This is a genomic window from Roseovarius sp., from assembly GCF_048262375.1.
Taxonomy (GTDB): Bacteria; Pseudomonadota; Alphaproteobacteria; order Rhodobacterales; family Rhodobacteraceae; genus Roseovarius.
The window spans coordinates 1-56,237 of record NZ_JBLXFE010000011.1 but is presented as its reverse complement, the minus strand read 5'-3'; the positions used below and the strand labels follow the sequence as shown (position 1 = coordinate 56,237).

The following is a 56,237-nucleotide window of genomic DNA, read 5'->3' as shown; positions in this document are numbered from 1 at the left end:
GTTGAGCGGGTGAATGGTAAACTGACCGTCACCAGTTTGAAATGAAATGGCGCGTCAGGGGGATCGTTGCGATTGCCCCTGACGACCGAGGTCGAATCAACGAGGGTTGGCATGGACGCGCAATACCCCCATCTGGCGAAAGCCTGAAAGGCGATGTGAGATGAGCCTGCGCGCCTCCATACTCACGGGTCTTGCCATTTTGGGGCTGGTTATGCTGGGTATCTGGCTTTTCGCGCCTTCGGTACTGATCGAGGCCAGCACCATGCTGGATCGGCAGCATCTTGAAACAGCGGTGGCGCGTGCCGGGCCTTGGGGGCCTGTGTTTATCATTGCGCTCATGACCCTTGCTGTCGTTGCCAGCCCGATCCCGAGTGCGCCAATCGCCTTGGCGGCCGGGGCGGCCTACGGGCATCTCTGGGGGACGGTACAGGTTGTGATCGGTGCCGAACTTGGGGCATTGATCGCGTTCGGCCTCGCACGGGTTCTGGGTCATGACGCCCTGCGGCGGGTGTTTGGCGACCGCGTCGATGCCGGATTGCTCGGGTCGCAAACTGCGTTGACGGCGACGGTCTTTGCGTCCCGCCTGATGCCCTTCGTCTCCTTCGACATGATCAGCTACGCCGCAGGTCTCAGCCGCCTGCAGGCTTGGCGGTTCGCTTTGGCGACTTTCGCTGGCATCATCCCGGCAAGTTTCCTCCTCGCGCATTTTGGAGGTGAGGCCGTCAGCGGGGACATCGAGCGGACAACATGGGCCGTTCTCGGCCTCGGACTTGTGACCGGAGTGCCGCTGATCTGGATGGCCATGCGAAAACAAGGCGGAACCGATGACCCCGGCCGTCATTCAGGATAGCCCAGACCGGGCAGCGATCCGTCATCTGCTTGTCCACGGATAGAGATGTGAGTTTTGCGACCGTAAAAGCATGTTACTTTGTCGTAAGACTGTCCTCCGGGGCATCAGATAATGTGACACAACACTGCCCGAGGTGCCTCGGGGTGACGTGACGCATTAAATAACGGTAATTTAAGGGGAATTAAATCCGGCGATGGGCGGAAAAGACGCCTGACACGATAACGATACTCCCCGGCGGGGTATTTGCGCCAAGCAGAAGCGCGTCCTCTGCAAAAACACTCAAATACCCGCGTGCACTCAGATGCGCGTCCAGCGGTGCATCACATCGACACCCACGGCGCGGGTTTCGATCAGGCGGTAGCGGGCGGCCTCGTCGAGCCGCGCCAGACCAAGCGCGCCGATCCCCGGCAGACCTTCGGCCCCGATGGCGAGCCCGGCGGTAAACCCCACCAACTCATCCACCAACCCCGCAGACAGAAGCGAGGCGGCAAGTGCCCCGCCCCCCTCGCAAAATACCCGCGTCAGTCCTTCTGCGCCCAACGCCTGCAGGACCGAAACGGGATCGACCTGCCCCAGTGTCACCTCGCAGGGAAAGAGCCGCGCGCCGATGCCGCGCCAGGCCTCGGCCAGCGACGGATCGACATTTGGCCCATGACAGAGCCAGAGCGGTACATCCTTGGCGGTACGCGCAAGGTTGGACAGTAGCGGCAGATCAAGGCGGCGCGAGACCACAACGCGCACCGGCTGGCGGCGCGCGCCCATGTCGCGCACGGTCAGGGCGGGATCATCGGCCCGCGCCGTGCCCGCCCCCACCATCACCGCATCATGGCGCGCGCGCATACCGTGCACAACGCGCCGCGCCTGAGGTCCGGTGATCCACTGGCTGTGCCCGGTGGCGGTGGCGATGCGCCCGTCAAAGCTTGAGGCGAGTTTGAGCGTCACCAAGGGACGCCCGATCTCGTTGCGCATGAGGAACCCTGCAAGATCGCGCCCGGCCACGTCGGCCAGAACCCCGGTGCGCACCTCGATACCTGCGGCGCGCAACATGGCAAAGCCACGGCCCGCGACGCGCGGGTCATTGTCGTCAAAGGGCGCCACCACCCGCGTGATCCCTGCCGCGATCAGGGCCTCGGCGCAGGGCGGGGTGTGCCCGTGATGCGCGCAAGGTTCGAGCGAGACATAGGCCGTAGCCCCGCGCGCCTGTGCGCCGGCTTGTGCCAGCGCCTGCGTCTCGGCATGCGGGCGGCCACCGGGGGCGGTCCAGCCGCGCCCGACGATACGCCGGCCCTGCACGATGACGCAGCCCACCGCCGGATTGGGCGCGCATTGCCCCATGCCCCGCCGCCCCAGCGACAGGGCCAGTGCCATAAAGCGGGCGTCGGCGCCGGTCACGCGTCCGGTTTGGGATTGAGGGCCGCGTCTTCGGGCCGCAATTCGCTGACGAAGCGGTCGAAATCATCCGCTTCCTGAAAATTCTTGTAGACGCTGGCAAAGCGCACATAGGCGACGGTGTCGATCCGGGCCAAGCTCTCCATCACAATCTCGCCCACGGTTTTCGAGGGGATGTCGGTCTCGCCCATGCTTTCCAGCCGCCGCACGATGCCGGAAATCATCTGTTCGATCCGTTCCGGTTCGATAGGTCGTTTCTGAAGCGCGATCCGGATCGAGCGCTCAAGCTTGTCACGGTCGAAATCCTCGCGGCGACCATTGGATTTCACCACCACCAGATCACGCAACTGCACGCGTTCATAGGTGGTAAAACGCCCGCCGCAGCCGGGGCAAAACCTGCGTCTGCGGATCGAGACATGCTCTTCCGCAGGGCGTGAATCCTTGACCTGTGTATCGATATTTCCGCAAAACGGGCAGCGCATTGGCCGTCCCCCTTTTCTGTCCTTGCCTCTTGGATCATGGGTCTGATGCCCAGTTATCCACAGCCACTATAGGACAGCCGCAAGGTTTTGGGTAGAGGGGATTTTACCGCCCCATATCATGGGGCAAAACGGGCTCAATAGCTGTAGACAACCGTTCCGGCGCGGCATTTGAGATGCGCAATCTCGCCTTTGCCGTCCTGCATCACCACCACACCCCCAAACCGGCTATCGGGTTTGTCGGGGTCTGCGGCGTCGAACCTGTCAAAGCCAGCATAGACTTCGTAGATCACATCAGCGTTGCGCAGGCGCACCGCCTCCCAGATTGTCCGACCGATGCCGGGCCACGGCACGTTCTCGGCCCCCTGCCCCACAGGCCGCGACAGCGCCAGTTCCGGCGCGCCCATCTTGGGACCAAAGCTGTAGCTCACATGGGTCTCGCTCCGGCAGACACGCAGCGCCTTGCCGCCCCGCTCCATGTCGCAGCCAAGAAAGAGCGTCTGGCCCTCGGGACAGGCGGCAGCGGGCAAGGCGATGATGCTCAGGAGTGCTGCAAGCCATCCGCGCATCTGCCACCTCCTGCCCTTGTGCCTGCTCAGTTTTCCGACAGGGCCACCTTCATATCCGTGACCTGATAGATCACCTCGCCATCGGCCTCGACCCGGCCATTGGCCACGCCCATGGTCAAACGACGGGTCTGCACCGCCTTGGTGAAATCGACATAATAGGTCAGCATCTTGCGGTCGGGCCGCACCATGCCGGTCAGCTTGACCTCGCCCACGCCCAAGGCATAGCCGCGCCCCAGCCAGCCGCGCCAGCCAAGATTAAAGCCTGTAAGTTGCCACAAACCATCCAGCCCAAGACAGCCCGGCATGATCGGGTTGCCCGGAAAATGACATTTGAAAAACCAAAGATCGGGTGTGATGTCGAATTCCGCGACCACATGCCCTTTGCCATGCGATCCCCCATCGCTGGAAATCTCGGTGATCCGATCCATCATCAGCATCGGCGGTTCGGGCAATTGCGCGTTCCCAGGGCCGAACAATTCGCCACGGGCGCATTTAAGCAGATCGTCACGATCGAAGCTGCTTGGATAATCGGCCATTCAGGCGGCCCCTTTCATTGTAAATATTGCTTTTACCCCCTCTAGCATCCGGCAAAAGGCCCATGCAAGCCTGCGACATCACCGCACCACCTTTTGCTGCCATATGGAATTTATTTGAAACCGCCCCCTCAGAGGCCCTATATTGGTCGAAACATGGGATGAGTGAGACAATGACAGCGTATGCTACGATGACCACAACGGCAGGTTCGGTTGCCGCGAAATGGCTCTCAGACGCAGGATTGCGCCCCACCCGGCAGCGTGTGACCTTGGCCACGTTGCTCATCGGCGACGGACAGCATCGTCATGTCACCGCAGAGAGCCTCTATGCCGACGCCCAGAACGGCGAGGACGCGGTATCCTTAGCCACCGTTTACAACACGCTGCGTGCATTTTGCGATGCGGGATTGCTCCAAGAGGTGACGGTAGACGGCTCCAAGAGCTATTTTGATACCAACACCGTCGATCACCCGCATTTTTATTGGGAAGACGAGAACCGGCTGAGCGATGCCCCGGCAAGCGAGTTGGAGATTGCGCGCCTGCCCACGGCTCCGGACGGGGCAGAGATCACCGCAGTAGAGGTCGTGATCCGTTTGCGTCGAACCAAATGACACCACGCGCCATGCGTGCCATCAGCTATTCCAAATTCGGGACACCGGGGGACGTTCTGAACCTGAGCGAAGTGCCGGTTCCCGCGCCGGGCGCGGGTGAGGTGCTGGTTCGGTTGCGGGTCTCGGGCGTCAACCCGTCGGATGCCAAGGCGCGGGCGGGCAACAGACCCGGCGTGACCAAACCGGCCTATGAGCGAATCATCCCCCATTCTGACGGCGCCGGGATCATTGATGCGGTGGGCGAGGGTGTGAACCCCGGTCGCATCGGTCAGCGTGTCTGGATCTGGAACGGCCAATGGCAACGCGCCCACGGCACCGCCGCCGAATATATCGCCCTTCCTGCCACCCAAGCGGTGCCTTTGCCCGAGGGGGTTTCCTTCGAGGTCGGGGCCACCTTGGGCATTCCGGGGCTGACCGCCGCGCAGACCGTGTTCGGTGGTGGGGATGTGGCCGGTCAGACCCTGCTGGTTTCGGGCGGGGCCGGGGCGGTGGGGCATAATGCCGTGCAACTGGCGCATGCAGCAGGGGCAGATGTGATCGCCACCTGTTCCGCCTCTGCGATGGACCGGGTGCGCGCGGCGGGGGCCGCGCATGTCTTCGATTATGCTGATCCGGATCTGGCGACACAGATCCTCGACGCCACGGGCGGACAGGGTGTCGCCCGCGCAATCGAGGTGGAATTTGGCCAGAACATCGGCCTTTTGACCGAGGTCATGGCCCCGAACGGCACCATCGCCGCCTATGGGTCGGCCAAGGACATGAGCCCGACCCTGCCCTTTGGTCCCTGTCTTTTTAAGGCGCTCAAGATCGACATCACGCTGATCTACATTTTGCCCGATGCGGCGCGCGAGGCCGCCATCGCACGGCTGCATCACGCGCTGGAGACAGGTGCGCTGCGCCCCGAGATCGCAGCGCGTTATCCGCTGGCAGAATGCGCGGCGGCTCATGAGGCAGTGATGACGCCGGGCCGCGCGGGGGCAGTGCTGCTCGATATCGACTGAGGATGCGCAGGTGGGTGGTCTCTCTCGCGCTGCACTCGGGCCTGCCCGGAGCAACGGTTTCCGTATGCGCGGCTCTCAGGCACGGGCCAGAGCAATCTGCTTTACCCGATTTCCTTACCGGCAACCCCGGATAACCCGGATTTGGTGATCCTGTTCCGCGCGGTGGCCAGACCGGCCTCGAACCCTTCGGCGTCACCATAATCCACGAATTGAGCGTAATAACTGTGATGCGCGCCAATCCGGGCGGCGTGCTTGATCGGGCACCAATAGGCCTCGGTGCGGCCCGCGATTTCCTGCACATAGCCGATCAGCCCGTTGCAATAACCGCAGTAGACACAGTTCAATTTCTGCAAGGCGTTGAGATAGGCCAGATGGTGACGGTCCACCCGAATGAAATCGGCACGCCGTACCTTGTCAATTCCATACACCGGGAAACAGATCGCCTGATAGAGCGTCACGCAGAGGTCAAGCAGCACGAATGGCACGATCAGGCTATAAATCACCGGCGCGGTAATGACCGTCAGAGGTCGGGTGCGCCGCAAGAAAGTGAGCAGCCGCACGCGCATCTCCCGGTGTCGGCGGCGCACTTCGGCCTCGAACACCACGCGACCGTTCCGATACTGATAGCGAAAGGCGGCGCGGCGGCGGGCGAATTCCTCCTCCATCTCGTCCTGCAATTCCCGGATTCGTGTCAACAGCTTATCGGTCGCATTCATCGCGGGCTCTCCAGAGCGGGTCAGGTTCTCAACACCCTATCGTTAACAACCGGAAACGCAACGCGCCGGACACAATGGCCCGGCGCGCAGACATGGCGTCAGAGTGTAATCTCAGGCGATCGCCACCAGTTCAATGGCAAAGGTCAGATCCTTGCCTGCCAGCGGATGATTGGCGTCAAGCACAACCTGCTCATCCGTCACCTCGACCACGGTCACCGGCAGAACCTGACCTTGCGGCGTCTGCATCTGCAACTGTGTGCCCAGATCAAGCGGTATCTCGGCCGGAATATCCGCACGCGGCACCGCCTGCTGGGCGTTGGGGTCGGGCTGGCCATAGGCCAGATCGGCGGGCACTTGGACGGTTTTCTTGTCGCCCACGGTCATGCCCGGAATCGCGGCATCGAGACCCGGGATGATCTGGCCAGAGCCTACGGTGAATTCGAGCGGGTCACGCCCGGCGCTCGAATCAAAGGTGGCGCCATCGGTCAGCGTTCCGGTATAGTGAATGCGGACGGTATCGCCCGGTTTGACCTGCGTCATAGGTTTTCCAATCTGTTCGGGAAGGGGATGAGTTTGCAAGGCCACGCAGGATTTGCGCGGGTACTTGGTGCGACTGCCGATGAATTTAACCACGGCTGGCGCGATTTGCAAACCGACTCCTGAACTCATCTTCAGCACTTCACGCGCCCGTGTGCCGGTGGGTCTTTCGCCTCTCTGCGTTCCGTGCAAGTCTGCGCGCGCACAATGAGGGGGACACCATGCCGATCACCACCTGCATTTTCGATGCCTATGGAACACTGTTTGACGTGGCCGCCGCCGCGCGCAATGCCGCGTCCGAGCCGGGACGCGAGAATTTTGCCCGGCACTGGCCAGCGATTGCCGAGAAATGGCGGCTGAAACAACTGCAATACACATGGCTGCGCGCGGTCATGGGACAGCATACCGGATTCTGGCAAGTGACTCAGGACGGGCTCGACTGGGCGCTCGAATCCGAAGGGTTGCAGGACGATACCGCCCTGCGCGACCGGCTGTTGCAACTCTACTGGGAACTTGAGGCCTATCCCGAGGTGCCCGCGATGCTGCAAGCGCTCAAGACGGCGGGCATGAATACCGCGATCCTGTCGAATGGCGCGCCCGACATGCTGAACGGCGCGGTTAAATCGGCGGGCATCGGTGCTGTGCTCGACGATGTGCTCTCGGTCGAGAGCGTGGGCATCTTCAAACCGGCGCGCGTGGTCTATGACCTCGTGGGCGCACGGTTCAACTGCGCGCCAGACGAGGTGCTCTTTGTGTCCTCGAATGGCTGGGACGCCAGCGCCGCCTCGGGCTATGGGTTCACCACCGCTTGGGTCAACCGCGCGGGTGATCCGGTGGACCGTCTGCCAGCCACCCCGCACCACCAGTTGCGCGACCTCACAGGCATTCCCGAGCTGGCGCGCGGCTAATGGCGCGCTTTACCACTTCGGACGGGCTCTCGCTCTATTACACCGATGCAGGGGAAGGCACGCCGATCCTTTGCCTCGCGGGTCTCACCCGCAACAGCGCGGATTTCAGCTTTGTCGCGCCCCATCTAACCGGGCACCGCCTGATCTGCATGGATTACCGGGGGCGCGGCGGATCGGATCACGCCGCCGATTTCATGTCTTACAACATCCTGCGCGAGGGGCAGGACGCGATCGAACTCATGGATCACCTCGGCCTGCCGCGCGTGACGCTGATCGGCACCTCGCGCGGCGGACTGATCGCGATGGCGCTGGCCTATGGTCAGCCGCACCGTCTGGCCGGGGTCGTGCTCAACGACATCGGACCCGAGGTCACCCCCATCGGCATTGAACGGATCATGGATTACGTTGGCCGTGAACCCGACCTGCCGGATCTGGACAGCGCCGCCGCCGCGCTCGCCCATGTCCACGCCACGGGCTTTCCCGGCGTGCCGCTCAGCCGTTGGCGGCAACAGGCAGAGTTCATGTTCTACCAGAAGCCCGAAGGCGGGCTTGGCCTGCGCTATGACGCACGGCTGCGCGATGCGCTGGTGGGTCAGGCCGGTGCCGGTGAGGCGGTCGATCTGTGGGTGCTCTTCGACGCGCTCAAAGATATTCCGACAGCCGCCATTCGCGGTGCCAATTCTGATCTGCTGAGCCTTGAAACCTTTGCTAAAATGGACGACCGTCACCCCGGCCTGATCACGGCCACCGTCCCGGATCGTGGCCATGTACCGTTTCTCGACGAACCGCAATCCCTCAGCGCCATCCGCGCCCTATTGGACCTGACCGAATGACCGACATCACCATGATCCGCGCCGCCGCCAGCCGACTGGCGGGCCATGCAAGGCGCACGCCGCTGCTCTCTTCACCCTTTCTGGACGAGATCGCCGGGCGGCGTGTGTTCGTCAAACCGGAATGCCTGCAACACACCGGCAGCTTCAAATATCGCGGCGCGCGCTCTGCCGTTTCAGCGCTGGAGCCTGAGACCCGCGCGCATGGCGTGATCGCCTTTTCCAGCGGAAACCATGCGCAGGGTGTGGCGCTTGCGGCGCGGCAATTCGGCGTGCCGAGTGTCATCATCATGCCCTCTGACGCGCCCCGGATGAAGATCGACAACACCCGCGCTCTTGGGGCCGAGGTGGTGCTCTATGACCGCGCGACCGAGGATCGCGACGCCATCGGCGCGGCGCTGAGTTCTGAGCGCGGTCTGACGCTGATCAAACCCTATGACGAGCCGCAGGTGATCGCAGGTCAAGGCAGCATCGGGCTGGAGATTGCCGAGGATGCAGCGGCCCTGGGCATCGACCGCGCCGATGTGCTGGCCTGTTGCGGCGGAGGGGGGCTGACTTCGGGCGTCGCCCTTGCGCTTGAGGCGGACGCGCCGGGGCTGCGCGCGCGCCCCTGCGAGCCAGAAGGCTTTGATGATGCCACCCGCTCACTCGCGGCGGGCCAGATCATGCGCAACACACAGACCTCAGGCGGGCTCTGCGATGCTATCGTGACACCGCAGCCGGGCAATATCACCTTTCCGATCATGCAGCGGCTCTGCGGTCCGGGCCTTGTGGTCAGCGACGATGAGGCGCTGCACACCATGGCGCTGGCGTTTGCACGGCTCAAGCTGGTGGCGGAACCGGGCGGTGCTGTGGCGCTGGCCGCCGCCCTCTTTCGACGGGATCAGATCGACGGCGACGCGGTCTTTGTCACCATCTCGGGCGGCAATGTCGATGCGGATGTGTTCCGCGATGCGCTGGCGCGTTTTGCCTGAGTGGAGGAAGCATGGCCGTTCTGGAACTGGATGATGTAACCCTGCATTACCTGGACGAAGGCGATCCAAATGGCGCGCCCCTCGTTTTTGCCCATGCGCTTGGCACCGGCACGTTTCTCTGGGATGCGGTGGTGCCGCTCTTGCCCAAAGGCCTGCGGATCATCCGCTATGACGCACGCGGGCATGGGCAATCGTCCTGCCCCCCTGCCCCCTATTCCATGGGTGCGCTGGTGCGCGACGCCGAACGGCTGATGGATCATCTGGGCCTGCGCGACGCGATGTTCGTGGGATTGTCCATTGGTGGCATGGTGGCGCAGGGGCTGGCAGTGAAACGCCCCGACCTCATTCGCGCGCTGGTGCTGTCCAACACCGGGGCCAAGATCGGCACGCCCAAGCTCTGGGCAGAGCGGATTGCCACGGCACGCCACCCCAACGGCATGCAAGAGCTGGCGCGCGGCTCTTGCGAGCGGTGGTTCACGCGCAGTTACCTCAAGGAAAACCGGCATCTGCCTTGGTTCGAGCGCCTCTGTCGGCATGATCCCGAAGGGTACGCCGGCTGTGCTGCCGCCATATCGGGCACGGATTTTTACACGCCCACCTCGGGGTTGCGCATCCCCACGCTGGGCATTGCCGGGGCCGAGGATGGATCGACACCGCCGGATCTGGTCCGTGAAACCGTCAACCTCATTCCCGGCTCGCGGTTTGAGCTGATGCGCAGAACCGGCCATGTTCCACCGATAGATCAGCCCGAGGCCTATGCCCGCCTGCTGACGGATTTCCTGCACAGCACCGGGCATATCGCCTCTGCCTGACAGAAACCCGCTTGCAGTGACGGCCGAATCCAGATCACCTGCTCCAAGGATCGAAAGGGAGGCCGCATGCAAACCATCACAGCCGCCGTGTGCCACGAATTCGGCGCGCCCTTGGTGATCGAAGAGGTGCATCTGCGCGCGCCAGAGGCAGGCGAGGTGCAGATCGACATTGCAGCGGTCGCAATTTGTCATTCGGACATTTCCTATGCCGAGGGCGGCTGGGGCGGCACATTGCCTGCGGTCTACGGCCATGAGGCCGCAGGCCGCGTGAGCGCACTCGGGTCCGGGGTCAGCGGGTTTGCCATAGGTGATCCGGTGGTGGTGACGCTGATCCGCGCCTGTGGACACTGCACGCCCTGCGCCACAGGTCGCCCCACCGGCTGTGAGACACCGCAGAACGGCGATCATGGTCCGCTTTCGACACTTTCGGGCGGTGTGTTGCATCAGGCAATGGCCTGTGGGGCCTTTGCTGAAAAGGTGGTGGTACATCACAGCCAGATCGTGAAAATTCCCCAAGGGATCGATTTGGCAGCGGCCAGCCTTCTGGCCTGTGGCGTGATCACCGGGATGGGTGCCGTGGTCAATGCCGCAGCGCTGCGGGCCGGACAGGACGTGGTGGTGATCGGCGCAGGTGGCGTCGGACTAAACGCCATCCAAGGCGCGCGCATTGCCGGTGCTCGGCGGATCGTTGCGGTGGATATGAGCCACGAAAAACTCGAAACCGCCCGAGAGTTTGGCGCGACCGATGGGGTTTTGGCCACCGGGGACAAGCCGTGGCGCGCAGCCAAGGCGGCGCTGGGGCGCGGTGCCGATGTGGTGCTGGTGACCGTTGGCTCTGCCCGCGCCTATGACGAGGCTCCGCGCTATCTGGCCGGTGGGGGCAAGGTGATCATGGTTGGCATGCCGCATTCCGGGGCCAGCTCGACCTATGAAGCGGTGAATTTCGCGGCCATGGGGCAATCCATGATCGGCTCAAAGGTGGGCGAGGTGGTCATTCGCCGCGACATCCCCTGGATGGTCGATCTCTACACCCAAGGGCGGCTGAAACTTGACGAGCTCATTTCAGCCCGCTGGCGGTTTGATCAGATCAATGCGGCGATTGCCGATACCAAATCTGGGGTCGCCGGGCGCAATGTGATCGTGTTCGACTGACCCCCTCTCACTGGTCTAAACGGCCCAAGGGCCCTACCCCAAACCGCTGACCTCACCTCCCTCCCGCACTCTTGACACCTTACAGGATGCCCCCATGAAACTTACAGACCTTGACATCATCGTGACCTCTCCACCGGCACCGGGCTGGGGGGGGCGCTATTGGATTTTGGTCAAGCTGACCACCGATGACGGCATCACCGGCTGGGGTGAATGCTATGCCGCGAGCGTTGGACCAACAGCAATGCGCGCTGTGATCGAGGATGTGTTTGCCCGCCACATGGCCGGCGAAAATCCTGAAAACATTGAACTTATGTTCCGCCGCGTGTTTTCTTCGGGCTTCACCCAGCGCCCGGATTTGACCGTGATGGGGGCGTTTTCGGGGCTGGAAATCGCCTGTTGGGATATCTTGGGCAAGGCACGCGGCCGCCCCGTCTGGGCGCTCTTGGGCGGCAAGATGAACCCTCGCATCCGCGCCTATACCTATCTCTACCCCCTCCCCGACCATCCCATCGCCGAATTCTGGACTTCACCCGACATGGCCGCCGAGAGCGCGCGGGACTGTGTGGCGCGGGGGTATACGGCGGTCAAATTTGATCCCGCAGGCCCCTATACATTGCGCGGGGGCCATATGCCCGCAATGACTGATATTTCGGTCTCGGTCGCGTTCTGCAAGGCGATCCGTGAAGCAGTGGGCGACCGCGCCGACTTGCTCTTTGGTACGCATGGCCAGTTCACCACGGCGGGGGCGATCCGCCTGGGGCAAGCGCTCGAACCGTATTCGCCGCTGTGGTATGAGGAACCCGTGCCGCCCGACAATGTGGCCGCCATGGCGCAGGTGGCGCGGGCGGTGCGTATTCCAGTGGCCACCGGCGAGCGACTGACCACCAAGGCCGAATTTGCGCCGGTGCTGCGCGAGGGCGCGGCGGCAATCCTGCAACCGGCGCTGGGGCGCGCAGGCGGCATTTGGGAAATGAAGAAAGTGGCCGCCATGGCCGAGGTCTATAACGCTCAGATGGCCCCGCATCTCTATGCTGGGCCAGTGGAATGGGCGGCGAATGTGCATTTTGCCGCCTCTATCCCCAATATCCTGATGTGCGAGAGCATCGAGACCCCATTCCATGACCGGCTGATCAAGGGTGGCATCCGGGTTGAAGGCGGCTATATCACCCCGCCCGACGGCCCCGGTCTGGGGATCGAGGTGGATGAGGCTCTGGCGCGCGCCAACCCCTATAATGGCAATGGGCTACACTTGGAGATGCAGGAAGCGCCTTGCGATTATGTCAATGGCAACAACTTTGGCGGAGGAGCACCGGCAGAAGCGGAGTGAGGCATTTGGCCTGAAGGAGACTTTGGGCCCAAATGAGGAGCCGCGCGGCTTCCGTCCGCCGGGTGGGCGTTACAGTATCATCGGCCGGCACTTTATCCTCGCCAAACCGCCTAACCGGTGGGGCGGACGGGCGCGCGCGGCGGTGCGTTCGGCGCCTCGTTTCCGCGTTTGGGCATTTGGGACCGACATCAACTAGAGACCAAACGCCGCCTTACGGCAGCACCTGCAACCAGACCCAAGCCGTGACAATGGTCAGCCCGGTGGACAAGAGCACGCTGGAGGCTGCCACCCGCTTGGCATGGCCATAGATATTGGCAAAGACATAGGCATTGACCCCCGGCGCCATCGCCGCCGTCACCACCGCCGACCGCACCCCCTCGACCGGCAACCCGAGCCCGAGACCAAGACCAAAGGTGATCGCCGGATGCGCCACCAGCGAAATCAGACAAACGTAAAGGATCACCCGCAAATCGCCCTCGGGGCGGTATTGCACCAGCACGCCGCCCAATCCAAAGAGTGCCGCAGGCAGCGCCGCGCGCGCCATGAGATCAAGCCCGTCCTCGACCGGTGCGGGCAGTACCAGGCCCGAAAGATTGACGACAAACCCGGCCGCCACCCCCATGATCAGCGTGTTAGAAAACATCGCCCTGAGCACCTTGACCACCACGCGCGGTCCGGCGGTGCCACGCGCCTTGACGATCTCCATCACAGTGATGCCAAGCCCGTAGCAAAACGGCGAATGCACCGCGATGATAGCGAAATTCGCGGCCAGAGCATCAGTGCCATAGGCGCGCTCCATGATCGGCAGGCCCAGAAGCAGCGAATTGGAAAACAGGCAGCAAAACCCGATGGCGACCGCATCTTCCCAAGTCCGGCCAAAGATCAACCGCGCGCCAAACAGACCAAGCAAAAAGCCCGAGCTGGCCCCGATATAAAAACTCAATAGCAACCGCCAGTCAAAGCTCTGTCCCAGATCAAGCCGGGAAATGGCAGTAAAGAGCAGGCAGGGAATGGCGAATTTCTGGGTGAAACTCATCAGACCATCCACGCCCGCCTGACTGAACCAACGCCGCCAGACCGCCAGATAGCCAAAGCCGATGACCAGAAAAACCGGCAGAATGATTTCAAACAGCGCCTGCATCGCGCTCAGACCGTGTAGCGCAAAATCATCCCGTCATAGGCGGGGGTCACATGCGCCGGAGTCTCCTCGTCCACGGTTCGATAATCCAGATCGATATGCATATTGGTCAGCACCGCCCGGCGCGGGGCTACGCGTTTGATCCAGTCGAGCGTCAACGCCAGATGGGCATGGGTCGGGTGCGGCGTGCGCCGCAGCGCATCGACGATCCAGCAATCCAGACCGCTCAGCACTGGCCAGACGTCCTCGGGGATGGCGGCCACATCCGGCAGATAGGCCAGATCATTCACCCGAAAGCCGAGCGCGTCAATCGAGCCGTGGTTGACCTGAAACGGGATCAGCCGGATCGAACCACCCGCACCGTCAATTTCGAACGGGCCGTCAATCGTGTGCATATCGAGAATGGGGGGATAGGGGCTGTCCTCGGGTTGGACAAAGGCATAGCCGAACCGCGCATAAAGCGCGTTTTGCGTATCGCCGTCGGCCCATACCGCCAAGCGCTGGCGCATGTTGAACACGATCATCCGCAGGTCGTCGATGCCATGCACATGATCGGCATGAGAATGGGTATAAACCACTGCATCCAGCGCGCCAATACCGGCGTCGAGCAGTTGCGCACGCAGGTCGGGTGAGCTGTCGATCAGGACGCGGGTGGTGCCGCTCTCGGTCTCGCGCTCGATCAGCATAGAGCAGCGGCGGCGCGTATTGCGCGGATTGCCCGGATCACACTCACCCCAATGCCCGCCAAGGCGCGGCACGCCGCCGGATGATCCACAACCAAGGATGGTAAAGCGCAACTCGGCCATCACAGCACCGCCTTGGTAAAGAGCCGCTCAAAGTTAGCCTCGGTTTGTGCGGCAAAGGCGGGCCAGTCCATGCCAAAGACCTCGGCCCCCTTTTGCGCGGTATGCAGCGTATAGGCAGGCTCGTTGCGGCGTCCGCGATAGGGGGGGGGCGCAAGATAGGGCGCGTCGGTTTCCAACAGGATCCGGTCCACCGGCACGCTAGCAAAGATATCGCGCAGATCCTGGCTCTTGGGGAACGCCGTGATGCCCGACATCGACAGGTAGAACCCGAGATCAAGTGCGGCGCGGGCCAGTTCAGCACTGGAGGAAAAGCAATGCATGACGCAGGTATAGGCACCGTTGCGATATTCCTCGGCCAGAATACGTGCCATGTCGTCATCCGCGCTGCGCGCGTGGATGATCAGCGGTAGGCCCGTGCGCCGTGCGGCCTCGATATGCACGCGCAGGCTGGCTTTCTGCACCTCGGCGCTTTCGGCAGTGTAATGATAATCCAGACCCGTTTCGCCGATGCCGACAAACTTGGGATGCAGTGCGAGGGTCAGGAGATCATCGACCGAGACAAGCGGGCCCTCTGCCGCGCGCATCGGGTGAATGCCGGCCGCATAAAACACCGGCGCATGCGTCTCTACGATCGCGCGCACGCGCGGTTCTTGATCCAGTCGGGTGCAGATCGTTACCATACGGTGCACGCCCGCCGCAACGGCGCGGGCAATGACTTGATCCAATTCGTTGTCGAAATCGGGGAAATCGAGATGGCAATGGCTGTCGGTGATGCGAATGTCGGTGCTCATGCCTGTCCTCGGGCGGGGGCCTCAGGCCCCGGCGGTTTGCTGAATCCTGAACACCGTATCTAGGACCAAGCTGGCAGGGTCAAGGTTCACCGCCCGCCCATGACGCGCCCGCGCTCCGATTGCCTCGGCGCAATCGGCCCAGTCACGGCCCTTGCGGGCATCGGGGGCCAGCCGCGCCAGCATCTCGGCCTCGCCCGGCGCGGCCTCGGCCCTTGGGGCGTGTCCCGTGGCTCCGGCACGGGCCAGCCGCACCAGCATGAGATCCGTCAGGGAAAAGAGGAGATCGAGCCGCTCTTCGGCACCGCGCGTCGCTGCCGCCTCGGCCAGCCGCAAGGCGCGGGGCCGATCGAGCCGTGGCAGGCTCTGCATCAGCGCAATCAGTTCGGCATAGAGGCTGAGCCCGCCCAGATTGAGCAACCGCACCGCAGCCCCGACAGAGCCGCCGGATAATTCTGCCAGCGCCGCCGGATCGCCCTCGGACGCAATTCCGGCCTGATCGAGAGCCAGCGCAATGTCGCGCGGGCCAAGCGGCGCCAGCCGCAACGTGCGACAGCGCGAGCGGATCGTGGGTAAAAGGCCAGAAGGCTGGTGCGAGATGAGCAGCAGCACCGTGCGCGCGGGCGGTTCCTCAAGCATCTTGAGGATTGCATTGGCCGCTTGGGTGTTGAGATCATCGGCCGCATCGACGATCACCACCCGCCGCCCGCCATCGGCCGACGAGAGAGCAAAGAAATTGCCCAGTTTGCGCACCTCTGACACGCGGATTTCGGCGGCCAGCCGGTCACCCTTGTCGGTGGGCCCGCGTCGCAGCAGAAACAACCCCGGATCAGACAACGCCAGCATGCGCCGCGACACCGGATGCTCGGGGTCCACATCCAGCGTCACGGGCGGCGGCGGTGCGCCAAAGAGCCCGTCGTCCTGCGCCAGCGGCGTGGCCAGCAGGAACCGCGCAATGCGCCATGCCAGTGTTGCCTTGCCCACGCCGCGCGGCCCGGTGATAAGCCAGCCATGATGCAGCCGCCCGGTGTTGAAAGCATCAAGAAATTCCGCCTCTGCCGCGTCCTGACCAAAGATCCGGCGCGTCTCACGCGGGTGCGGCGCACCCTCGGTCCGGTCAGGTTCCGGCAGCAGCACATCGTCGCTCATGGCAGCTGCGCCCTGACTATGCGGGCCACGTCCTCGGCCACAGCATCCATATCGCGCGCGCCATTGATCACCACGAAACGGTTTGCGAATTCCTGCGCGAGCGCCAGAAAACCGGCTCGCATCTGCGCCTGCATCCCCTCGCCGAAGGATTCGAACCGTTCCTCGGTCCCGCCGCGCGACAGCGCCCGCCCCAAGCCGACACCGGGGTCGATATCAATCAGCACCGTCAGATCCGGCTCTCGTCCGATCATCAGCGTATGCAACTGATCCACTGTGGCGCGCAGGTCGCCCCGGCTCAGCCCCTGATACATCCGCGTGCTATCGGCAAACCGATCGCAGATCACCACTGCCCCACTGGCCAGCGCCGGATCGATCACCCGCTCCAGATGATCACGCCGCGCAGCGGTAAAGAGCAGGATCTCGGTCTCTGCCGACCAGCGGTCCTTGTCGCCCTCCAGCACCAGACGCCGAATTTCTTCGGCACCGGGGCTGCCGCCCGGCTCGCGCGTCAGCACGACATCTCGGCCCTCGGCACGCAGCGTCTCGGCCAGCCGCCGCGCCTGCGTAGACTTGCCCGACCCGTCGATCCCCTCAAAGCTGATAAACAGCCCCTGCCCGCTCAAAGCGCCCCCTCGGGGCCCTGCTGCAACCGCGTCAGAAGCAAGCCTGAAACCGTGCGCATCCGGGTCATGAACCCGCCCTGCGCCACATCCTCGGCAGCAACCAAAGGCACGCGCGTTGGCGGCAGACCTTCAGGGGCAAAGACCAGCTCGGCCAAAACATCACCCTTGGCCACCGGCGCGCGCACGGGTCCGGTATAGACCACCTCAGCCTTGAGTTCGCCCCCATCCATCACCGGCAAGAGCGTGTTGACATCCTCGGCGGGTGTCAGACCGACGCTTGCCGCCTCTCCCATCCAGACATCGGCGCGCGCCACCTCGTCCCCAGCCTTGAGTACGGATTTCTGCGCAAATTGACGAAAGGCCCAATTCACGATTGCCTCGGATTCGCGGGCCCGGTCCTGTGCAGTCGCCAGCCCCGAGATCGCAAAAACCACCCGTCGGTCGCCTTGTTTGGCCGATCCGGTCAGGCCAAAGCCTGCCTGCTCGGTGTGCCCTGTCTTGAGTCCATCCGCGCCAATCCCCAACCCCAGCAAAGGATTGCGGTTGCTGATATTGCTGGGCGCGCGGCCGTCAAACCGAAATTCGGTCTCGGAAAACATCGTGTAGAACTCGGGGAAGTCCTCAATGATGTGACGCCCCAGAAGCGCCAGATCACGCATGCTCATGACATGGCCCTCGGCGGGCCAGCCGCTGGCATTGCGGAACATCGAATTGGTCATGCCCAGCTGCTGCGCGCGCTGCGTCAGAAAGCGGGCAAACCCCGCCTCGGTGCCATCGGGGCTCAGCGCCTCAGCGATCACCGCGCAGGCGTCATTGCCCGACAGCACGATGATGCCGCGCAACAGATCCTCGACCCTCACCCGGTCAGTGGTGTCGAGAAACATGGTCGAGCCGCCATAGCTCATCGCGTGCTGCGATACCGGCAAACGTTCATCCAGCGTAAGACGACCACTGCGCACCGCCTCAAAGGCCACATACAACGTCATCAGCTTGGACATCGAGGCCGGCGGCAGGGGCGTGTCGGCGTTCTTGTTCAGCAGCACCGTTCCGGTTGTCACATCCAAGACAAACGCGGCCTTGGCGCTGGTTTCAAAGGCTTGCGCGGGCAGCGCAAGCCCAAGGCTCAGCGCTGCGGCGGCGATATGGCGGATAAGGTTCATCTGGACCCACTCCTCTTAGTTGGTGACGGCATAGGCATCGTCAAAGCCAATTCCCTTGATCTTCTTGAGCAGCGTTGCCCGCTCCGAGGCGCTGGTCGCCGGGCCGACAATCACGCGCCAGAATGCCTTGCCTTGGGTATTTTGTTCCAGCACCGTCGGCACCATCCCGGCCTGCCGCATCGCGGTTGCGGTGTTGCGGGCGTTCTCTTCCACACTGAATATCCCGATCTGGAGATAGGGCTTTTCAAGACCAGACGCACCTGACGGGGCGGGACGCGCCACAGGTGTGGGCGCCGCCGTGGCCGCAGCATCCGGGGTTGGCGTTGCGGCCAGTGCCGCCTCGGCAGCCTCGATCGCGGCTGCGGCCCCGGCCACAGGTTCCAGAGCCGTGGACTCGATCTCAGCGGGGACTGCAAGGGCCGTGGCCTCTTGCGACGGCATCTCAGCCTCAGGGGCCGCGTCTTGGGTTTCTTGCGCCGCTTCCCGGCGCAGGGCGGTCACATTGAGCTGAGCCGGTGCACCGGCCAGCATGCCCAGCGCCGCTGCTGCATCCGACGACACCTGCAAGGCCGGGCCGGGCACGTCACGCGCGCGCCGGAAGAGCGCTCCGATGACAAATTTCGAGTCCGAGGTGTTACGGATGATCACCCGTTCCGGTTCTTTGACGTCCGGATGTGCCACCCAGACCCCCCCCAACGACGGCCGCCCATCCCAGAGCCCCATGTCGGTGACCTGAAACACATCCGGCGCCTCGACATCGCGCTCCACCAATTTGACCGAGGTGTGCGCCGCAGCCCCGCTCTGCTCGGACACCTGCCCGGCGCTATCGGGCTTGAGAGAAAATTTGCCACTCTCGTCGCAGCCTGCCAGCATTGCGATCGCCGCGCTCACCAGCACCAACCGCGAAAGTTGTGCCTGTTTACCCTGTTTCCGAAACGTCATGTCTTGCCCCTTGCCCTTGCCTCTGCGTGCAGCCATCCGGCGTGAGCCGCCGGTTTTCCGGTCGGGCTTGTTCTCGCCCCGGCATGATCCCGCGCGCGTACTCTAGCGTCTTGCCCCCCGCGTGAAAAGTGCGCAGGCGCTGCATGCGCGAATTTCCCCGCGAAACACCTCTTTCAGAATCGCCAAGACCTATGTAGGCACCTGCAAACCGAAGGAATGAAAGAGCGGTCGATTGCACCGGTCTTGAAGTTTAATGTAGGTAAAGTTTAGGAAGCTTGGCAGAGTGGTCGATTGCACTGGTCTTGAAAACCAGCGTACCGAGAGGTACCCAGGGTTCGAATCCCTGAGCTTCCGCCAATAAAATCAGTTACTTGACGCGCACAGGCAAGGCGCACACCGGGCTTCGCGCGCGCGGGCCTGTTTTCGTCGGGTCAGCCTGTCGGTAGCTGGATAGAGGCCTCAAAACCTGATGTCCTGCCCGGTCGGGGCGAACTGAGGGTCAGCGGGGCCTCAATACGTTCGGCCATAGCCGAGACAATCGCAAGCCCGAGACCGCTTCCGCCGGCATCTGCCGTGCCGCGTTCGAACCGTCCCATAAGGCGGCTCAATGTCTCGGGCGGCACCACGGGACCCTCATTTGCAACGCGCAACAGCCCCTCGCGCGTGAGCGTCACCTCAACCGGGGAGGCATCCATGCCGTGGCGCAAGGCATTCTCTACAAGGTTTCGACACAGTATCCCGAATGCGTCGGGATCAAGATCCGACATCACAGGGGCGTCCGGCATGTTGAGCACAATACGGCCCGGCGGGACCGTTCTGGCCAGATCCTCGATTATGATCCGCGCGACGGGGCGCAGATCTGACGCCCGGTCCAGCCGCAGCCGCCCGCCTTCGGCCCTCGCCAGTTGTATGAGGCGTTCGGACAGGCGGGTCAGCCGTTTCAACGTTGACTCGATTTCGACCGCCCGCAACTTGGCCCGCGGATCCGAGGTTTCCGCGCTCAGACGCTGCGCCTGCGCTATCGCCCCGGCCAGCGGCGTTCTCAACTCGTGCGCCGCATTGGCCGCAAAACTGCGTTCGGCCTCGAATGCCTCTTTCAGACGGTCAAGCAGCCCGTTCAAGGTGGCTGCGATGGGGCGGATCTCCGAGGGAATGTCATGCGCGGGAACGGGCGACATATCTCTGGCATTACGGGACTCGAGCAGTTCCCGAAAGCGGCGCAGCGACGCGAGGCTTGCCCGCACCGCAAGAATGATGGCAAGCAGAGCGACCGGAACCACGATCATCAGAGGCAATCCAAGACCCATCTGAATCTCGCGCGCCACGGAGGCGCGGTGATCTAGCGGTTCCGCGACCGATATCCGCACCGTGCCTTGCAACGCGTCTTCGTTATAGAGCCTGTGGGTCGCGGTCTGGCGAAAACCGGACCCGTCCCAGTTCGGAAACACGTCCGGGTCCGCCGCATGCGATTGCAACAGGATGCGCCCCATGTCATCGCGGACAATATAGGTAAAAAACTCATCATGGGCGCGGATCGCCGCAAGGCGCTGGGTGACACCGTCATCGTCACGCCCGACGATATCCACCACGGCCAGCGGCAACAGGCGCTGCGCCATCTCCTGTAACGCCGCGTCAAAGACCTCGTCCATTTCAGTGCGCAGGATCACGGCGGTCACCGAGGCCGCGGCAATCCAGAGCAACGTCAACAGTGCCCCAACGGACAGCGCCAGATGGGCCTGAAGGCTGCGGGGCCTCATCATGGCTTACCCAGACGATAACCCATACCGCGTTCGGTCTCGATAATCCCTGCGCCCAGCTTCTTGCGCAGGCGGCTGACATGCACCTCGATGGTATTGCTCTCCACCTCAGCGCCAAAGGCGTAGAGTTTGTCCTCCAGTTGCGCCTTGGACAAAAGCTGACCGGGCCGCGCCAGAAAGGCCTCGAACAGCGCCCACTCCCGCGCCGTCAGAGACACGGGTTTGCCCGCGCGGTGAACGCTGCGGGCCGCAAGATCAATGTCCAGCGGCCCATGCGTGACAATCGGGTTGGGATTGCCGCTGTAGCGCCGCGCGACAGACCCTATCCGCGCCGAAAGCTCGGACAGATCGAACGGCTTGACCAGATAGTCATCAGCCCCCGCATTCAGCCCGTCGATGCGGTCCGATATCTGGTCAAGCGCGGTCAGAATGATGACCGGCGTCACATCGCCGCGCCCACGCAATCCTCTCAAGAACCCGATGCCGCGACCATCCGGCAGCATCAGATCCAGCAGGATCAGGTCAAACGCCGCGGCATGCACCGCATCGCCCGCCGCATCCAGCCGCATGACCCAGTCCACGGTGTGACCGTCACTGGCGATCTGGTCGCGCACGGCGGCGCCCAGAACTGTATCATCCTCGATCAGCAGAATACGCATATTGGGCTCGATTCCTACTCTTGCAGACCTGTCTTGCCCCCTCAGCCTGACGCGAAGCTGACACAACTCAGCAACGATCCGTCAGGAACCCGTAAGGTTCGACCGTCATGGTCTCTTCAAGATGGCCGCAACGAGGAGTTTGGCCCATGAAACCGACATTGACAATTCTCAGCGTTCTCGCGGTATTTCCAGCCGGGGTCGCAGTGGCAAGTGACGACTGCTTTGTGCCGATGGCCGAGTGGCAGCCGCGCGATGCCGTGGCGCGGCTCGCCCAAGAGAACGGCTGGACCGTGCGCCGTATCAAGATCGACGACGGCTGTTACGAAATTGACGGCCGCGACGCCAATGACCGCCGCATCGAAGTGACAGTTCATCCGGCAACGCTTCAGGTGATCGAGCTTGAATACGAGGACAAGGATCGTCAGGAACGCAAGGGAAAGGATCGCGAGGATGACTGAATTTGGATCGCAACTGTCAAAGGAGCGCGCCGTACGTGTCTGGGATCCGCTGGTGCGGATCTTTCACTGGACGCTCGTGGCCGCCTTTACGATTGCATGGCTCAGCGCCGAAGAGCTTTCGACCCTGCATGAAATCGCGGGTTACGTGGTTGCAGGGCTTGTTGCGTTTCGCCTTGTGTGGGGATTTGTCGGTGGCAGATATGCGCGCTTTGCTCAGTTTCTGAAACGCCCCAGCGCAATAATGGCCTATGTGGGCGACATGGTGCGCGGCAAAGAGCGGCGCTATCTGGGTCACAACCCTGCGGGTGCGGCGATGATTGTGGCGCTGCTCGTGGCGCTGTCGGGCACGGCGTTCAGCGGCTGGCTTCTTGATGAACCGGATCGCAGGGCGATGCTGCCGGAGCTGCCGCAGATCGTGGCACCTGCCTTTGCCGACGAGGACAATGAATACGGCTATGGCGGCGAGGACATGCTCGAAGAGATGCACGAGGTTTTTGCCAATCTCACGCTTCTTCTGGTGGCGCTGCATGTGGGCGGCGTCGTCCTTGCCTCGTTTCGACATGAAGAAAACCTCGCCCGTTCCATGGTGACCGGCGACAAACGTGCGCCCGGTCCAGACGACATCGTCTGACCGGACCCTGCTGTCTCCCCAAGGCCGACGGTCCCTTCGGCCCCCTTGGCCCCGCACTCCATGCGGGGTCTTTTTTTCTTCCTGACGCCAAGCTGACGAGGGAATCGCCACCCCTTCAGGGAGCCCTCAGGTCGAGCCGCCAGATTGGCTTCAGCAGATGAAAAGGAGACACTGCATGAAAAAGATTCTCACCCTTCTTGTCGCTTCTACCGCGCTGACATCCGTCATTGGCCTGCCTGCGCTGAGTGCGGTGCATACGTCCGAGAGCACAAACCACCGTCCCTTCGCAGCGATCTTCGAGGACGCCAAACAGGCGCTCCCCGTCATCCTCGCAAGCGACGATGATAAGCACGACGGCGCACGGCGCGGGTACAACGATGATGAAGACGACGACGATGACGAAGACGACGAAGACGACACTGGCCGTGGTGGCGCTCGCAATCCCGCGCCCGCCGGAACGGTCGCACCTCCGCAGAACGGACTTTTCGGAACCGGAACCCCTCCGCAGGTCAAGATGAACTAAATACCGCTGCGGTGCGGCGAAAACCGCTGCGCCCGCGTTCAATCTTTATCCGTGACTTCAAAGGACCACGCAATGAAACCGCTTCTTGCATCCCTCGCGCTGACAACGGCGCTAACCCTTCCCAGCCTCGCCATGGCGCGGCCAGTCACACTGACCACGACCCTCAACAGCTATGGCGGCGACGGAGCATACCTCGCGCTTTATGTCACCGATGCCTCTGGCGCCTATGCCGGCAGCCTGTGGATGGCCGGTGGAAAATCTAAATATTACAAACACCTGACCGACTGGCACCGTGCCACAGCCGGAGACGCGGCGCAGGTCAACGGCATCACCGGGGCCAGCGTGGGCGCGGGCCGGACGCTTGAAATCACGCTCGATCTCGCCGATGCCCTGTTTGACGCGGGCTACACGCTTCATATCGACGCCGCCGTCGAGGATATGCGCGACAGCCCAAACGAAATCGCTGTGCCGCTGACATCAGCAGGGGCGGGCACACCTGTGCGCGGCCGCCGTTACATCTCTAGTTTCACCTACGACATGTAAGGAGCGAGGGCCATGATCCGCGCATTCCATCGCTGGCCGGGTCTCTTGGCCCTGGCTCTTGTCACGGTGCTCAGCCTGAGTGGTGCGGCGCTCTCGGTCTTTCCCGCCGCTGAACGGCTGACCGCGCCACAGGTCGAGGCGGGCCTGAACATGGCCACGCTCGCCACCCGCATTCAGACCGCCTATCCCGGCGTCGAACAGATCCGCCGCGCGCCCTCTGGTCAGATCACCGCCTACTGGTTCGATCTCGGTGCGCCCGGTGCCGCCGTGATTGATCCCGCAACCGGAATGGGCGTCGCCTCTGCCGACCCTAATCAAGTGGAACGCTGGCTCACCAATCTGCACAGATCACTGTTGCTGGGGGACGGCGGTCGCATCGCGATGGCGGCGGGGGCGGCGGCGATGTTTGTTCTGTCGCTCACCGGCGCGGCGCTGGTTGTGCGGCGCACCGGAGGCTGGCGGCGCTGGTTCGCACCGCTGCGCGGGCCGCTTGCCCATCGGCTGCATGTCGAGATTGCACGGATTGCGGTGGCGGGCCTTTTTCTGTTGTCCATCACCGGCTTGTGGATGACGGCCTCGACCTTTGGCCTCTTGCCGGGGGCGGATAGCACACCGGCTTTTCCGGCTGATGTGAGTGGCCAAACCAATGTGGCCCTTTTCGACATGCCAACGCTGGTCGACACCTTGGTCACAGACCTGCGCGAACTCAGCTTTCCCTATCCGGGTGACGCCTCAGACGTCTTCACCCTCAAAACCCACCGGGGCACCGGGTATATCGATCAGGGGACTGGCGCGCTCTTGATTTGGGCCGATCTGAGCGGATTGGAGCGCATATCCGAAACTATCCACATGCTTCACACCGGCCAGGGTGCGGCGGCGCTGGGGCTGGCGCTCGGGTTAATGGCGCTCGGCGTGCCCGTGATGGGGGGAAGCGGTGTTCTGATCTGGCTGGCAGGTCGACGCGGCCGCCCCCGCATTCGTGGCAATCAGCGCGCAGCCCAGGCCGAAACGATCCTGCTCGTTGGCAGCGAAGGCGGCAGCACTTGGGGCTTTGCCGCAACGCTGCACGCAGCGCTCACGCAAGCTGGACAGAGGGTCCACACGGCCCCCCTGTCGGCATTTGCACCCGGCAGCTATGCCCGCGCGGCGCGGATCATCGTTCTGGCCGCAACCTATGGCGACGGGGAAGCACCGGCCTCAGCCAAAGGCTTTCTCGACCGGGTGAAGGATCTGGACGGCGCAGCCCTTGCACCGCTCGCCGTGCTTGGCTTTGGCGACCAGAGCTTTCCGGCCTATTGCGCCTTTGCCCAGACCGTCGCAGCGACAGCCGGGGCATTGGCCTGGCAAGAATTGCTGCCCCTCGACACTGTGGACCGTCAATCGCCGCAGGATTTCGCACGTTGGGGACGCGCCCTTGGGCAGGCTTTGGGCATCGACCTTGATCTGGTCCATCAGCCGGTCCGGCCCACAACCGAGACGCTGACCTTGATCTCGCGGCGCGATTACGGCGCAGAGGTGCAGGCCCCGACCGCAATCCTGCGCTTTGCCCTGCCGCGCGCACCGCTCTGGCACAGGCTGACCGGGGCAGGCTTTGCCCGCTTCAACGCAGGTGACCTGATCGGCATCCTGCCCGAGGGCAGCCCCCTGCCCCGCCTCTATTCACTGGCCTCTGCGCGCCGCGACGGGTTTGTCGAGATCGTGGTCAAGAAACATCCGGGCGGTCTGTGCTCGGGTCAACTTACCGCGCTCGAACCCGGCGACACCGTCAACGCCTTTTTGCGCCGCAACCCGGGCTTTCAACCGGGCCGGGGCCGCGCACCGCTCATCCTGATTGGCGCAGGCACTGGCATCGGGCCACTGGCGGGGTTTATCCGCAGGAATGCGCGACAGCATCCCATCCACCTCTATTTCGGACTGCGCCACCCCGACAGTGATTTCTTTTACAGTGAGGAAATGCCCACATGGCGGAAAGAGGGCCGCCTGACCCGATTGATCACGGCTGTGTCACGCGGGGCGCGCCCCAACTATGTGCAAGACGCCCTGCGCGGCGACGCCGCCGAGGTGGCCCGGCTGATCCGGGACGGGGCCCGCGTGATGGTCTGCGGCGGGCGCGACATGGCAGCGGGGGTGGCCGATGCGCTGGCCGAGATCCTAGCACCCACCGGGCTCACCCCCGCAGTGCTAAGGGCGGAGGGTCGATATGTCGAAGATGTCTACTGAGCAAGAGAGCTTTGCCCTGAACGGTCCGACGATGGGCACGCGCTGGTCCGCTCTCTTTTTTGCACGCGTGGGCTTTGATCCAACCCCTGTCAAAACCGCGCTTCAATCTGCTGTCGACGTTGTCGATGCACAGATGTCTACCTGGAAATCCAACAGCGACCTGATGCGCCTCAACGCGGCCCCTGTGGGGGTATGGGTGAAGGTGCCGGATCACCTGCGCACCGTCCTTCATCTCGGGCTTGAGATCGGGGTCGCCTCTGGCGGGGCGTTTGATATCGGCATGGGAGACGCGACAACGGCTTGGGGCTTTGGTCCGCAGAGCGCCGCATCCGACCGGATTCGCGCGGCGATGACATCCGCGCGCCTGCCCGCGTCCGAGGCGCTGGAAATCGACGGACATCGGCTGCGCAAATCCGCGCCGATCACGCTCGACCTGAATGGCATCGCCAAGGGTTACGGTGTTGATTGTCTGGCCGACAGGCTGCGTGCGCAGGGTATCATGGCCGGACTTGTCGGCATCGACGGCGAGATGCGGGCACTCGGTCTCCGACCGGACGGCTCGCCTTGGTCCATCGCGATCGAAGCCCCCGACGACGCGCGCCGCGCGCCCCATTCCATCCTTGCGCTCGAAGATGCCGCCGTCGCAACCTCAGGCGATTATCGTCACTGGGTCGAGGTGCAGGGCCGCCGCCTGTCCCATACCATGGACCCGGCCCGCGGTGCGCCACTGATGGCCCCTCCCGCATCGGTCACGGTGGTCGCCCCAAACTGTGCCACGGCTGACGCTTGGGCGACGGCGCTGATGGTGCTGGGGCCGAAGACTGGCGCGCAGCTTGCCAAAAAGCACGGACTCGACGCCCTCTTTCTCCTGCGTAATGATGCGGGTGCCGATACAGGTATAGGAGTCGGGCGGCTGTTTTCTGAACCGCCAGCGGCACACGCGTCAGCCAAAGGAAAGTGAACGGCATGGCCCCGATCAGCATGGACCGCATTAAGACAGTAATTCTCGGCTTGGCCACGGCAGGGCTTTTGGCCGGTCTCGGGCTCTATTTTATCGGCATGACCGAGGGGGCGAACCTCGTCTGGATCACCGGGGTCACTCCTGCGCTGGCGGCCCTCGTGATTGAAATCCTGCGCAGCATCCGGCGCGGCGAGGTTGGGCTCGATATTGTGGCGGCATTGTCGATGAGCGCCGCACTGGTGTTTGGCGAATCGCTTGCCGCAGCGGTCGTCGCGGTGATGTATTCGGGTGGCACCTTCCTCGAAAGCTTCGCTGAGGGCCGCGCCCAGCGCGAAATGCACGCCCTGCTGTCGCGGGTCCCGCGAACGGCGACCCGCCATATGAATGGCGGGCTCGAAGATGTGCCGCTGGATCAAATCGAACCGGGCGACCGGTTGCTGATCCGGCAGGGTGATGTGGTGCCCGTTGACGGCAACGTGGCGTCCGCCACGGCCTTTCTCGATACATCCGCTCTGACCGGCGAGTCGCTGCCTGCGCGCGTGGCGCAAGGTGGGGCCGCAATGAGCGGATCAACCAATGCCGGAGAGGCCTTTGATCTGACCGCGACGCAGGTTGCAAAAGACAGCACCTATGCCGGGATCGTCCGTCTGGTCGAAGAGGCGCAGCGCTCCAAAGCACCGATGTCACGACTGGCGGATCGCTGGTCTCTCGGGTTTCTGCTGCTCACAGTCGCCATAGCTTGCGCGGCTTGGTGGATCACCGGCGATCCAATCCGGGCCGTCGCTGTGCTGGTTGTGGCCACCCCCTGCCCGCTGATCCTGGCGGTGCCCGTCGCTCTGGTCGCGGGTCTCTCGCGGGCAGCACATTTCGGTGTGCTCATCAAGGGCGCTGGACCGCTTGAGACGATGGCTCGAATCCGAACCCTGATCCTCGACAAAACCGGCACCCTGACCGATGGGCGGCCACAAATCGTGTCAGTTGTCAGCCATGACGGCATGTCTGAGGACGACATTCTGCGCCTTGCGGCCGCGCTCGATCAGGCCTCCAAGCACCCCGTGGCGCAAGCCGTCGTCGCGGCAGCCAAGGCGCGTGGCTTCGCGCTGCCCGTGCCGTCAGAGGTGGCTGAAATCCCCGGTGAAGGGGTCGTTGGCCATGTCGATGGCCACAAGGTCATCGTTGGTGGCGATGGTTTCGTCGCCAAGCGCGTGGGGCGCGCGGACGGGGACCATGCGGCTCTTGCAGCGGGGTCCGTTCTTGTTGCCGTGGCCGTCGACGGGCACATGGCAGGACATCTGGTCATGTCCGACCCTCTGCGCGAGGGCACCCTCGATTTTCTGTCCGGTTTGCGGCGCGCAGGGGTCGAGCGCATCCTGCTCGCGACAGGTGACCGGCTCGACGTGGCAGAGCGCGTGACCACTGGGCTCGGTCTGGATGGGGTGCGGGCCGGTCTGACACCGGATCAAAAGGTCTTGCTGGTTCTGACCGAGCGCAAGAACGGCCCGGTGATGATGGTGGGCGACGGCGTGAACGACGCGCCAGCCCTCGCGGCGGCGGATGTGGGCGTTGCGATGGGCGCACGCGGGGCTGCCGCCTCGGCAGAGGCGGCGGATGTCGTGCTGCTCGTGGACCGGGTTGACCGGATCAACCCCGGGCTCGCGGTGGCGCGCGCCGCGCGGCGCATCGCTCTCGAAAGCGTGGTGGCCGGGATCGGCCTGTCACTGCTGGGCATGATCGCGGCCGCCTATGGCTATCTCAGCCCGGTGCAAGGCGCATTGCTGCAAGAGGTGATCGACGTGGCCGTGATCCTGAACGCCCTGCGCGCTCTGCGCATCACCCCGCAAGAGCCCGTGCACCACGACATGACCGCGACAGCCGCCGGATGACCGTCGGAATGGCTATGGCCAGCCCCAGGCCAAAGCGCCCGCAGTGACCCAGCCTAAGACTTGCCGCGCATCGCGGCCAGCAGGGCCTCGCCCAATGCCCCTTGTGCGCCCTGCCCCGCCTGACCGTCGGTCTTGGGCTTGGGCTTGCGCGCCGCAGAGGGCGTCTTGGGGCCAGCGGCATTTCCCGGCTTGTCAGCCTTTGGCGGATTGCTCGCCGCAGCCGGGGCTTTGCCCCGCGCCTCAGCCCCGCCCCCGTCCTTGCGCATGCTGAGCCCGATGCGCTTGCGGGCCACATCCACCTCGGTCACGCGCACCTTGACCACATCGCCCGCCTTGACCACCTCATGCGGGTCTTTGACAAAACGGTCGGCCAATTGGCTGACATGCACCAGCCCGTCCTGATGCACGCCAATATCGACAAAGGCACCAAAGGCGGCGACATTGGTAACTGTGCCCTCCATCAGCATGCCGGGTTTCAAATCCTTGATGTCATCGACCCCATCGGTAAACCGCGCGGTGACAAAGCTGGGGCGCGGATCGCGGCCGGGCTTTTCCAACTCGCCCAAAATGTCGCGCACCGTCGGCAGACCAAAGGTGTCATCAACGAAATCCTCAGCGCGCAGACCGCGCAGCGCCTCGGGCGCGCCCATGATGGCCCGAATGTCTCGCCCACAGGCCTGCACGATGCGGCGCGCCACGCCATACGCCTCGGGATGCACCGAGGTGGCGTCCAACGGCTCGGCGCTGTCGCGGATGCGCAGGAACCCGGCGCATTGCTCGAACGCCTTGGGGCCAAGCCCCGAAACCTTGAGCAGTGCCTTGCGCGACGGAAACGCGCCCTGCGCATCGCGGTGCGCCACGATCGCCTGTGCCAAGGAGGCCCCCAACCCCGCCACCCGCGCCAAGAGCGGGGCCGACGCCATGTTGAGATCGACACCGACCGCGTTCACCGCATCCTCGACGACAGCATCGAGCGACTGCACCAACCGCCGCTGATCGACGTCATGCTGATATTGACCCACGCCAATCGACTGCGGCGTGATCTTGACCAGTTCGGCCAGCGGGTCCTGCAACCGCCGCGCAATCGAGACCGCACCGCGCAGACTGACATCAAGTCCCGGAAATTCCTGCGCCGCCAGTTCCGACGCGGAATAGACCGAAGCCCCCGCCTCGGACACGATAACGCTCATCGGGCGCTTGGCCCCCGGTGGCAACAGTTTCAACGCGTCTGCCACCATCCGCTCGGTCTCGCGGCTGGCGGTGCCATTGCCGATGGCGATCAGCTCCACCCCATGCTGCCGGATCAGATCCAGCACAGCGGCCTGTGCGCCGCGCAGGTCGTTCTTGGGCTGAAACGGATAGAGCGTCGCGGTCACAAGCAGCTTGCCCGTGGCGTCCACCACGGCGGCCTTGACCCCGGTCCGGATACCCGGATCAAGCCCGAGCGTGGCGCGTGGCCCGGCGGGTGCCGCCAAGAGCAAGTCCTTAAGGTTACGCGCAAAAACCGTAATCGCCTCGTCATGGGCGCTCTTTCGCAACTCGCCCATCAGATCGACATACATCGACAGGCTCAGCTTGACCCGCCATGTCCATGCGGCCGCAGCCCGCAGCCAGACATCACCGGGGCCGGCACCGGGAATACCAATCGCCGCCTCGATCATCGCCACGGCGCGCGGCGCGCCAGTGTCGGGATCGGGGGCAATGTCGAGGGTCACAATCTCTTCTTTTGCGGCCCGCAGCAAGGCCAGCGCGCGGTGCGACGGGATCGTCGCCCATTTTTCGCGATGATCGAAATAGTCGGAGAACTTGGCCCCCGCCACTTCCTTGCCCGTCAAAACCCGTGCGCTGATCACCGCCTCGGCCCGCATGAAATCACGCAGCCGCCCTAACAGCGTGGCATTTTCGGTCAGGTCCTCGGCCAGAATGTCGCGCGCGCCCTCCAACGCATCTTTGACCGTCGCCACGGTCTCACCAAGATAGGGCGCCGCCAGATCTTCGGGCACCGCTGTCCGCTCGGCCAGAATCGCCTGCAACAGCGGCTCCAGCCCATTTTCGCGCGCGATCATCGCCTTGGTGCGGCGCTTGGGTTTGAACGGCAGATAGATATCCTCGAGCACGGCCTTGGTGTCAGCCCCGGCAATGGCACGCGCAAGCACCTCTGTCAGCTTGCCCTGATCCTTGATCGACCCCAGAATCACCTGACGCCGCGCCTCCAGCTCGCGCAGATAGGTCAGCCGTTCCGCCAGATTGCGCAGTTGCGTGTCATCCAGCCCACCTGTCACTTCCTTGCGATAGCGGGCGACAAAGGGCACCGTCGCCCCCCCATCGAGCAGCGCAACGGCGGCGGCAACCTGCTCGGGGCGTGCCGCGATCTCGGTGGCGATGGTGCGGGCGATACGCTCGGCTGTGTCTGTCACTCTGGGCTCCCTCGGATGATCTGAGAGACCACTGATAGTCGCTGAGAACCGCGACGCCAAGAGGGCCAGACGGGATCAGGCAGCGCCGCGCCTCGTCAGCTCTTTTTAGTCGATTTGGGACCACGCTGCGAACAGCTGTCCAGCTCCAGTATACCGAAACACCATGGCATGACGGCCACATCCGCCAACGTGAAGTCATCAAAGGTGCTCAGAAAATTGGACAGCGCCATATTCAGGACTATCGGCAAACGACAACCCTTGGTGATCCGGCAGGTATTTTCGGGCAGGAAACATTCGGCCAGATCGAAATCCGGCTCGCTCTTGCGCACAACCTGGCCCAGATTGATCTGATCCGCCGGACGCGCCAGCCGAAATCCGCCGCTGCGCCCGCGCACCCCCTCAAGAAACCCCTCGTGTATCAACTGCAACACCACCTTCTTCAGATGCGCACGCGAGATATCATACAGATTAGAGGTATCTTCGATTGTCGCCAATTGGTTCGGCTTCAACGTCGCGGCATAGAGCAACACACGCAAGGAATAATCTGTAAACTTTGTAAGACGCATTGCTAACTCCCATACCGTTACACCCTGTCCAACAATCGTTGTTTGGCAAGAGGTTGAGCATGCAGCACATGGTACGGCACAAAAGGGGCATTTTACTTGATCCATATCAATGATGACCCCAATGGGCCTTGGTATCGTCCGGGCCATGAAACTGAGCACCTCCCCTGTTTTACTCTGCTTGCTGCTGGCGCTTTCAATAGCGCTCGGCAGCATCTCCGCTGGCCGGGCGGCAGGGCATGCGGCGGTTGAGGCGACACTTACAGAAATGGTGATCTGTGCGGATGGTCAGGGGCAGAAAACGATTCTTCTGGCCCGTGACGGCACGCCAATAGACTTGCCGCACTGCTCCAAACTGCTCTGCGAGCACTGTTTACAGGCCGGGGCGCATGTCTCTCTCGGCACTCCCTTCCAGCATCCGGCACTGGTGCTGACTTCCGATTCGACGGTTCTGCCCGGAAACACCCCGCAGCGCCCCAACACAAGCGTCCGGACGCGTAGCCGCGCACCCCCGGCTGTGTTGGTCCTTGCATGAAAGCCTTCTCAATGCCTTTTGCCCGCGCCTTTTCGATACGTCCCATCGTCATTCTCGTGCATGTCGTGACCCTCTGGATCGCCTTGCTGACCCACGTCACGGCCGCTCAGGCGCAAACTCCCTATCTGACAACCTATCTGACCGAAGTTCCCGCCGCGTCGCTGGTCGAGGGGGCCGATGGCTATGGCCAGATGCGCAGCGACCTGCCGGTGGCGCCGGTGTTGCGCGGTGGCGAGACTATCGGCTGGGCCTTTGTTACCTCCGATTTTGTTGGCACCACTGGCTATTCCGGCAAACCGATTCATGTGATGGTCGCTGTCGGGCTCGATGCGAAACTGACCGGTGTCAAACTGGTCAAACATTCCGAGCCCATCGTGCTGATCGGTATCCCCGAGGCGAAAGTTGCCAAGCTGGTCAACGAATTCATCGGGCTTGATCTGGTGGCCGAGGCGGCAGCAGGCGGATCGGCACATGAACTGGATATCATTTCCGGCGCGACCGTCACCATCATGGTGATCGACGATTCCATCACCCGGTCAGGCATCCGGGTGGCGCGCGCACTTGGTCTGGGTGGCCTGACACCTCTCTTGGCCCCGACGGGTCCGCGCTACGAGGTGAATCCCGACGCGCAGGCCGCCGAGGATTGGTTCACGCTGACCGGGGACGGCACATTGCGGCGGATGTCTCTGGATGTGGGGCAGATCAATGGCGCCTTTGCCGCGATGGACGATCCCCGCGCCGCCGCCCGTGCCCTGACCGATCCGGATGACACGACCTATATCGATATGTACGCCACGCTGGTCAGCGTGCCCGCCATAGGTCAGAGATTGCTGGGCGAGACCGAGTTCGCCAACCTTACGGATTGGCTGGACGAGGGAGAGCACGCGCTGCTGGTTGCGGCCCGTGGGCTCTATTCCTTCAAGGGCTCGGGCTATGTCCGTGGCGGCATGTTCGACCGGATCATTCTGGTGCAGGGCGACAATTCGGTGCGTTTCCGGGACCGGGGCCACCGCCGCGTGGGCGAAATCATGGCCGATGGCGCGCCCGTTCTGTCGGAAATGGACCTCTTCAAGATCCCCGCCGATGCCGGTTTCAACCCGGCAGAGCCATGGCGTCTGCAACTCCTCGTCCAGCGCGATGTGGCGGCCATCGAGCGGGTTTTTACCACCTTCGATCTGGGCTATCAGCTGCCCGCGCCCTATCTGCGCCCCGTGGCGGCCCCGGCCCCAGAAGTCCCTCTGGCACAAGAGACCGCAACCGAAAGCGCGGCACAAACCGCCCTTTGGTCCCGGATCTGGCGTGACAAGACCGTCGAGATCGCGGGCCTTGGCGTCATGCTCTCTGCCCTGACATTCGCCTTCTTTTTCCAGAACTTCCTGACCCGCTCCGAGCGCGCGACAACATGGTTCCGCATGGGATTCCTGACCGTCACGCTGGTGTTTCTGGGCTGGTATGCCAACGCGCAGCTTTCGGTGGTCAATCTGATGGCGCTCTTTGGCGCGCTGACCACAGATTTCAGCTGGCAGGCGTTTCTGCTCGATCCGCTGACCTTTATCCTGTGGTTCGCAGTTGCCGCTTCACTGATCTTCTGGGGGCGTGGGGCCTATTGCGGCTGGCTCTGCCCGTTTGGTGCGCTGCAAGAGCTGACCAACCGCATCGCGCGCAAACTGGGCGTGCCACAATGGACCCTGCCCTGGGGTCTGCATGAACGCCTCTGGCCAATCAAATATATGATCTTTCTCGGGCTTTTCGGGGTCTCACTGGCCTCGATCGAACAGGCCGAACATCTGGCCGAGATTGAGCCCTTCAAGACCGCCATCGTGCTCAAATTCGTGCGCGCCTGGCCCTTTGTCGCCTATGCTTTGGCGCTCTTGGCGGCGGGTCTATTTGTGGAACGCTTTTACTGTCGCTACCTGTGCCCTCTGGGCGCGGCGCTGGCGATCCCCGCCCGGTTGCGCATGTTCGATTGGCTCAAGCGCTACCGCGAGTGCGGCAACCCCTGCCAGACCTGTGCCCATGAATGCATGGTGCAGGCCATCCACCCTACTGGCGAGATCAACCCGAACGAGTGCCTGAACTGTATGCACTGTCAGGTTCTCTACCAGTCGGAGACCAAATGTCCGGTCGTCATCAAACAACTGAAGCGCCGCAAGAGCGCCTCTGACAGCGCGGCAGCGCTGGACCGGATGATCGAGAACCACCCCAACATGAAGAAAGGGATCTAACCATGTCAAACAATGACAATAAGACCGGGATCAGCCGCAGGGGCCTCTTGGGCGCCACGGCAGGTGGGGCCGCAGCGCTCGGGGCCATCGGCGCATCGCGCATGGCGCTCTTGGGCGGGGCCGCAGGTGTGGCGACCGCTGCCGCAACAGCCCCGACCAAGGCCACTGCCGCCACCCCCTCTTCACATCTCGCCCCCGGCGAGCTGGATGAATATTACGGATTCTGGTCCTCGGGCCAGACCGGCGAGGTCCGTGTTCTTGGTATCCCGTCGATGCGCGAATTCATGCGAATTCCGGTGTTCAACCGCTGCTCGGCCACTGGCTGGGGCCAGACCAATGAATCCCTCAAGGTGCTGACCGACGGGATGAGCGAACGCACCAAAAATTACCTCGCTGCCAATGGCAAGAAAGTGCATGACAACGGCGATTTGCACCACGTCCACATGTCCTTTACCGAGGGCAAATACGACGGCCGCTTTTTGTTCATGAACGACAAGGCCAATACCCGCGTGGCACGTGTGCGCCTTGACGTGATGAAAGCCGACAAGATCCTTGAAATCCCCAACGCCAAGGCGATCCACGGTCTGCGTCCGCAAAAATGGCCGCGTACCAACTATGTCTTTGCCAATGGCGAGGATGAAGGCCCGATGGTAAACGATGGCCAGATCCTTGATGATCCGTCGCAATATGTGAACTTCTACACCGCTATTGACGCCGACAAGATGGAAGTGGCGTGGCAGGTGATGGTGTCGGGCAACCTTGACAACACCGATGCCGATTATGACGGCAAATACGCGTTCTCGACCTCCTACAACTCGGAAATGGGCATTTCGCTGCCCGAAATGACCGAATCCGAGCGCGATCACGTCGTCATCTTTAACCTCGCGGAAATCGAAAAGGGCATCGCGGCTGGCGATTTCATCGAGTTGAACGGCGTCAAGGTTGTGGACGGGCGCAAGGGACAGAACAAGGATTACACCCGCTACATCCCCATTCCCAACAACCCGCATGGCTGCAACATGGCCCCCGACAAAATCCACCTCTGCATCGGCGGCAAGCTGTCGCCCACGGTGTCGGTGATCGACGTGCGCAAGCTGGATGCGGTGTTCTACGAGGGTGCCGATCCGCGCTCTGCCGTGGTGGCCGAGCCGGAACTGGGCCTCGGGCCGCTCCACACCGCCTTCGACGGCAAGGGCAATGCGCTCACCACGCTCTTCCTCGATAGCCAAGTGGTGATGTGGAACATCGAAGATGCGGTGCGCGCCTATGCGGGCGAAGCCGTCGATCCGATCCGCACCAAGGTGGATGTGCATTACCAGCCTGGCCACAACTCGACCTCGATGGGCGAGACACTGGACGCGGATGGCAAATGGTTCATCTCGATGAACAAGTTCTCCAAGGACCGGTTCCTCAACGTCGGGCCGCTCAAGCCTGAGAACGAGCAACTCTTCTCAATGGACGGCACCAACCTCACGCTGCTGCACGACGGCCCGACCTTTGCCGAACCGCATGACAGCATCATCGTGCATCGTTCCATCGTGAACCCGCGCAATGCTTGGGATCGCAACGATCCGATGTGGGCCGAAACCCGTGCACAGGCCGACAAGGACGGGGTCAACATCGACGAATGGGTGGATACGGTTGTGCGCGACGGCAACAAGGTGCGCGTCTACATGTCGAGCGTGGCACCGTCGTTCAGCATCGAGAGCTTTACCGTCAAGGAGGGCGATGAGGTGACGGTGATCGTAACCAATCTCGACGATATCGACGATCTCACACACGGGTTCTGCATGGGCGATCACGGCGTGGCGATGGAAGTGGCCCCGCAGGCCACCGCCTCGACCACCTTTGTTGCGGCCAAACCGGGGGTCTACTGGTATTATTGCCAGTGGTTCTGCCACGCGCTGCACATGGAAATGCGCGGGCGCATGTTCGTCGAACCGAAAGGCGCCTGAGCCATGCGTCGCCTTATCCTGAGCCTGATCCTGTCTTTCGGCGCGGCGACCTTGGTCGCGGCGGCGGACCGACAGGTTCCGGCCGAGGCCGGGGCGCTTGCCACTGCCATCGCCGGGGCAATGCCCGGCGATGTGCTCACCCTCGCACCGGGCCGCCACAATGGCCCGGTGACACTCGACCGCCCCATCACCTTGGACGGACAGGGCAAAGCCACCATCGACGCGGGCGGCACTGGCAGCGTGATCACCATCACCGGCAGCGATATCACCGTCCGTGGCCTCACCCTGACCGGATCGGGCAGCGACCATGACGCCATCAACAGCGGCGTGCAGATCACCCGGAGCGCGGCCCGCGTGCTGGTCGAGGACAACGACTTGCGCGGTAATCTCTACGGGGTCGATGTGCATGGCCCGCGCGATGCCACCGTGCGCGGCAACCGCATTGTCGGGCGCTCGGATCACCACATGAACAGCCGCGGCAATGGCGTCTATGTCTGGAACGCGCCGGGCACGATCATCGAGGATAACGACATTCGTCTCGGTCGTGACGGCATCTTTGTGAACGCCTCGAATGATGGTATCTTTCGCCGCAACCTGATGCGCGACCTGCGCTTTGCGGTGCATTACATGTATGCCAACAACTCCGAAGTTTCGGGCAATATCTCGATCGGCAACACGCTTGGCTTTGCGCTGATGTTCTCGAACCGGATCACCGTGCACGACAATCTCAGCCTCGCGGACCGCAGCCATGGCCTGATGCTCAACTATGCCAACAACGCCGATATTCGCGGCAATCTGGTGCGCGGCGGCACCGAGAAATGCACCTTCATCTACAACGCCCACCGCAACCTGATCTATGACAACCGCTTTGAGGGCTGCGACATCGGCATCCATTTCACCGCCGGATCGGAACGCAACGCACTCACCGGCAATGCCTTTGTCGGCAACCGGACGCAGGTGAAATACGTCGGCACCAAGCATGTGGAATGGAGCTATGACGGGCGCGGCAACTATTGGTCGGATCACCCCGCCTTTGATCTGGATGGTGACGGCATCGCCGACGCGAGCTTTCGCCCCAATGATCTGATGGATCACATCCTGTGGTCGCAACCTGCCGCCAGCCTCTTGATGGGCGCGCCTGCCGTGCAACTGATCCGCTGGGGTCAGAAACATTTTCCCGCCTCCCTGCCCGGTGGCGTGCTGGACAGCGCGCCCCTGATGCGGCCCGTCATCGTGACGGTGCCGGATGCTATCGCCGCGATGGAGGCCCGCGCCATGGCCAACGCGCGCAACAGAAAGAACAGTGATGAACAGTTTGACCCTCTCGCAAGTCACTAAGCGCTACGATGGCGTGACCGCGCTCGACGCTGTGGGCTTTACCGTGGCCCCCGGTGAACGGGTGGCGCTCTTGGGCCATAATGGCGCGGGCAAATCCACATTGATGAAAATCATCCTCGGCCTCATCCCTGCCAGCTCGGGACAGATCGAGGTGTTGGGGGCGGCCCCCGGCAGCCAGAGTGCCCGCGACGGCACCGCCTATCTGCCGGAAAACGTGGCCTTTCACCCCGCCCTGACCGGGCTGGAACAGATCCGCCTCTACCTGCGCCTGCGCGGGTGCGACCCGGCACAGGCGATAGAGTTATTGAGCCGTGTCGGGCTGGCTGATGCCGCGCATCGCCGCATCGGCACCTATTCCAAGGGCATGCGTCAGCGTGTCGGCCTCGCGCAGGCGCTGATCGGCCAGCCGCGCCTCTTGATCCTTGACGAGCCGACCAGCGGGCTTGATCCGGTGTCGCGCCGCGAATTCTACGCCATTCTGGATGGGCTGGCCGCAGAGGGGGCGGCGATCCTGCTCTCATCGCATGCCCTGACCGAGGTTGAGGCCCGCACCGACCGGATCGTGATCCTGTCCCAAGGCCGCCTCATGGCCAATGACACACTCGCGGCCCTGCGCCGTCAGGCCGCACTGCCGATCCGGCTCCAAGTCTCGGCCCGACCGGGGGCTGCGGATCAGGTGGCCGCGCATCTCGCGGGCGGGCGGCGCAATGGCGTCATGGTCGATCTCACCTGCGCCCATGACGAGAAACTGACCCGGTTGGGCGATATCGCCGCCCTGCAAGGGTTGATCGAGGATGTCGAGATCATCCCGCCCAGCCTCGAAGACCTCTATAGCCATTTCAGCCGGAGAGACGACCAATGACCGCCCTCATCCGTCCCGTCTTCGCCCTTGGCGCCACCGAATTCCGCATAGCACTGCGCAACCGGTGGGTGACGATCACCGTGGCGCTGATGGCGCTCTTTGCCCTTGTCCTGTCGGCCGCAGGCAGCGCGCCCACCGGCGAAGTGGGCGTGGATGCCCTGTCGGTGACGGTGGCCAGCCTCACCTCGCTTGGCGTTTACCTCGTGCCGCTGATGGCGCTTTTGATGTCTTTTGACGCCGTGGCGGGCGAGGTTGAGCGCGGCACGCTCTCGCTTACACTGACCTATCCGGTGTCGCGTTCGGGCATCCTTTTGGGTAAATTCGCGGCGCATCTTGTGGTGCTGACGATTGCCGTGGGCGTGGGCTATGGGTTGGCCGCCATCGCGGCCCTTGCGACCGACCCCGAAGCGGTGACGGGCCTGCCCGCACTCCTGCGCCTCTTCTGGTCCTCGATCCTGTTGGGTGCGGTGTTTCTGGCCTTGGGCTATGCGCTCTCGGCCATTGCCCGGCGTCCGGGGGCAGCAGCGGGGCTGGCGATTGGCGTCTGGCTCTCCCTCGTGGTGCTCTATGATCTGGGGCTCTTGGCGGCGGTCGTGGCAGATGGCGGCGGGGCCTTTACCACCCGCGCACTGCCGTGGTTCTTGTTGGCCAATCCCGCTGACGCCTTCCGCCTCTACAACCTCGCCGCCTCTGAGGCGACGGCGGCAGCCTCGGGCCTTGGCGGCGCGGCACAGACCATCCCGGTAATGCATGCGCTGATTTCGGTCCTGCTCTGGCCGCTGGTCGCCTTTGGGCTGGCCGTGGCCGCCCTGCGGAGGGTCACGCCATGAAATGGCCTGTGCTCCTGCTGCTGCCGCTCACCCTTGCCGCCTGCAAGGAAGAGGTGGCCAACCGCCCCGAACCCGTCGCCATGACACGCGAGGCCATTGGCTACTATTGCCAGATGGACCTGCTGGAGCATCCCGGTCCCAAGGCGCAGGTGCATCTTGACGGGCTGGAAAACCCCATCTTTTTCAGTCAGGTGCGCGACGCCATCGCCTATCAGCGCATGCCCGAGCAAAGCCACGCCATCACCGCTGTCTATGTCAATGACATGGCCGCCGCCGCCAGTTGGGATCAGCCCGGTGCCGAGAACTGGATCGACGCCACTGCGGCGCATTATGTGATCGGCTCGGATGCGACCGGCGGCATGGAGGCGCCGGAACTGGTGCCGTTCCTGCACGCCAAAGACGCCGGTGCCTTTGCCGCCCAACACGGCGGACGGGTTATCAGACTGACCGAGGTGGCGGATGCCGATGTTCTGTCGGCGGTCCCTATTGTCACCCTCTCAGAAAATGACCGCGCTGAAGAAGACGATTTCGAGGCCCGGCTCAAGAAACTTTCCCACAAAAGGCAAAACTGACATGATCCTCTCCCGCCGCAGATTCCTGACGATCTCCGCTGCAGCACTGACCTGTGCGGGCCCGGGTCATGCCTCATCCCTGTACCGCTGGCAGGGCAGCGCCTTGGGCGCGCGTGCCACCATCACCCTCACTCACCCCGAGGCCGCGCGCATCACCGAATCCGCCCGCGCCGAGATCGAGCGGCTGGAGCAGATCTTCAGCCTCTATCGCCGCACCTCTGCGTTGAGCTTGCTCAACGCCGCCTGCTATCTCGAAGCGCCCCCTTTTGAACTGCTGGATTGCCTCACACTTGCCTCTGTCGCGCACCGGGCCACGGCTGGGCTTTTTGACCCCACCGTGCAACCGCTCTGGGATCTCTATGCCCGCAGCTACAGCGCGGGCCACGCCCCGAGCGAAACCGAAATCGCAACGGCGCGCGCCCACGGCACATGGGCTGACCTGCGCTATGACGCCAGCGCCATCACCCTGAACCCCGGTATGGCGCTCACCCTCAATGGGATCGCGCAGGGCTATATCGCTGACCGTGTGGCCCATCTCTTGCAGGCCGAAGGGCTGAGTGACATCCTGATTGACGCGGGCGAATTGCGCGCGCTTGGGGGCAATCCGCAAGGCGGCGACTGGCCGGTGACACTCGACAGCCCCACGCCCGCCCGGATCGGGCTGCGCGATCGCGCGCTGGCCTCGTCCGCGCCCTTGGGCACGGTGTTTGACGCCGCCGGAACAGCGGGCCATATCCTCGACCCGCGCACCGGCAGACCGGCTGATCCACGCTGGCATCTGGTTTCGGTCTCCGCCGAGAGCGCCGCATTGGCCGATGCCCTGAGTACGGCCATGTGCCTGATGTCACCCGAAGAAATCGACATGGCGGTCAAGGCGATCAAGGGCGCACAGGTGGTGCATCTGGCCCCCACCTGAGGCCCCGGCTTAGCCAGCCCGCAACCGCGCCAGCAGCGCACGCATGAAATCATGCCCGGCGTTGAACTGTGCCACGGTGATATATTCATCCGGCTGATGCGCCTGTGCGATATCGCCGGGGCCACAGATCACGGCGGAATACCCGCGCTCCTGAAACTGTCCGGCCTCGGTTGCATAGCTGACCACATGGTGAGCATTGTCGCCAGTGATTTGCCGAACCAGTTCCTCGGCGCTGCCCGCTTCTTCCGGCTGCAACCCCGGCACACGGAACTTGGGCTGCAACTCGATCCGCGCCTCGGGACGCACCGCCTGCATATCGGCCTGTGCCTCGGCCACCCGCGCCGTGAACCGCGCGCCCCACACCTCGGGGTCTTCCCCCGGCACCACCCGGAAATCCATGCCGAACCGGCAATCCTTGGCGGTGATGTTATGCGCCGTGCCGCCCACGATCTGGCCCACATGCAGCGTGGTCCAAGGCGGATCAAAGAGCGCGGCCATATCCAACGGCGGGCGTGCCCGGTTCTCGGCGTTCTGCCTGTTGGCCCAATCGATCAGCGGGGCGGCGGCCATAATCGCATTGACGCCCCGGTGCATGATGGAACTGTGAACCTCAAAGCCCACCACATGCACATCATAGCCCAGACTGCCCTTATGCCCGGTGACCGCCTGCATCATCGACGGCTCGCCGATGATGGCCAGATCGGCACGCGGCAGCACCTGCAGCATCCGTTCGATCATCGGCGGCGCGCCGACACAGCCCACTTCCTCATCATAGCTCAGCGCTAATTGCAGGGGCCGCGCCACGCCGGCGTGCTGCGCCTCGACCAGCGCCCAGATCGCCAGCGCGTCAAACCCCTTCATATCGCAGCAGCCGCGCCCGTAATATTTGCCGTCCCGCTCCACCACGCGGAACGGATCGCTGGCCCAGGGCTGGCCATCCACCGGCACCACATCGGTATGGCCCGAGAGCACGACACCGCCTGCCACCTCCGGCCCGACATGCGCGAAAATCGCGGCCTTTTCGCCGGTCTCGTCGTAATGGCGATGCGCGGTGATGCCATGGCTCAACAGATAGTCCTCGACCCAATCCACCAGCGGCAGGTTGCTGTCGCGGCTGACAGTGGGAAAGGCCACCAGCCGTTGCATGATCTCGAACGGCGTCAATCGGTCTGCCATGATCAATACCCACTCTCAGAGGTCAGCACGAAATGCCCCGGATCGACCTCTTTATAGACCGACGGTCCCGGCTCATACCCAACCCGGTGGATGGGCGAAGGGATCGGTTTGAAATTCAGATCCTTTTCGGATTTCCGCCGCCGTGGATCGGCAATAGGCACCGCTTTCATCAACGCCTGCGTATAGGGATGCTGCGGGTTCTCGAACACAGCGGCGCGCGGCCCCCGCTCGACAATGCGGCCCAGATACATCACGCCGACATCATGGCTCACCCGCTCGACCACCGCCATGTCATGACTGATAAAGACGTAGCTGAGGCCAAGATCAGCCTGCAATTCCATCATCAGGTTGAGCACCTGCGCCTGCACGCTGACATCCAGCGCGCTCACCGCCTCATCCGCGACAATCAGCTTGGGATTGAGCGCCAGCGCGCGGGCAATTGCCACCCGTTGCCGCTGTCCGCCGCTCAATTCATGCGGAAACCGCCGCAGGAAGGACCGGGGCAATTCCACCCGGTCAAACAGCATCGCCACCCGGTCGTCGATCTCGGATCCCGAGGCCAGCCCGTAATTCTTCATCGGTTCTGCCACTTGCGCCGCCAGCTTCATCTGCGGATTGAGGCTGGCGAACGGGTCCTGAAACACCATCTGCATATCAACGCGGGCACGGCGCAATTCGGGCGGCGTGAGCGCCATGATATCGACACCGTCCAGCATCACCTCGCCCGCCATTGGCTCAATCAGCCGCAAAATCGAGCGCCCGGCGGTGGATTTGCCACAGCCCGATTCCCCCACAAGGCTGAGCGTGCGCCCGCGTGACAACGTGAATGACAGATCCTCGACCGCATGCACATTGGCCAGTGTCCGACGAAAGAACCCGCCCTTGACCGGGAATCGCGTGATCAACCCCTTGACGCGCAACAGCTCTTCGTCATGGCCCTTGATCGGTTTGATCTCATGCGCATCCGATCCCAAAAGACGCATCGGTTCCGGGTAGGCCTTGCCGCGCATCTCGCCCAGTTTGGGCACCGCAGCCAACAGCGCCTTGGTGTATTCATGGGTCGGGGCCTCGAATATCTGCTCGACCGTGCCCTCTTCGACCTTGTTGCCGCGAAACATCACGACCACCCGGTCTGCCATCTGCGCCACCACGGCCATATCATGGGTGATGAACACCACCGCTGTCCCCGTCTCGCGTTTGAGCCGGTCAATCAGCGCCAGAATTTCGGCCTGAATCGTCACATCAAGCGCCGTCGTCGGCTCATCGGCGATCAACAGGCGCGGCGCACAGGCCAGCGCCATGGCGATCACCACCCGTTGCCGCATGCCGCCAGACAATTCATGCGGATATTGCTCCAGCCGCCGTTCCGGCTCGGGAATCCGCACCTCTCGCAACAGGTCCAAGGCCCGCGCCCGCGCCTCTGCCTTGCTCAGACCGCGATGCACCCGCAACCCTTCGGACAATTGCCGCCCCACGGTGAACACCGGGTTGAGCGCCGTCATCGGCTCTTGAAAGATCATCCCGATCTCATTGCCCCGAATCGTGCGCATCAAGCTCTGATCCGTCTTGGCCAAATCGACGGCACCGCCCTCCCTGCGGTCAAAGATCATCTGCCCGCCCGCAATTGTGCCGCCACCATATTCCACCAGCCGCATCAACGACAGCGACGACACCGACTTGCCCGACCCGGATTCACCGACGATGCAAACGGTCTCACCGGCATTCACGCTGAAGGATACATCCTCGACCCCCACCACCGGACCATCCCGCGTCTCGAATTCAACCCGGAGATTCTCAATCCGGACAATCGGGGTATCCAGCATGCGCCGCGACCTCTGCATTTAGTGGGACAATGCTCAAACGCTACTCATTTTGCAGGCTCCGAGTCAAACAACACGGAAATTGTGACGCGGCTTACGGCACACGCCTTAAGGGAGTGCTTGCATTTTAACCTGATCCAGTCTGAGATACCCGAGTCGTCTGGGGATGCGACTGTCCTGCTCTCATGATGCGGGCATAGCTTTCCTGCGGCTCCTGCGCGGCTGCACGTCTGACGCGCCGCGAAAAAACGAACGAGATGGCACTAGAACCGCTGTCCAACATCGGAGGAATACCAAAGCTATGACCCTGAAATCCCTATTGCTAGGTGCCACAGCGGCCACCAGCCTCGCCACTGTGGCGCTGGCAGAGCGCGGCGCGGACGGCCATGTAAACCTGATTTACTGGCAAGCACCGTCTATCATGAATCCCTATCTCTCGGGCGGCACCAAAGAGGTAGAGGCCGCAAGCCTCGTGATCGAACCGCTGGGCCGCTACAACACCAAGGGCGAGATGATCCCCTATCTGGCCGAGGAAATCCCCACCGTCAGCAATGGCGGCGTGGCCGAGGATCTCACCTCGATCACCTGGAAGATCAAGCCGGGCATCATTTGGTCGGATGGCACGCCCTTCACCGCCAATGACGTGAAATTCACCGCCGAATATTGCATGCACCCCGAAGGCGGCTGCGCGCAGCTTGGCAAATACGAAGGTGTGGAATCGGTCGAGGTGATCGACGACCTCACGGTCAAGGTGAACTTCTCCCAACCCACCCCGGTGCCCTATGGCCCCTTCATGGGCGGTCAGGCACCGATCATTCAGGCGGCGCAATTTGCCGATTGCCTCGGGGCCAAGGCACAGGAATGCGCCGATGCGAATTTCGCACCCATCGGCACCGGACCGTTCAAGGTGGACGAATTCCGCCCCAATGACGTGATCTCGCTCTCGGCCAACCCGAATTACCGCGATCCGGCCAAGCCGCGCTTTGCCACCATGACCTTCAAGGGCGGCGGCGATGCCACGGCAGCAGGCCGCGCAGTGCTGGAGACCGGCGAATTCGATTACGCCTGGAACCTGCAACTCGCCCCCGATGTGATCGCCAACATGGAGGCGGCGGGCAAGGGCGTGGCCATGCAGGCCTTTGGCACGCTGGTTGAACGGATCGAGATGAACATGACCGATCCCTCGCCGGACCTGCCCGAGGGCGAACGCTCCACCGCCAAGCATCCGCACCCGATCCTGTCCGACATCCGCGTCCGCAAGGCGCTGTCGATGGCCATTGACCGTGAATTGCTGGTCGATGTGGGCTATGGCAAGGCCGGTCGCGCCACCTGCAATCTGGTGCCGGCCCCGGCGGCGTTCGCCTCTGACAACACCGATTGTCTGACTCAGGATATCGAAGGGGCCAAGGCGCTTCTGGACGAGGCGGGCTGGACCGTGGGCGCAGGCGGCATCCGCGAAAAGGACGGCAAGAAACTGTCGCTGCTCTACCAGACCTCGACCAATGCCGTGCGTCAGGACTTTCAGGCGCTGATCAAACAGTGGTGGTCCGAGATTGGTGTCGAAACCGAACTGCGCAATATCTCGGCGTCGGTCTTCTTCGGCAGCGATCCGGGCAGCCCGGACACCTTCCCGAAATTCTATTCGGACGTGGAAATGTACGCCAACAACTTTGACGGCACCGATCCACAATCCTACTTGGCCGGTTACACCTGCAACAAGGCGCCGCGTCCCGAAACCCAATGGCAGGGCGAAAATATCAACCGCTTCTGCGATCCGGCCTATGATGAACTGATCAAGGAACTGGGACGCACCGCAGATTTGGAAAAACGCGGCGACATTGCCAAAAAGCTTAACGACATGCTGACCAAGGACAGCTATACCATCGTGCCCTTGGTGGACCGTGGCCGCGTCTCGGCGCGTTCCAACACCCTTGGCGGGGTTGAGCTGAACACATGGGACACTGAGCTGTGGAATGCCGCAGACTGGTATCGGATCAAGTAACGATCCGAGCAAGTACCGCTCCGATCTCGCGATCGGAGCGGCCCCTCTGCCCATGAGGCGATAATAAGAACGACCCGTAAAAGGCGCCGCGCATGCTGACCTATACGATCCGACGGCTTGTCCTCGCGATACCGACGCTGCTTTTCATTAGCCTTGTGATTTTCATGTTGCTCGAACTTGCCCCCGGTGATCCGATGGCGCAGGTGCCCCTGACCGTCCCCCCCGAGGTCAAGGAAAAGATGCGTCTGGCGCTCGGGTTGGGCGAACCCACCCATATCCGCTTTATGAAATGGATGTGGCAGTTTTTCGTGGTCGAGCCGATGATGCTGATCGACCACCTCTTTGGCACCCTGCTGGCCGAAGGAGAGCAGCGCGTGCTCAGTTGGCAATTCCGCTCGCCGGTGATGGATGTGATCGTGCAGCGCATGCCGCAAACCCTCTGGGTGGTGGCGATGTCCTATGTCGTGGGCATCCTGATTGCCCTGCCCATCGGCATCTATTCGGCCTACCGGCAATATTCGGTCTTTGACCAAACCGGCACATTCGTAACCATGGTGGGCTATTCGGTGCCGCCGTTCTTTTCCGGCGTGCTGGTGATCGTGATCTTTTCGGTGCAACTGGGCTGGTTGCCTTCAATCTATGACACCACGCTGGTGGTGGTCGATTGGCAGACGTTCAAACTGCAATTGATGCAGATGGTCATGCCGGTGATGGTGCTGGCGCTGCAGACCACGGCGCAGATCAGCCGTTTCATGCGTGCCTCGATGCTCGACAATCTCAATCAGGACTATGTGCGAACCGCCCGCGCCAAGGGGCTGTCGGAATGGTCGGTGGTCATGGTGCATGTGCTGCGCAATTCGATGATCCCGGTGATCACGGTCATTGCGCTTGGCGTGCCTTCGATCTTTGGCGGCGCGATCATCACCGAACAGATTTTCAAGGTGAATGGGCTTGGCCAATTGCTGATCACCGCAATCGAGGCCAATGATCTGCCGATGGTCCAAACCGTGACCTTTATCATCGCGGTGTTGATCGTGCTCTTCAACATTGTCGCAGACGTGCTTTACGGCGTGCTCGACCCGAGGATTCGCTATGACTGAGACCCCCAAACCGATCGCGGCACTTGCCGACACCGGCCCCACCGCCCCACCGCGCAGCCAGTTGCGCGACGTCTGGGACCAGTTCAAGAGCCACCGGGGGGCGCTCATCGGCGGTATGGTGCTGTTGTTCATCATTGCCGCCGTGTTCTTGGGCCCGCTGGTCTGGCCCTATGACGCCACCTTCATCGACATTCGCGCCCGTAATCAGGGGCCAAGCTTCGCGCATCCGTTTGGCACCGATCAGCTGGGCCGCGACACGCTGGCGCGGATGATGGCGGGCGGGCAGACCTCGATTGCGGTGGGGCTGACGGCGATGCTGCTGGCGCTGGTGCTGGGCTCGCTCATCGGCGTGCTGGCCGGGTTTTTCCGCAGGCTTGACGGGCCGCTCATGCGCCTTACCGATCTCTTTCTGTCGCTGCCGCTCCTGCCGTTGCTGCTGGTGATGGTGCTCTTGTTCCGCGAGGCGCTGAACGGTGTGTTTGGCCCCGAGACCGGCATTTTCATCCTGATCGTGGTAGCCATCGGCGTCACAAGCTGGATGCCCACGGCGCGGATCGTGCGCGGCGATGTTCTGGCGCTCAAAGAACGCGAATTCATCCTTGCCGCCCGGTCCATCGGCACCACCAATTTCGGCCTCATCACCCGGCATATCCTGCCCAATGTGATGTCGCCGATCATGGTCTCGGCCACGCTCGGCATCGCCAATGCCATCATCACCGAGAGCGCGCTGTCGTTTCTGGGCCTCGGCTTTCCGCCCGATTTCCCGACATGGGGGCGGCTCTTGAACGACGCCACGCAGTATCTACAGGACTACCCCGAACGCGTGTTCTGGCCCGGCCTTGGCATCTCGCTCACGGTGCTGTCGATCAATTACATGGGCGACGGGTTGCGCGACGCGCTCGATCCGAGGATCCGGGGGCGTTGACGCGGGGGGCGGTCTGGCGATCGCGCGGCACCTTCGGTGCTATTCGCGCGAGCGGCCTGCAAAAGAAAGCGTAAGCCGCATCAGTCCTCGCGCCAACAGGTTGCGCTGCTCAAGACGCCTCGCCAATGTCCTGTCCGTTGGTTTTCTTTGCCAGATCCACGGCGGCCAATTCAGGAACGCCGCGCAGCCCCCCTCAGTTATTCCCGCGCTCCGCCTCGATCTCGCGCCAGCGGGCGACGTTGCGGTTATGCTCGTCCAACGTCTCGGCAAAGGCATGACCCCCAGAGCCATCGGCCACAAAGAACACGTAATCCGTGCTATCCGGGTTCACCGCCGCCTCGATGCTGGCGCGGCCCGGATTGGCGATGGGCGTGGGCGGCAGCCCCTCGATCACATAGGTGTTCCATGGGGTTGCGCGGCGCAATTCGCTCTGCCGCAGGCCCCGGCCCAAAACACCCTTGCCCTCGGTCACGCCATAGATCACCGTCGGGTCAGTCTGGAGCCGCATGCCACGATTGAGCCGGTTGACAAAGACGCTGGCCACCTGACGTCGCTCATCCGCTACGCCGGTTTCCTTCTCGATAATTGACGCAAGGATCAACGCCTCTTGCGCCGATGCCAGCGGCAACCCTTCGGCCCGCCCCTGCCAAGCCGCCGCCAGAATAATCGCCTGCGCCTCGCTCATCCGCGCCAGCACGCTCTCTCGGGTGTCACCTGCGCGCACCTCATAGCTGTCGGGGGCCAGCGTGCCTTCGGGGGGCACCTCGGTCACCTCGCCGCTCAGCACATCGACCGCCTTCAGCCCCTCGACCACCTGCCAGCTTGTCACGCCCTCGGCCAAGGCCACGCGGTAGCGCGTATCGGCCTGCGCGCGCACGCGGGTAAATTCCTCGGGCACGGCCGCTTCGGCTGCGGCATCGAACTTGGCACGCTCTTCATAACGTCCGCTGGCGGCGTCCAGCTCGCGCACCACCACTTCGGCACTGGTGACGCCCAGCCGGTAGACCACCTCTGTGCCACAGGTGCTGGCCCCGCCACGGGTGATGATATCGGTGATCTCGGCCATGCTGGCCCCTTCCGGGATCAGCCAGCTTCCGGCCTTGAGCAGGCTTTCCTTGTCCGAATATTCCGCCCCGATGCGAAAGATTGCACCGCTCGTGACCGCGCCCTCACCCTCAAGCCGGGTTGACACGCGCCGCATGGTGCTGCCCGGCTCGACCCGGACACAGATCGCTTCTGTCAGCGGACCCGTCGCGGAATATTGCTGCTGCCCCCAGAGGATCACCCCCCCCAGCAGAAACACCACCACTACCATGAGGGTCAGGAAATTCGAAACGATGTGTCGCCACATCAGCGCGGTTTCCCGACGATCAGCGCCGCGTTGGTGCCCCCAAAGCCAAAACTGTTCGACAACGCCACGTCGATCTTGCGCTCACGCTTGGTATTCGGGGCCAGATCCAGCGGCGTCTCGACCGCCGGGTTATCCAGATTGATCGTCGGCGGAGCCACCTGATCGCGGATCGCCAGAATGCAAAAGATCGCTTCGACCGCGCCCGCAGCGCCCAAAAGGTGCCCAACCGAGGATTTGGTGGAACTCATCGTCGCATTGGCCGCCGCATTGCCCAAGAGCCGCTCGACCGCTTTCAACTCGATGGTATCCGCCATGGTCGAGGTGCCATGCGCATTGATGTAATCAATATCCGACGGGGTCAGCCCTGCACGGTTCAGCGCCGCCTGCATGGCCCGGAACCCGCCATCGCCATTCTCCGCCGGGGCAGTGATGTGATAGGCATCGCCCGACAGACCGTAGCCGAGGATTTCGGCATAGATCTTGGCGCCGCGCGCCTTGGCGTGCTCGTATTCCTCCAGCACCACCACGCCCGCGCCCTCGCCCATCACGAACCCGTCGCGGTCCACGTCATAGGGGCGGCTTGCGGCCTGTGGATCGTCGGCGCGCTTGGTCGAGAGCGCCTTGCAGGCGTTGAACCCGGCAATCCCGATTTCGCAGATCGAGGCCTCGGCCCCGCCCGCCACCATCACATCGGCATCGCCCAGTTGAATGAGCCGCGCGGCATCGCCAATCGCATGCGCGCCGGTGGCGCAGGCGGTCACGACCGAATGGTTCGGTCCCTTGAACCCATAGCGAATGCTCACCTGCCCGCTGATCAGGTTGATCAGCGCGCCGGGAATAAAGAACGGCGACACGCGCCGCACGCCCTTTTCACGGATGATCCCGGCGGTTTCTTCGATCGAGCGCAGCCCGCCGATACCCGATCCCAGCATCACGCCGGTACGCTCGCGCGCGGCGTCATCCTCAGGCATCCAGCCCGAATCCTCCACCGCCTGCTGGGCGGCGGCAATCCCGTAGAGGATGAAATCATCGACCTTGCGGCGTTCTTTTGGCTCCATGTATTTATCGGAGTTGAACGTGCCGTCATTGCCATCGCCCAAGGGGATCTGGCAGGCGTATTTCGTCACCACATTGACCGGATCGAACCGGATAATGGTCCCCGCCCCCGATTGCCCTGCCAAAAGACGGCTCCAGGTCAGTTCGACCCCATCGGCCAGCGGGGTCACAAGACCCAGACCCGTGACAACGACACGCCTCATGATGCGGCCCTTTCCTTGTTTGCGCTTTTGCTGCTCTTACCCCGGCTTTGCCCCAAGGAGCAAGAGCATCGCACAGTCACATGCGGACAGCTGCGCATCAACTGCTTTGGTGCGCCCAACCTCGGGTGCGCCGCATGCCCTTGGCCCCGGCCCGGCACCACAGGCCGCACAGCCGGTCCCGCACCTCATAACCCGGATTGCGCCACATCCTGAAAGAGCACCGGCACGCGGCAGGATTTCGGCGGCGCCTCACCAATCATCAGCAGATCCGAAGCCTCGATGTGACCGGCGAACCATGCCGCGAGCACCACCGGATCGTCGGTCGCAAGCCCCGGGCCGTCCACGGCGTCGAGCACGATCTTGGAGGGGGCCCAGACGCTGATCTGTCCATGTTTCATCGACCAGTCCAGCTCGGTGCGGGTCGCCACCACAACGCAGCGCTCGTCACGCCCGGCCAGAACCCACGCGTTCTGCTCCATCGCCAACAGATCGACCCGGCGCTGTGTCATCCGGTGCCCGGTCCGCGGCGCGGCCTCATCAGCGCGGCCCACACACAGGATCACCGGCTCCGCCCGCGCCTCCAGTTGGTCAAGCCAGCGGGCCAGATTGGGTGATCGGATCGCGGTATTGGTCAGAAACACCACATGCGGATGTGGCGTGGTATCGGCATGCGGCGTGATCGGCTTGGTCTTGAGGTCATTGACCGAGCGCACAATCTCAACACCCAGCGCCCCCGGACCCCGGTCAAGCTTTTCGATCCTTACAAATGTGCGCACCGCCTGCGGCTCCCACAGGATACGCTCCGCAATACGCTCCGCCAATGTCTCCAGCAGGTTCAGACGCTCCTCCGCCAGTTCCGTGGCAATCGCTTCCGTCACCTTGTCGTAGCTCAGGATGCGGTCCACGTCGTCCTCGATGGCATTGGCCAGCGGGCGCACCTCGACCACGACATTAAAACAGATGCGCTGCCTGGTGCCACGCTCGGCCTGAAAGGCACCGATCTCGACCTCAACCACATGATCGCGCACTGAAATGCGATCCAGCGGCCCATCGGGCGAGGTCGCGCGCGCGCGAGCGGACGGATGCTCAAAGGCAAGACGGATTTCGTGGGTCATGGTGTCGTTCCTGCGTGACTTGGGCAAGGGGATAGCACGCACGGCAAAGCCCTTGAAGGGGTGAATGCGACAGTCAGGGAATGCCGCGCGGCAGACTGAACGTAAAAAGGCCCCGGAATTCTCCGGGGCCTTTGCTCAGTCTTGCCACATCTGTCAATGGGCGGGCTGCTTGTCCCAGTCTTCGCGCTTGGGGAGCGTCTCAAAGGTGTGCTCCGGCGGCGGCGACGGCAGGGTCCATTCCAGCGTGTCGGCATACTCGTTCCACGGATTCGGCCGGGTTTCGCGTGCGCCGCGAAGCAGCGTGTGGATCACCAGACCAATGAAGAACACGAACGAGGCAAAGGAAATGAACGCCCCAACCGACGACCACCAGTTCCAGACCGCAAAGGCCTCGGGATAGTCGATATAGCGGCGCGGCATGCCCTGACGACCCAAGAAATGCTGCGGGAAGAACGTCAGATTCGCCCCGACGAACATCGCCCAGAAGTGCAGCTTGCCCGCCCATTCAGGGATCATGCGCCCGGTCATTTTGGGGAAGTAGAAATAGATCCCCGCAAAGATCGCGAAGACCGCGCCCAAGCTCATCACATAGTGGAAATGCGCCACGACATAGTAGGTGTCATGATAGGCCCGATCCACAGCGGCTTGGCTCAGCACGATGCCGGTCACACCGCCCGTGGTGAACAGGAACAGGAACCCGAACGCCCAGAGCATCGGGGTGCGGAATTCGATCGACCCGCCCCACATGGTGGCAATCCAAGAGAACACCTTGACGCCTGTCGGCACCGCAATCACCATCGTCGCCAGCATGAAATAGCTCTGCTGGGTCAGCGACATACCGACCGTGTACATATGGTGCGCCCAGACGACAAAGCCCAGAACCCCAATCGCGATGAGCGCCCAGACCATCGGCAGATAGCCAAAGATCGGCTTGCGCGAGAAGGTGGCGATCACGTGGCTGATGATACCAAAACCGGGAAGGATGATGATATACACCTCGGGGTGACCAAAGAACCACAGGATGTGCTGATAGAGGATCGGATCACCGCCGCCCGAGGGATCAAAGAAGGTGGTCCCAAAATTGCGGTCGGTGAGCAGCATGGTGATCGCCCCTGCCAGAACCGGCAGTGACAAAAGAATCAACCATGCGGTGACAAAGATCGACCACGAGAACAGCGGCACTTTGAACAGGGTCATGCCCGGTGCACGCATGTTGAGGAAGGTGGTGATCATGTTGATCGCGCCCAGGATCGAGCTTGCCCCCGAGACGTGCACCGCAAAGATCGCCAGATCCATCGACATGCCGCCCTCATTCGTCGACAGCGGCGGGTAAAGCACCCAGCCCACGCCCGAGCCAAGCTGACCATTGCCACCCGGCGCCAAGAGCGAGGCCACCCCCAGCGAGGTGCCCGCAACATAGAGCCAGAACGACAGGTTGTTCATGCGCGGGAACGCCATGTCCGGCGCGCCGATCTGCAAGGGCATGAAATAGTTGCCAAAACCACCAAACAGCGCGGGAATGACGACAAAGAACATCATCAGCACGCCGTGATAGGTGATCATCACGTTCCACAGATGGCCATTGGGTGTGCAGTCCGCGACGTCAGAGGCGATGAACCGCGCGCCTTCCATGCACATGTATTGAACGCCCGGTTCCATCAGTTCCATCCGCATGTAAACGGTGAACATGACCGAGATCAGGCCGACGAGCGCCGAAACGATCAGATAGAGGATACCGATATCCTTGTGGTTCGTGGACATGAACCACCGGGTGAAAAACCCGCGCTGATCTTCGTGTTCGTGGCCGTGAATGGCTGCATCTGCCATTGTTTGCCTCCTGCTGGTGTTAGTGCCGCGACTTGAGAGACCTCTGAGTCTCGCAGGCCCGTGATGTTTATGGGTTTTAGAATGTATGGGGGGGCGCGGCAATGCGCGAATTTGATACAGATCAAAGAATTTTGTCGCACCCCCTTGCGGTTTGCGACCGGGATGACGGGGGGATTGGGGGTGCGGGGGCGCCCCCTCACCGCCTTGAAGCAAAGACCTCCGATAGCCGCGCCGTCTCCTCGCGCAACCCATAGGGCGGGTTGACCACGAAAAGACCCGAGCCCAGCATCCGGTGCCCGGCGCGCACCGGGGGAAAGCGGACCTCGTGGCGCAGGCCCTCGGGAAAGGCCGCAGCGAGATGGGTGAGCATGCCCGCATGCGCGCCGCTCGTGAGGATCGGATACCACAGCATGAGAATACCCACGTTCCATTTGCGGGCGATCTGGGTCAGGTGGCGGGGGATACTCTCATACTCGGTCTTGACCTCATAGCTGGGATCAACCAGCAAGAGACCGCGCCGGGGCATCGGCGGGCAGATTTCCTGCGCCATCTCGAACCCGTCCTGCTGGCGGATCTTGGCAGGATAGCCCGCCAGATTGGCGCGCAGATGCGCATTCTCGCCCGGATGCAATTCCGCCAGATGCAGCGTGTCGATCCCGCGCAGGCTCTGCGCCGCAATCAGCGGCGAACCGGGATAGGCCTGCGCACCATGCGCAGCACGGGTCTCATTCAAACGCTGGCGATAGGGGTGATCGGCGGCAAAGCGCGCCTCGAGCCGAGCCACGCCCTGCGCCGCCTCGCCGGTTTTCAGCGCCGCCACATCCCCCAGATCATAGAGCCCCCGCCCGGCGTGGGTCTCGATATAGCTGAGCGGCTTGTCCTTTTGGGTGAGATACGCCAGCACCCACGCCAGAACCGCGTGCTTGTGAACATCCGCCGGATTGCCCGCGTGATAATGGTGCTGATAACTGAGCATGCGGGCTGGTAGCAGGTGGGGCGGAGTTGGGGAAGAGGGGGCCGCGCTGATTATCCGCTATAAGAAAGGTGCCGCCCCTCCACCCTTGCCCCGCACCTTTCCCTGAGATACTCGGGGGCAACCATGCATTTCATCTCAAAGGTGCCCTGCCCATGCGTCTGAGCCGTTATTTTCTGCCCGTTCTCAAGGAAACCCCCTCGGAGGCGCAGATTGCCTCGCATCGGCTGATGCTGCGGGCGGGGATGATCAAGCAGGCCAGCGCCGGGATTTATTCCTGGCTGCCCTTGGGCTTCAAGATCCTGCGCAAACTGGAAAACATCGTGCATGAGGAACAGGTGCGCGCGGGCCATATTCCGGTGCTGATGCCGACGCTGCAATCGGCGGATCTCTGGCGCGAGTCCGGGCGCTACGACGATTACGGCGCGGAAATGCTGCGGATCACCGACCGGCACGGGCGCGATATGCTCTACGGTCCCACCAACGAAGAGCTGATCACCGATATCTTCCGCGCCCATGTCGGCAGCTACAAGGATCTGCCGCTGACGCTCTATCATATCCAGTGGAAATTCCGCGACGAGGTGCGCCCGCGCTTTGGCGTCATGCGCGGCCGCGAATTCCTGATGAAGGACGGGTATAATTTCGACCTGACCAAGGAAGACGCGCTGCATGCCTATAACCGCCACATGGTCAGCTACCTGCGCACCTATGAGCGGATGGGCCTCCAGGCCATTCCGATGCGGGCGGATTCCGGCCCGATTGGCGGCGATGACACGCATGAATTCCTCGTGCTGGCCGATACGGGCGAATCAGAGGTGTTCTACGACAGCGCCATCACCGATCTGACCCTTGGCAACCGCGTGGTGGATTATGCCAGCCGCGAACAATGCGAGGCCATCGTCAAGGAATGGACCACGCCCTATGCACGCACCGACGAGACCCATGACGCGGCGCTCTACGAGGCGATCCCCGAGGCCCGGCGCAAGGCCAGCCGTGGCATCGAGGTGGGGCAGATTTTCTACTTCGGCACCAAATATTCCGGGCCGATGGGGGCCAATGTGCAGGGGCCGGATGGCAAATCCGTGCCGGTGCATATGGGCAGCCATGGCATCGGCGTGAGCCGTCTGATCGGCGCGATCATCGAGGCCAACCATGACGACAAGGGCATCATCTGGCCCGAGGGGGTAACGCCCTTCCATGCCGGGATCGTGAATTTGAAGCAGGGCGACGCCGAGGCGGACGCGGCCTGCGAGGCGATCTATGCGTCCTTGACCGCCCTCGGAATGGAGCCGCTTTACGACGACCGCGACGAGCGGGCGGGCGGCAAGTTTGCCACCATGGATCTGATCGGCCTGCCGTGGCGGATCACGGTGGGGCCGCGTGGATTGAAAAATGGCGTGGTCGAGTTGACCAGCCGCCGCACCGGCGAGAGCGAAGAACTGCCGCCCGAACAGGCCGTCGAAAAGCTGGCGCTGGCCTATGCCGGGCATGTGCTGCGGCCGAGTTTGTGAGGGTTTGAGCGGGGGGGGGTCGCGCGGTCGCTGGGC

General features: G+C 63.0%; 53 protein-coding genes and 1 tRNA gene (1 of these 54 running past the window's edge). 30 read left to right on the top strand and 24 right to left on the bottom strand.

What is annotated here, in order from left to right:
* Together ACN0SW_RS13085 and ACN0SW_RS13080 are read left to right on the top strand one after the other, a co-directional pair.
* Positions 1-45: the end of a copper-binding protein gene (locus tag ACN0SW_RS13085; protein WP_417728377.1), read on the top strand. It extends 243 nt beyond the left edge of the window; 45 of the gene's 288 nt are visible here — the last part of the coding sequence; its start codon lies off the left edge, out of view; it ends in the stop codon at positions 43-45.
* A 115-nt stretch (positions 46-160) separates the two neighbouring features.
* Positions 161-850, top strand: coding sequence for a TVP38/TMEM64 family protein (locus tag ACN0SW_RS13080; RefSeq protein ID WP_417728376.1), 690 nt, complete (start codon positions 161-163; stop codon positions 848-850).
* 297 nt (positions 851-1,147) lie between these two features.
* Here the strand turns inward: ACN0SW_RS13080 and ribD are convergent, their stop codons facing one another.
* The 4 genes from ribD to fabA form a co-directional block, all read right to left on the bottom strand.
* Complete coding sequence (ribD, locus tag ACN0SW_RS13075; protein ID WP_417728432.1) at positions 1,148-2,218, bottom strand: bifunctional diaminohydroxyphosphoribosylaminopyrimidine deaminase/5-amino-6-(5-phosphoribosylamino)uracil reductase RibD; 1,071 nt, start codon at positions 2,216-2,218, stop codon at positions 1,148-1,150.
* A gap of 20 nt (positions 2,219-2,238) precedes the next feature.
* A complete protein-coding gene (gene nrdR, locus ACN0SW_RS13070; RefSeq protein WP_037272790.1) occupies positions 2,239-2,721 on the bottom strand; it encodes a transcriptional regulator NrdR in 483 nt (160 codons plus the stop codon).
* A 134-nt stretch (positions 2,722-2,855) separates the two neighbouring features.
* Entirely contained in the window at positions 2,856-3,287 is a 432-nt protein-coding gene (locus tag ACN0SW_RS13065) for a hypothetical protein (protein ID WP_417728375.1), read from the bottom strand.
* A gap of 26 nt (positions 3,288-3,313) precedes the next feature.
* On the bottom strand, positions 3,314-3,823 hold the full coding sequence (gene fabA, locus ACN0SW_RS13060; RefSeq protein WP_417728374.1) for a bifunctional 3-hydroxydecanoyl-ACP dehydratase/trans-2-decenoyl-ACP isomerase: 510 nt from the start codon (positions 3,821-3,823) through the stop codon (positions 3,314-3,316).
* Positions 3,824-4,011: 188 nt separating this feature from the next.
* On the opposite strand from fabA, the gene irrA reads away from it, so the two are divergent.
* A complete protein-coding gene (gene irrA, locus ACN0SW_RS13055) occupies positions 4,012-4,431 on the top strand; it encodes an iron response transcriptional regulator IrrA (RefSeq protein ID WP_417728431.1) in 420 nt (139 codons plus the stop codon).
* 11 nt (positions 4,432-4,442) lie between these two features.
* Positions 4,443-5,432: an NADPH:quinone reductase gene (locus ACN0SW_RS13050; protein ID WP_417728373.1), complete on the top strand. Its 990-nt coding sequence runs from the start codon at positions 4,443-4,445 to the stop codon at positions 5,430-5,432.
* Positions 5,433-5,533: 101 nt separating this feature from the next.
* Here ACN0SW_RS13050 and ACN0SW_RS13045 read toward each other — a convergent pair whose 3' ends face one another.
* Positions 5,534-6,148 carry a hypothetical protein gene (locus tag ACN0SW_RS13045; protein ID WP_417728372.1) on the bottom strand — a complete coding sequence of 205 codons (615 nt, stop codon included), beginning with the start codon at positions 6,146-6,148 and terminating at the stop codon, positions 5,534-5,536.
* A 111-nt stretch (positions 6,149-6,259) separates the two neighbouring features.
* Positions 6,260-6,688: an FKBP-type peptidyl-prolyl cis-trans isomerase gene (locus ACN0SW_RS13040; protein ID WP_417728371.1), complete on the bottom strand. Its 429-nt coding sequence runs from the start codon at positions 6,686-6,688 to the stop codon at positions 6,260-6,262.
* Positions 6,689-6,906: 218 nt separating this feature from the next.
* Here ACN0SW_RS13040 and ACN0SW_RS13035 point away from each other — a divergent pair, with 218 nt between their 5' ends.
* The 6 genes from ACN0SW_RS13035 to ACN0SW_RS13010 all read left to right on the top strand — a co-directional run bounded on the left by ACN0SW_RS13035 (position 6,907) and on the right by ACN0SW_RS13010 (position 12,688).
* Entirely contained in the window at positions 6,907-7,593 is a 687-nt protein-coding gene (locus tag ACN0SW_RS13035; protein ID WP_417728370.1) for a haloacid dehalogenase type II, read from the top strand.
* Complete coding sequence (locus ACN0SW_RS13030; protein WP_417728369.1) at positions 7,593-8,426, top strand: alpha/beta fold hydrolase; 834 nt, start codon at positions 7,593-7,595, stop codon at positions 8,424-8,426. Before ACN0SW_RS13035 ends, ACN0SW_RS13030 begins: the two co-directional genes overlap by 1 nt.
* Complete coding sequence (locus tag ACN0SW_RS13025) at positions 8,423-9,397, top strand: threonine ammonia-lyase (protein ID WP_417728368.1); 975 nt, start codon at positions 8,423-8,425, stop codon at positions 9,395-9,397. Before ACN0SW_RS13030 ends, ACN0SW_RS13025 begins: the two co-directional genes overlap by 4 nt.
* A gap of 11 nt (positions 9,398-9,408) precedes the next feature.
* A complete protein-coding gene (gene pcaD / locus ACN0SW_RS13020) occupies positions 9,409-10,209 on the top strand; it encodes a 3-oxoadipate enol-lactonase (RefSeq protein WP_417728367.1) in 801 nt (266 codons plus the stop codon).
* 66 nt (positions 10,210-10,275) lie between these two features.
* The gene (locus tag ACN0SW_RS13015) at positions 10,276-11,361 is read left to right on the top strand and encodes an alcohol dehydrogenase catalytic domain-containing protein (RefSeq protein ID WP_417728366.1); all 1,086 of its coding nucleotides are present in this window, start codon (positions 10,276-10,278) and stop codon (positions 11,359-11,361) included.
* A gap of 94 nt (positions 11,362-11,455) precedes the next feature.
* Positions 11,456-12,688, top strand: a complete 1,233-nt coding sequence (locus ACN0SW_RS13010; protein WP_417728365.1) for a mandelate racemase/muconate lactonizing enzyme family protein — start codon at positions 11,456-11,458, stop codon at positions 12,686-12,688.
* Positions 12,689-12,899: 211 nt separating this feature from the next.
* Here ACN0SW_RS13010 and ACN0SW_RS13005 read toward each other — a convergent pair whose 3' ends face one another.
* Genes ACN0SW_RS13005 through ACN0SW_RS12975 form a run of 7 tightly spaced genes read right to left on the bottom strand, consistent with a single transcriptional unit; the run spans position 12,900 to position 19,294 of the window.
* Positions 12,900-13,829, bottom strand: a complete 930-nt coding sequence (locus ACN0SW_RS13005) for an AEC family transporter (protein WP_417728364.1) — start codon at positions 13,827-13,829, stop codon at positions 12,900-12,902.
* A 5-nt stretch (positions 13,830-13,834) separates the two neighbouring features.
* The gene (locus tag ACN0SW_RS13000) at positions 13,835-14,632 is read right to left on the bottom strand and encodes an MBL fold metallo-hydrolase (RefSeq protein ID WP_417728363.1); all 798 of its coding nucleotides are present in this window, start codon (positions 14,630-14,632) and stop codon (positions 13,835-13,837) included.
* Positions 14,632-15,423: a TatD family hydrolase gene (locus ACN0SW_RS12995; RefSeq protein WP_417728362.1), complete on the bottom strand. Its 792-nt coding sequence runs from the start codon at positions 15,421-15,423 to the stop codon at positions 14,632-14,634. Before ACN0SW_RS12995 ends, ACN0SW_RS13000 begins: the two co-directional genes overlap by 1 nt.
* Before the next feature lie 21 nt (positions 15,424-15,444).
* On the bottom strand, positions 15,445-16,569 hold the full coding sequence (locus tag ACN0SW_RS12990) for a DNA polymerase III subunit delta' (RefSeq protein WP_417728361.1): 1,125 nt from the start codon (positions 16,567-16,569) through the stop codon (positions 15,445-15,447).
* Entirely contained in the window at positions 16,566-17,192 is a 627-nt protein-coding gene (gene tmk / locus ACN0SW_RS12985) for a dTMP kinase (protein ID WP_417728360.1), read from the bottom strand. The genes ACN0SW_RS12990 and tmk overlap by 4 nt, the downstream gene beginning before the upstream one ends.
* Positions 17,189-18,352, bottom strand: a complete 1,164-nt coding sequence (locus ACN0SW_RS12980) for a D-alanyl-D-alanine carboxypeptidase family protein (protein WP_417728359.1) — start codon at positions 18,350-18,352, stop codon at positions 17,189-17,191. The genes tmk and ACN0SW_RS12980 overlap by 4 nt, the downstream gene beginning before the upstream one ends.
* Before the next feature lie 15 nt (positions 18,353-18,367).
* On the bottom strand, positions 18,368-19,294 hold the full coding sequence (locus ACN0SW_RS12975) for an SPOR domain-containing protein (protein WP_417728358.1): 927 nt from the start codon (positions 19,292-19,294) through the stop codon (positions 18,368-18,370).
* A 269-nt stretch (positions 19,295-19,563) separates the two neighbouring features.
* On the opposite strand from ACN0SW_RS12975, the gene ACN0SW_RS12970 reads away from it, so the two are divergent.
* Positions 19,564-19,651, top strand: a tRNA-Ser gene (locus ACN0SW_RS12970).
* 74 nt (positions 19,652-19,725) lie between these two features.
* Here ACN0SW_RS12970 and ACN0SW_RS12965 read toward each other — a convergent pair.
* Together ACN0SW_RS12965 and ACN0SW_RS12960 are read right to left on the bottom strand one after the other, a co-directional pair.
* Positions 19,726-21,054 (bottom strand): ATP-binding protein, encoded by a 1,329-nt coding sequence (locus tag ACN0SW_RS12965; protein WP_417728357.1) that lies wholly within the window; start codon positions 21,052-21,054, stop codon positions 19,726-19,728.
* Positions 21,051-21,710, bottom strand: a complete 660-nt coding sequence (locus tag ACN0SW_RS12960) for a response regulator transcription factor (RefSeq protein WP_417728356.1) — start codon at positions 21,708-21,710, stop codon at positions 21,051-21,053. The genes ACN0SW_RS12965 and ACN0SW_RS12960 overlap by 4 nt, the downstream gene beginning before the upstream one ends.
* 146 nt (positions 21,711-21,856) lie before the next feature.
* Here ACN0SW_RS12960 and ACN0SW_RS12955 point away from each other — a divergent pair, with 146 nt between their 5' ends.
* The 7 genes from ACN0SW_RS12955 (at position 21,857) to ACN0SW_RS12925 (ending at position 28,929) form a co-directional block, all read left to right on the top strand.
* Positions 21,857-22,168: a PepSY domain-containing protein gene (locus ACN0SW_RS12955; RefSeq protein WP_417728355.1), complete on the top strand. Its 312-nt coding sequence runs from the start codon at positions 21,857-21,859 to the stop codon at positions 22,166-22,168.
* A complete protein-coding gene (locus ACN0SW_RS12950) occupies positions 22,161-22,799 on the top strand; it encodes a cytochrome b/b6 domain-containing protein (protein WP_417728354.1) in 639 nt (212 codons plus the stop codon). The genes ACN0SW_RS12955 and ACN0SW_RS12950 overlap by 8 nt, the downstream gene beginning before the upstream one ends.
* 175 nt (positions 22,800-22,974) lie before the next feature.
* Entirely contained in the window at positions 22,975-23,322 is a 348-nt protein-coding gene (locus ACN0SW_RS12945) for a hypothetical protein (protein WP_417728353.1), read from the top strand.
* A 72-nt stretch (positions 23,323-23,394) separates the two neighbouring features.
* Positions 23,395-23,865 (top strand): DUF2271 domain-containing protein, encoded by a 471-nt coding sequence (locus tag ACN0SW_RS12940; protein WP_417728352.1) that lies wholly within the window; start codon positions 23,395-23,397, stop codon positions 23,863-23,865.
* Positions 23,866-23,877: 12 nt separating this feature from the next.
* Positions 23,878-26,085: a PepSY domain-containing protein gene (locus ACN0SW_RS12935; RefSeq protein ID WP_417728351.1), complete on the top strand. Its 2,208-nt coding sequence runs from the start codon at positions 23,878-23,880 to the stop codon at positions 26,083-26,085.
* On the top strand, positions 26,066-27,046 hold the full coding sequence (locus ACN0SW_RS12930) for an FAD:protein FMN transferase (RefSeq protein ID WP_417728350.1): 981 nt from the start codon (positions 26,066-26,068) through the stop codon (positions 27,044-27,046). Before ACN0SW_RS12935 ends, ACN0SW_RS12930 begins: the two co-directional genes overlap by 20 nt.
* Before the next feature lie 5 nt (positions 27,047-27,051).
* Positions 27,052-28,929 (top strand): heavy metal translocating P-type ATPase, encoded by a 1,878-nt coding sequence (locus ACN0SW_RS12925; RefSeq protein ID WP_417728349.1) that lies wholly within the window; start codon positions 27,052-27,054, stop codon positions 28,927-28,929.
* Positions 28,930-28,982: 53 nt separating this feature from the next.
* On the opposite strand, the gene ACN0SW_RS12920 is transcribed toward ACN0SW_RS12925, so the two are convergent.
* Positions 28,983-31,346 (bottom strand): Tex family protein, encoded by a 2,364-nt coding sequence (locus ACN0SW_RS12920; protein WP_417728348.1) that lies wholly within the window; start codon positions 31,344-31,346, stop codon positions 28,983-28,985.
* A gap of 95 nt (positions 31,347-31,441) precedes the next feature.
* Positions 31,442-31,912 (bottom strand): Rrf2 family transcriptional regulator, encoded by a 471-nt coding sequence (locus ACN0SW_RS12915; protein ID WP_417728347.1) that lies wholly within the window; start codon positions 31,910-31,912, stop codon positions 31,442-31,444.
* Between the two features lie 121 nt (positions 31,913-32,033).
* On the opposite strand from ACN0SW_RS12915, the gene ACN0SW_RS12910 reads away from it, so the two are divergent.
* From ACN0SW_RS12910 to ACN0SW_RS12875, 8 genes are read left to right on the top strand one after another with little or no spacing between them, the layout of a single operon-like run.
* Positions 32,034-32,444, top strand: coding sequence for a hypothetical protein (locus ACN0SW_RS12910; RefSeq protein WP_417728346.1), 411 nt, complete (start codon positions 32,034-32,036; stop codon positions 32,442-32,444).
* The gene (locus ACN0SW_RS12905) at positions 32,441-34,669 is read left to right on the top strand and encodes a 4Fe-4S binding protein (RefSeq protein ID WP_417728345.1); all 2,229 of its coding nucleotides are present in this window, start codon (positions 32,441-32,443) and stop codon (positions 34,667-34,669) included. Before ACN0SW_RS12910 ends, ACN0SW_RS12905 begins: the two co-directional genes overlap by 4 nt.
* 2 nt (positions 34,670-34,671) lie before the next feature.
* Entirely contained in the window at positions 34,672-36,624 is a 1,953-nt protein-coding gene (nosZ, locus tag ACN0SW_RS12900) for a TAT-dependent nitrous-oxide reductase (protein WP_417728344.1), read from the top strand.
* A 3-nt stretch (positions 36,625-36,627) separates the two neighbouring features.
* Positions 36,628-37,962 carry a nitrous oxide reductase family maturation protein NosD gene (locus ACN0SW_RS12895; protein ID WP_417728343.1) on the top strand — a complete coding sequence of 445 codons (1,335 nt, stop codon included), beginning with the start codon at positions 36,628-36,630 and terminating at the stop codon, positions 37,960-37,962.
* The gene (locus ACN0SW_RS12890) at positions 37,931-38,824 is read left to right on the top strand and encodes an ABC transporter ATP-binding protein (RefSeq protein WP_417728342.1); all 894 of its coding nucleotides are present in this window, start codon (positions 37,931-37,933) and stop codon (positions 38,822-38,824) included. Before ACN0SW_RS12895 ends, ACN0SW_RS12890 begins: the two co-directional genes overlap by 32 nt.
* Positions 38,821-39,654 (top strand): ABC transporter permease, encoded by an 834-nt coding sequence (locus tag ACN0SW_RS12885; protein WP_417728341.1) that lies wholly within the window; start codon positions 38,821-38,823, stop codon positions 39,652-39,654. The genes ACN0SW_RS12890 and ACN0SW_RS12885 overlap by 4 nt, the downstream gene beginning before the upstream one ends.
* Positions 39,651-40,226 (top strand): nitrous oxide reductase accessory protein NosL, encoded by a 576-nt coding sequence (locus ACN0SW_RS12880; RefSeq protein WP_417728340.1) that lies wholly within the window; start codon positions 39,651-39,653, stop codon positions 40,224-40,226. Before ACN0SW_RS12885 ends, ACN0SW_RS12880 begins: the two co-directional genes overlap by 4 nt.
* 1 nt (position 40,227) lies before the next feature.
* On the top strand, positions 40,228-41,142 hold the full coding sequence (locus ACN0SW_RS12875) for an FAD:protein FMN transferase (protein WP_417728339.1): 915 nt from the start codon (positions 40,228-40,230) through the stop codon (positions 41,140-41,142).
* A 9-nt stretch (positions 41,143-41,151) separates the two neighbouring features.
* Here ACN0SW_RS12875 and argE read toward each other — a convergent pair whose 3' ends face one another.
* Both argE and ACN0SW_RS12865 read right to left on the bottom strand, forming a co-directional pair.
* Complete coding sequence (gene argE / locus ACN0SW_RS12870) at positions 41,152-42,318, bottom strand: acetylornithine deacetylase (RefSeq protein ID WP_417728338.1); 1,167 nt, start codon at positions 42,316-42,318, stop codon at positions 41,152-41,154.
* Positions 42,319-42,320: 2 nt separating this feature from the next.
* Positions 42,321-44,141: an ABC transporter ATP-binding protein gene (locus ACN0SW_RS12865; RefSeq protein ID WP_417728337.1), complete on the bottom strand. Its 1,821-nt coding sequence runs from the start codon at positions 44,139-44,141 to the stop codon at positions 42,321-42,323.
* Between the two features lie 298 nt (positions 44,142-44,439).
* Between ACN0SW_RS12865 and ACN0SW_RS12860 the strand changes: the two genes are divergently transcribed.
* The 3 genes from ACN0SW_RS12860 to ACN0SW_RS12850 all read left to right on the top strand — a co-directional run bounded on the left by ACN0SW_RS12860 (position 44,440) and on the right by ACN0SW_RS12850 (position 48,165).
* Positions 44,440-46,140: a peptide ABC transporter substrate-binding protein gene (locus ACN0SW_RS12860; protein ID WP_417728336.1), complete on the top strand. Its 1,701-nt coding sequence runs from the start codon at positions 44,440-44,442 to the stop codon at positions 46,138-46,140.
* A 92-nt stretch (positions 46,141-46,232) separates the two neighbouring features.
* The gene (locus ACN0SW_RS12855; protein WP_417728335.1) at positions 46,233-47,240 is read left to right on the top strand and encodes an ABC transporter permease; all 1,008 of its coding nucleotides are present in this window, start codon (positions 46,233-46,235) and stop codon (positions 47,238-47,240) included.
* On the top strand, positions 47,233-48,165 hold the full coding sequence (locus ACN0SW_RS12850) for an ABC transporter permease (RefSeq protein WP_417728334.1): 933 nt from the start codon (positions 47,233-47,235) through the stop codon (positions 48,163-48,165). The genes ACN0SW_RS12855 and ACN0SW_RS12850 overlap by 8 nt, the downstream gene beginning before the upstream one ends.
* Positions 48,166-48,358: 193 nt before the next feature.
* Here the strand turns inward: ACN0SW_RS12850 and mltG are convergent, their stop codons facing one another.
* From mltG to rlmJ, 5 genes are all read right to left on the bottom strand, one after another.
* Positions 48,359-49,516 carry an endolytic transglycosylase MltG gene (gene mltG / locus ACN0SW_RS12845; protein ID WP_417728333.1) on the bottom strand — a complete coding sequence of 386 codons (1,158 nt, stop codon included), beginning with the start codon at positions 49,514-49,516 and terminating at the stop codon, positions 48,359-48,361.
* Positions 49,516-50,775: a beta-ketoacyl-ACP synthase II gene (fabF, locus tag ACN0SW_RS12840; RefSeq protein ID WP_417728332.1), complete on the bottom strand. Its 1,260-nt coding sequence runs from the start codon at positions 50,773-50,775 to the stop codon at positions 49,516-49,518. The genes mltG and fabF overlap by 1 nt, the downstream gene beginning before the upstream one ends.
* A gap of 185 nt (positions 50,776-50,960) precedes the next feature.
* Complete coding sequence (locus ACN0SW_RS12835; protein WP_417728331.1) at positions 50,961-51,890, bottom strand: dihydroneopterin aldolase; 930 nt, start codon at positions 51,888-51,890, stop codon at positions 50,961-50,963.
* A 153-nt stretch (positions 51,891-52,043) separates the two neighbouring features.
* Positions 52,044-53,717 carry a cytochrome c oxidase subunit I gene (ctaD, locus tag ACN0SW_RS12830; RefSeq protein WP_417728330.1) on the bottom strand — a complete coding sequence of 558 codons (1,674 nt, stop codon included), beginning with the start codon at positions 53,715-53,717 and terminating at the stop codon, positions 52,044-52,046.
* A gap of 196 nt (positions 53,718-53,913) precedes the next feature.
* The gene (gene rlmJ / locus ACN0SW_RS12825; protein ID WP_417728329.1) at positions 53,914-54,693 is read right to left on the bottom strand and encodes a 23S rRNA (adenine(2030)-N(6))-methyltransferase RlmJ; all 780 of its coding nucleotides are present in this window, start codon (positions 54,691-54,693) and stop codon (positions 53,914-53,916) included.
* Between the two features lie 152 nt (positions 54,694-54,845).
* On the opposite strand from rlmJ, the gene proS reads away from it, so the two are divergent.
* Positions 54,846-56,201 (top strand): proline--tRNA ligase, encoded by a 1,356-nt coding sequence (gene proS, locus ACN0SW_RS12820; RefSeq protein WP_417728328.1) that lies wholly within the window; start codon positions 54,846-54,848, stop codon positions 56,199-56,201.
* Positions 56,202-56,237 lie beyond the last annotated feature (36 nt).

What these genes read in the sequence shown, in the direction of transcription:
- ACN0SW_RS13040 (WP_417728371.1), bottom strand. Translation starts at nt 6,688, where the DNA reads ATGACGCAGGTCAAACCGGGCGATACCGTCCGCATTCACTATACCGGA.
- ACN0SW_RS12915 (WP_417728347.1), bottom strand. Translation starts at nt 31,912, where the DNA reads ATGCGTCTTACAAAGTTTACAGATTATTCCTTGCGTGTGTTGCTCTAT.
- ACN0SW_RS12835 (WP_417728331.1), bottom strand. Translation starts at nt 51,890, where the DNA reads ATGACCCACGAAATCCGTCTTGCCTTTGAGCATCCGTCCGCTCGCGCG.
- ACN0SW_RS12875 (WP_417728339.1), top strand. Translation starts at nt 40,228, where the DNA reads ATGATCCTCTCCCGCCGCAGATTCCTGACGATCTCCGCTGCAGCACTG.
- ACN0SW_RS13065 (WP_417728375.1), bottom strand. Translation starts at nt 3,287, where the DNA reads ATGCGCGGATGGCTTGCAGCACTCCTGAGCATCATCGCCTTGCCCGCT.
- nrdR (WP_037272790.1), bottom strand. Translation starts at nt 2,721, where the DNA reads ATGCGCTGCCCGTTTTGCGGAAATATCGATACACAGGTCAAGGATTCA.
- ACN0SW_RS13050 (WP_417728373.1), top strand. Translation starts at nt 4,443, where the DNA reads ATGCGTGCCATCAGCTATTCCAAATTCGGGACACCGGGGGACGTTCTG.
- argE (WP_417728338.1), bottom strand. Translation starts at nt 42,318, where the DNA reads ATGGCAGACCGATTGACGCCGTTCGAGATCATGCAACGGCTGGTGGCC.
- ACN0SW_RS13080 (WP_417728376.1), top strand. Translation starts at nt 161, where the DNA reads ATGAGCCTGCGCGCCTCCATACTCACGGGTCTTGCCATTTTGGGGCTG.
- ACN0SW_RS12905 (WP_417728345.1), top strand. Translation starts at nt 32,441, where the DNA reads ATGAAAGCCTTCTCAATGCCTTTTGCCCGCGCCTTTTCGATACGTCCC.
- ACN0SW_RS12860 (WP_417728336.1), top strand. Translation starts at nt 44,440, where the DNA reads ATGACCCTGAAATCCCTATTGCTAGGTGCCACAGCGGCCACCAGCCTC.
- ACN0SW_RS13015 (WP_417728366.1), top strand. Translation starts at nt 10,276, where the DNA reads ATGCAAACCATCACAGCCGCCGTGTGCCACGAATTCGGCGCGCCCTTG.
- ACN0SW_RS12890 (WP_417728342.1), top strand. Translation starts at nt 37,931, where the DNA reads ATGAACAGTTTGACCCTCTCGCAAGTCACTAAGCGCTACGATGGCGTG.
- ACN0SW_RS13045 (WP_417728372.1), bottom strand. Translation starts at nt 6,148, where the DNA reads ATGAATGCGACCGATAAGCTGTTGACACGAATCCGGGAATTGCAGGAC.
- mltG (WP_417728333.1), bottom strand. Translation starts at nt 49,516, where the DNA reads ATGTGGCGACACATCGTTTCGAATTTCCTGACCCTCATGGTAGTGGTG.
- fabF (WP_417728332.1), bottom strand. Translation starts at nt 50,775, where the DNA reads ATGAGGCGTGTCGTTGTCACGGGTCTGGGTCTTGTGACCCCGCTGGCC.
- rlmJ (WP_417728329.1), bottom strand. Translation starts at nt 54,693, where the DNA reads ATGCTCAGTTATCAGCACCATTATCACGCGGGCAATCCGGCGGATGTT.
- ACN0SW_RS12960 (WP_417728356.1), bottom strand. Translation starts at nt 21,710, where the DNA reads ATGCGTATTCTGCTGATCGAGGATGATACAGTTCTGGGCGCCGCCGTG.
- ACN0SW_RS13010 (WP_417728365.1), top strand. Translation starts at nt 11,456, where the DNA reads ATGAAACTTACAGACCTTGACATCATCGTGACCTCTCCACCGGCACCG.
- ACN0SW_RS12850 (WP_417728334.1), top strand. Translation starts at nt 47,233, where the DNA reads ATGACTGAGACCCCCAAACCGATCGCGGCACTTGCCGACACCGGCCCC.
- ACN0SW_RS13035 (WP_417728370.1), top strand. Translation starts at nt 6,907, where the DNA reads ATGCCGATCACCACCTGCATTTTCGATGCCTATGGAACACTGTTTGAC.
- ACN0SW_RS12990 (WP_417728361.1), bottom strand. Translation starts at nt 16,569, where the DNA reads ATGAGCGACGATGTGCTGCTGCCGGAACCTGACCGGACCGAGGGTGCG.
- ACN0SW_RS12955 (WP_417728355.1), top strand. Translation starts at nt 21,857, where the DNA reads ATGAAACCGACATTGACAATTCTCAGCGTTCTCGCGGTATTTCCAGCC.
- fabA (WP_417728374.1), bottom strand. Translation starts at nt 3,823, where the DNA reads ATGGCCGATTATCCAAGCAGCTTCGATCGTGACGATCTGCTTAAATGC.
- pcaD (WP_417728367.1), top strand. Translation starts at nt 9,409, where the DNA reads ATGGCCGTTCTGGAACTGGATGATGTAACCCTGCATTACCTGGACGAA.
- ACN0SW_RS12880 (WP_417728340.1), top strand. Translation starts at nt 39,651, where the DNA reads ATGAAATGGCCTGTGCTCCTGCTGCTGCCGCTCACCCTTGCCGCCTGC.
- irrA (WP_417728431.1), top strand. Translation starts at nt 4,012, where the DNA reads ATGACCACAACGGCAGGTTCGGTTGCCGCGAAATGGCTCTCAGACGCA.
- ACN0SW_RS12950 (WP_417728354.1), top strand. Translation starts at nt 22,161, where the DNA reads ATGACTGAATTTGGATCGCAACTGTCAAAGGAGCGCGCCGTACGTGTC.
- ACN0SW_RS12855 (WP_417728335.1), top strand. Translation starts at nt 46,233, where the DNA reads ATGCTGACCTATACGATCCGACGGCTTGTCCTCGCGATACCGACGCTG.
- ACN0SW_RS13025 (WP_417728368.1), top strand. Translation starts at nt 8,423, where the DNA reads ATGACCGACATCACCATGATCCGCGCCGCCGCCAGCCGACTGGCGGGC.
- ACN0SW_RS13030 (WP_417728369.1), top strand. Translation starts at nt 7,593, where the DNA reads ATGGCGCGCTTTACCACTTCGGACGGGCTCTCGCTCTATTACACCGAT.
- ACN0SW_RS12940 (WP_417728352.1), top strand. Translation starts at nt 23,395, where the DNA reads ATGAAACCGCTTCTTGCATCCCTCGCGCTGACAACGGCGCTAACCCTT.
- proS (WP_417728328.1), top strand. Translation starts at nt 54,846, where the DNA reads ATGCGTCTGAGCCGTTATTTTCTGCCCGTTCTCAAGGAAACCCCCTCG.
- ACN0SW_RS12945 (WP_417728353.1), top strand. Translation starts at nt 22,975, where the DNA reads ATGAAAAAGATTCTCACCCTTCTTGTCGCTTCTACCGCGCTGACATCC.
- ACN0SW_RS12910 (WP_417728346.1), top strand. Translation starts at nt 32,034, where the DNA reads ATGGGCCTTGGTATCGTCCGGGCCATGAAACTGAGCACCTCCCCTGTT.
- ACN0SW_RS12965 (WP_417728357.1), bottom strand. Translation starts at nt 21,054, where the DNA reads ATGATGAGGCCCCGCAGCCTTCAGGCCCATCTGGCGCTGTCCGTTGGG.
- nosZ (WP_417728344.1), top strand. Translation starts at nt 34,672, where the DNA reads ATGTCAAACAATGACAATAAGACCGGGATCAGCCGCAGGGGCCTCTTG.
- ACN0SW_RS12995 (WP_417728362.1), bottom strand. Translation starts at nt 15,423, where the DNA reads ATGAGCACCGACATTCGCATCACCGACAGCCATTGCCATCTCGATTTC.
- ACN0SW_RS12930 (WP_417728350.1), top strand. Translation starts at nt 26,066, where the DNA reads ATGTCGAAGATGTCTACTGAGCAAGAGAGCTTTGCCCTGAACGGTCCG.
- ACN0SW_RS12975 (WP_417728358.1), bottom strand. Translation starts at nt 19,294, where the DNA reads ATGACGTTTCGGAAACAGGGTAAACAGGCACAACTTTCGCGGTTGGTG.
- ACN0SW_RS12885 (WP_417728341.1), top strand. Translation starts at nt 38,821, where the DNA reads ATGACCGCCCTCATCCGTCCCGTCTTCGCCCTTGGCGCCACCGAATTC.
- ACN0SW_RS13005 (WP_417728364.1), bottom strand. Translation starts at nt 13,829, where the DNA reads ATGCAGGCGCTGTTTGAAATCATTCTGCCGGTTTTTCTGGTCATCGGC.
- ACN0SW_RS13000 (WP_417728363.1), bottom strand. Translation starts at nt 14,632, where the DNA reads ATGGCCGAGTTGCGCTTTACCATCCTTGGTTGTGGATCATCCGGCGGC.
- ctaD (WP_417728330.1), bottom strand. Translation starts at nt 53,717, where the DNA reads ATGGCAGATGCAGCCATTCACGGCCACGAACACGAAGATCAGCGCGGG.
- ACN0SW_RS12980 (WP_417728359.1), bottom strand. Translation starts at nt 18,352, where the DNA reads ATGAACCTTATCCGCCATATCGCCGCCGCAGCGCTGAGCCTTGGGCTT.
- ribD (WP_417728432.1), bottom strand. Translation starts at nt 2,218, where the DNA reads ATGGCACTGGCCCTGTCGCTGGGGCGGCGGGGCATGGGGCAATGCGCG.
- ACN0SW_RS12895 (WP_417728343.1), top strand. Translation starts at nt 36,628, where the DNA reads ATGCGTCGCCTTATCCTGAGCCTGATCCTGTCTTTCGGCGCGGCGACC.
- ACN0SW_RS12865 (WP_417728337.1), bottom strand. Translation starts at nt 44,141, where the DNA reads ATGCTGGATACCCCGATTGTCCGGATTGAGAATCTCCGGGTTGAATTC.
- ACN0SW_RS12925 (WP_417728349.1), top strand. Translation starts at nt 27,052, where the DNA reads ATGGCCCCGATCAGCATGGACCGCATTAAGACAGTAATTCTCGGCTTG.
- ACN0SW_RS12935 (WP_417728351.1), top strand. Translation starts at nt 23,878, where the DNA reads ATGATCCGCGCATTCCATCGCTGGCCGGGTCTCTTGGCCCTGGCTCTT.